The sequence below is a fragment of the Corallococcus sp. bb12-1 genome (genome assembly GCF_026626765.1).
Taxonomy (GTDB): domain Bacteria; phylum Myxococcota; class Myxococcia; order Myxococcales; family Myxococcaceae; genus Corallococcus; species Corallococcus terminator.
The window spans coordinates 1084564-1140491 of sequence record NZ_JAPNJZ010000001.1 but is presented as its reverse complement, the minus strand read 5'-3'; the positions used below and the strand labels follow the sequence as shown (position 1 = coordinate 1140491).

Genomic DNA, 55928 nt, shown 5'->3' with positions numbered 1-55928 from the left:
TTGGCCAGTGACAGGATGAACAACCCGAATCCAAATACCGCCAGTCCGCCGTCCATCGAATCCTCCTCGTGAGAATCCCCTGGGGACTCCCGGCTGAACATGCTGCCTGCCCCTGTCCGCCGACACTCCCCCAGCGGGCGTGGCCCTCGCGTCCGACCGGGGACACAGCGGGAGAGCGTCACCCTTCGCGCCCCCGGAATACGCATCCACACCGCCGTGTCTGCTTCGTGCCCCCACGAACGCGCGCACCTGCTGCCTGGAGTCCTTACAGGGCGACAGGGGCTCGCTGGATGCGCGAGCGCTGTAGTCGACGTTTGCTCCGACGAAGTTCTTGCGGACGTGTCGGGCCTGCACCATGACGAGCGCCGTCCCACCGGGAGCCCTCGGGACGAACGAATGGTGCCATGTCGCGGATGCTGCTGACGCTCGTGCTGTCTGCCCTGCTCGCGGGGTGCCACCGCGCGACGTTCGAGGACTCGGTGTTCCAGAAGAAGGACGTGAAGTACCGCGTCGGCACCCTGTCCAACGACGTCTGGCAACACGCCTCCTTCGCCGACAACGACCTGGCCTTCGTGGAGCGCGGTGAAACCGGCCGCGTCATCGCCACCAACGCCACCTGCAGGGACCACGACGACCCGTCTCTCAGCGTCCTCACGAAGCACCTGCTCATGGGCTTCACCGAACGCCAGGACCTGGGCCAGCGCACCTTCACCCTGGACGGCCGCGAGGCCCTGCGCAGCCGCTACGTCGCGAAGCTCGACGGCGTCCCGGTGTCCCTGGAGCTCGTCGTCCTCAAGAAGGACAACTGCGTCTTCGACTTCAGCTACGTGTCCCCCGTGGGCCAGGCCGACGCGCGCATGGCCGACTTCGAGTCCCTGGTCTCCGGCTTCCAATCGGAGCGCCTCCGATGAGGACCGAAGCCCAGGCCGCCGCCGCGGCGGCAGCGGCGCACCCCCCCCCGCGCCCCACCCTCAAGGAGCGCCTCCAGGAGCGCATGGAGTCGCTGGGCGCCCTGTCGGTGATGACCGGGCAGGTGTTCAGCCGCGCCGTGCGCCCCCCGTATGACTGGGCCAGCCTCATCTTCCACACCGAGTCCCTGGGCGTGCGCTCGCTGCCCATCGCGCTGCTCACCGCGACGTTCGCCGGGCTCGTCATCTCGCTCCAGTTCGGCTACTTCCTCGCCCGCTTCGGCGTGCAGTACACCGTGGGCCGCGTCGTCATCCTCACGCTGTTCCGCGAGCTGGCCCCCGTGCTCACCGCCCTCACCGTGGGCGCGCGCATCGGCTCCGGTATCGCCGCGGAGCTGGGCTCCATGACCGTGACGGAGCAGGTGGACGCCATCCGCGCGCTCGGCGCGGATCCGCTGCGCAAGCTCGTGGTGCCGCGCGTGTTCGCGTGTCTCATCGTCATGCCGGTGCTCACCGTGTTCTCGGACGTGGTGGGCCTGGTGGGTGGCGCGCTGGTGGTGCGCTCGCAGTACGGCATCTCCCTGGACCAGTTCTTCCAGGGAGCCATGGACGCGGTGCAGATGGGCGACTTCGTCTCCGGCGTCGTCAAGGGCGCGGTGTTCGGGCTCGTCATCGGGCTCGTCGGTTGTTTCAAGGGGCTCGCGGTGGAGGGCGGCACCGAAGGCGTGGGCCGCGCCACCACGCAGACCGTGGCCATCACCTCCGTGTCCGTGTGCCTCGCGGACTTCTTCATCACGAAGATCACGCTCTACTTCTGAAGCGCCCCGGACCATGCGCAAGGCCCGCTCCCACCACGTCGACCCGCCCGCCCCGTTCGAGTTCCGCAAGCCCACCCCGGGCGAGGAGCTCATCCGCTTCGAGGGGCTCGTCAAGCAGTTCGGCGCCAAGCGCGTCTACGAAGGCGTGGACCTGGACGTGCGCGCCGGGGAGACGATGGTTGTCCTGGGTGGCTCCGGCGTGGGCAAGAGCGTGCTGCTCAAGTGCCTCATCGGACTGATGTACCCGGACGGCGGCCGCGTCCTCTTCGAAGGCTACGACGTGTCGAAGTTCTCCGAGGAGCAGTTCCTGGAGGTCCGCAAGCACGTGGCCATGGTGTTCCAGGGCGCCGCGCTCTTCGACTCGCTCAGCGTGGCGGAGAACGTGGCCTACCCGCTGCGTGAACACTTCCCCACGATGTCCCGCGAGGAGATCCGCAAGCGCGTGGCGGAGAAGCTGGAGCTGGTGGACCTGCCCAACACGGAGCGGTTGATGCCGTCGGACCTGTCCGGCGGCATGCGCAAGCGCGTGGGCCTGGCGCGCGCCATCGCCACCGACCCGGAGGTCATCCTCTGGGATGAGCCGACGACGGGCCTGGACCCCGTCACCACGCAGACCATCAACGAATTGATTGAGTCGATGAAACAGCGCCTGGGCGCCACGTCCATCGTCGTCACGCACGACATGGTGAGCGCCTTCGTGCTGGCGGACCGGATGGCCATGCTGGCCAATCGCAAGATCGTCCAGGTGGGCACCCCCGAAGAGATGCGCCGCTCCAAGGTGCCGGAGGTGCGGGCCTTCCTGGACGCGCGCCGCCTGGAGCTGAACCCCGAAAGAACACCATGAGTCTCTTCACCTCGACCTCGAAGGAAAAGCGCCTGGCCGTGCGCGCGGGCACGTTCGTCGCCATCGGCCTCGCCGTGGCCGGCCTCGTTGTCTTCTTCATCGGCCGCGAGTCGAACCTCTTCCAGCGCCAGGTCATCTTCCGCGCCTACTTCCAGAGCGTGGACGGCCTGAGCGACCAGTCCCCCGTGTGGATTGGCGGCCTCAAGGTGGGCCGCGTCAACGGCGTGGCCTTCTCCCAGGACCTCAAGGACAGCCGCCTGGAGGTGCAGTTCCAGGTCGCCAGCGCCTACACGGAGCGCATCCGCGCGGACTCTGTCGCGAAGCTCACCAGCATGGGCGTCCTGGGCGACAAGGCGGTGGACATCTCCCTGGGCAGCGCGGACCAGCCGGCCGTGGAGCCCGGCGGCATCGTCCAGTCCAGCAGCGGCGGGGACTTGTCCAAGCTCATGAGCAGCGCAAGCCAGGTGATGGAGAACTCCGTCGCCATCAGCGAGTCGCTCAAGGACGCCGTCAAGGTCTACGCCAACCCGGAGCTGTCACGCGACCTGGCCCGGAGCGTCGCATCGCTGAGCTCCATCATGCAGGAGGTGGAGAAGGGCGACGGCACGCTGCACAAACTCATCTACGACAAACGCACCGGAGATGAGGTGAACACCCTGCTCGCCAGCGCGTCGGGGGCCGCCCGGCGCATGGACGGCGCCCTGGCCCACGTCGAAGCCATCCTGGGCGAGGTCCGCCGGGGCGACGGCACCGCGCACGCGCTCATCTATGGCCAGGACGGCGCGGTGGCCCTGAAGGAGCTGGGCGAGGCCGCCGGACAGTTGGGAGGCCTCATCGAGGACGCGAAGAAGAGCCCCAATGGCGCCGTGCACCAGTTGGTCTATGGCGACGCGAAGGGCATGTTCGCGGACCTGGGCAGCGCCGCCGCGAACATCAAGCAGATCACCTCCACCGTGGCCAAGGGCGATGGAACCCTGGGTGCGCTCGTCTACGACCCCACCGTCTATGACGACCTGCGCGAGGTGCTGGGCAACGTGAAGCGCAACCGCATCCTCCGCGCGCTGGTGCGATTCTCCGTCAGCAACGGCGAAGCGCTGGAACAGGTGGGCAAGCCGCAGTCGGTGCCCACGCCGCTGACGCCCGAAGTCGACACCGCTGCCCCGGCCGCGCCCGCGACTCCGCCCGCGCCGACCCCCACGCCCTGAGCCCCGGGCGCAAAGAACGCCTGCCATCCCGGTGAACCCGACGCCCGCGCTGGCGTCGGCGGGCAGGGTCTCAATACACTCGGGTGATACACGCACCCGGGTGTTTCACTGGAAACACGAACAGTTTGTCCGCATCAAGGTTTGCTGGGATTTCAATTTTACCGCCTCTATTGACTTCATGTGTTTGTCACATGTATTTCCCACTCCCCACTTTTCCGAGGAGTTGGGAAAAATGCTTCGTAACGTCGCGCAGCGCGGTGGTCGTGTCGCGGTGGTCCTTGGCACGCTGATGTCCCTGGCGGGCTGCAGCAGCAGTGCTCCGGCCCCCGAGGAGCAGCCCACGGAGGAGGCGGCCACCACGGCGGAGGCGCTCCCGCACCGTGGCTGCGACACCATTGAGCCTTCGGCCGATGAGAAGCTGGAGATTGAAGCGGCGCTGGCCAACCGCGTAATGGCCAAGCGCGCGAACGGGTCGGTGAACGTGCCCGTGTACTTCCACGTCATCAACAAGGGCACGGGCATCGCGAACGGCGACATCCCGGACTCGCAGATCACCGCGCAGATGAACGTGCTGAACGCGGCGTACCAGAACACGCCGTTCACGTTCACGCTGGCCGGCACGGACCGCACGAACAACAGCACCTGGTTCGCGCTGGGTTCGGGCACCGCCGCGGAGAAGAAGATGAAGACCGCGCTGCGCAAGGGCGGCCCGGAGACGCTGAACATCTACACGGCGAACCTGAAGGGTGGCCTGCTGGGCTGGGCGACCTTCCCCTCCAGCTACACCAGCCAGCCGAAGATGGACGGCGTGGTGATGCTCTACAGCAGCGTCCCCGGCGGCACGGCGGCCCCGTACAACCTGGGCGACACGGCCACGCACGAAGTCGGCCACTGGGTGGGCCTGTACCACACGTTCCAGGGCGGCTGTAACAACCCGGGCGACTCCGTCAGCGACACGCCTCCGGAGGCCTCGCCCGCGTACGGTTGCCCGGCCAACCGTGACAGCTGCGCCGGTGGCGGCGTGGACCCCATCTACAACTTCATGGACTACACGGACGACAACTGCATGAACACGTTCACGGCCGGCCAGTCGGCCCGCGCGGACAGCCTGACGGCGACGTACCGCTAGCCTTCAGTCGCAGGTCGTTCCCGGCGCCGGAGTCTCCCGTTTCATCCGGGGGCTCCGGCGTCTTCGTTTTCGCGGCGCTCCCGTGGCCGTGGACAAGTCGGGCCCGGCTTGTCCACAGTGGGGGACCGCCCTCCGCAAAGGCCTGGAGGGTGCCCAAGGAAGGGTGTGGCGCCGTGAGAGACCTGTTGATGATTCCCGGGCCGGTGGATGTGGACGCGGAGGTGCTGCAGGCGCTGTCCGCGCCGGTGCTCGGACACCTGGACGCGGGCTTCATCGCCACGTTCGGACGCGCGCTGAAGCGCCTGCGGGAGATTTCGCTCGCCCCGTCCGCGCAGCCCTTCGTCGTGTCCGGCAGCGGCACGCTGGCCATGGAGCTGGCGGTGGCCAACCTCATCGAGCCGGGCGACCGCGCGCTGGTGGTGAACACCGGCTACTTCAGCGACCGCATGGCCCACATCCTGGAGCGCCACGGCGCGAAGGTGACGCACGTGCGCGCGCCCCCGGGCGGGGCTCCGGACGCGGGCCAGGTGGAGGCGGAGCTGGCCTCCGGTGGTTTCAAGCTGATGACCGTCACCCACGTGGACACCTCCACCGCGGTGCTGGCGCCGGTGGAGTCCCTGCTGAAGGTCGCGAACAAGCACGGCGTCCTCTCCGTGGTGGACGGCGTCTGCGCCACCGCGGGCGAAGCCTTCCACCAGGACGCGTGGGGCGCGGACGTGTACCTCACCGCCAGCCAGAAGGCGGTGGGCGTGCCGCCGGGCCTGGCGCTGCTGACCGTGAGCCCGCGCGCGCTGGACGCGTGGCGCAAGCGCAAGGCGCCGGTGGCCAGCGTGTACGCGGACTGGGCGGAGTGGCTGCCGGTGATGGAGGCGTACGAGGCCGGCAAGCCCTCCTACTTCGCCACCCCTCCCACGTCGCTCATCTGCGCGCTGGACGTGAGCCTGGGGCAGATCCTCGCAGAAGGATTGGAGGCCCGCTTCGAACGCCACCGCCGCATGGCCCGCGCCTTCCGCGCCGCCTGGAGCGCGCTGGGCCTGCGCATGCTGCCCACGTCGGAAGCCCTGGCCGCCAACACCCTGAGCGCCGTGTACTACCCGGAGGGGGTGGACGCCTCGCTCGTCGGCCGCGTGAAGGCCCAGGGCGCCGCCATCGCCGGTGGCCTCCACCCGGAGCTGAAGACGCGCTACTTCCGCGTGGGCCACATGAACCGCGTCACCGCTGGGGACGTGCTCGTCACGGTGGGCGCCGTGGAGCGGGCCCTCCACTCGGGCGGCTACCGCGCCAGCGCCTCCGGAACCGCCGTCGCCGCCGCCCAGGCCGCCCTCTCCGCCTGACCGTCCCACCTCTCATTTTCTCGCGACGCGGGAAAATCGTCGGCCCTCACATTAGATTCATGTAAAGTCCGGGATAACGTCCGGTACTTCCGGGCTTGCTTGGAATTCTTGTCGTCGTGGTAGAAATATGTGATTGGGCTGCACGGTGTGGGCGGGGCATGGGCCCCGGCATCAGTGAGGGGGAAGGGCTGCGCCGGTGGGGGGACCTTGAAGTCGGGGGGGGCCCGTTGCTGGCGCCAGAAGTGGATGGGAGGTCGGAATGGAGCTCGGACCGTTCGAGGGTTCGGCAGGGGCGGGTGTGGTGGATGACGGCGCGGAGTGGCACCTGGCGGAGCGATGCCTGGCGGCCACCCCGGAAGACAGTGCCCGGGGGATGTTCTTCCAGGGTGTCGTGGGGGTGGTGGGTTTCCTCCAAGGAGAAGCGGCGGCCGCGCAGTGCCTGGAGGCGTCGGGCTTGCGGGAGCTGAACGCCGCGGAGCTGTACCCGGTGACGCGCTTCCTGGCGATGACGTCCCGGGCGACGCGGCTGCTCCGCCCTCAGTTGGGCAACTGGGCGCAGTCGCTGCACTACATCGGGACGCAGGCCACGGTGGACTTCCTGGCCTCCATGTTCGGCCGGGAGCTGATGCAGGCGGCGCGGCGTGATCCACGCATGCTCCTGCAGCACATGGCGGATGGCTACCGCACGGCGGTGAGCTATGGCGAGCGCACCGTGCTGTGGACCGGGGACCGCAGCGCGCGCTTCGTGATGCGCCGGGACTTCATGCCCGCGCCCTACCACGAGGGCGTCCTGCTGGGCGCGATGGAGGCCGTGGGCGCCCAGGACGTGCGCGTGCACGGGCGTCAGCTGTCGCTGCTCGATACCGAATACGACGTATCCTGGTAGTTCCGGTCCGTCCCGTCTGGGGCTTGAAACCGGAGACTTCGGGGGCGGGACGTTCACCAGCCAGCGCTCTGTGCTGAACGTCCACCATTTCTCCCGATGGCGTGACGGGGAGGGCCACTAGCATGGGTGGAGCAGGCCCAGGCTCGGAAGGAAGCGGTTTCCGGCCCCACCCCCGGGAGGAGTCACGCGAATGGATGCAGCACAAGGCTCCCGGCCGGCGCGGCGGTGGGCCCCCGGGCGGCGCGCCCCGCGTTTGCCCTCCGGCCGTGTCCAGGCAGTCCGTGGCGTCACACCCTTCCGGGCGGCGGTGACGGCCGGGGCGTGGGCATGACGTCCTTCCGGTTGTTGCTGGTGGAGGACAGCGCCAACGACGCGGCGCTGGTGACGGAGGCGCTGACGCAGGCGGGCTACAGGCCCACGACCCACCGGGTGGAGACGCTGGACGCGCTGCGCGAGGCGCTGTCCACCGACGCGTGGGACCTGGTGCTGTGCGACTACCGGCTGCCGCGCTTCTCGGCGCTGGACGTGCTCGGGGTGCTCCAGGCGCTGGGGCGGGACGTGCCGCTCATCGTCCTGTCCAGCCTGCTGAGCGAGGAGCAGGCCGTCACGCTGATGAAGGCCGGCGCGCGCGACTGCTTCTCCAAGGACCGGATGGCCCGGCTGGGCCCGGCGGTGGCGCGCGAACTGGAAGAGACGCGCGTGCGGCGCGAGCGGGCGCGCGCGGAGGTGGACCGCGAAATCCTGGCCCGGGCCAGCGAGCTGCTCATCACCGCGTCGCTGGAGCAGGAGGCGCGGTTGGATCAGCTGGTCCAACTGCTGGTGCCGAAGGTGGCGGACTGGAGCGCCTTCTTCGTCTCCGACCCGGACCGGGGCGGCCTGCGGCTGGTGGCGCTGGCGCATCCGGACACGGCCCGGCGTTCGCTGGCCATGCGGTTGAACGACCGCTTCCCGCTGGACCCTCAGGCCTCCGCGGGCCCCACGCACGTGCTGCGCACGGGCGTGCCGGAGCTGGTGCCGGACGTGCGCCTCCGGCCCGAACCCCTCCACCGGGACGCGGTGTCGCAGCGCGCGGTGGCGGAGCTGGGCGTGCGCTCGGTGGTGAACGTGCCGCTGCCCGGCCGCGAGGGCCCCCTGGGCGTGCTGTCGCTGGGCACGCTGGGCGAGCGCACGCTGGGCCCGGTGGACCTGGCGCTGGGGCAGGAGCTGGCGCGGCGCGCGGGGCTCGCGCTGGAGAACGCGCGGCTGTTCCAGGAGGCGCGCGAAGCGGTGCGCCTGCGCGACGAGTTCCTCACCGTGGCCGCGCACGAGCTGCGCACGCCCCTCACCACGCTGCGCCTGCAACTGGGCACGCTGCTCCAGCGCACGGAGGTGCACCACCTGGAGCCGGAGGTGGTGACGCGGCTGGAGCGCAGTGTCCGGCAGGTGCGGCGGCTGGGCACGCTGGTGGAGGGGTTGCTGGACGTGTCGCAGTTGTCTTCCGGCGAGCTGTCGTTGATGCCGGAGCGCTTCGACCTGGAGGAGCTGGTGGCGGAGGTGCTGGAGCGCTACCAGGCGGAGGCCCGGGCCGCGGGGTGTGAGCTGCGCCAGTCCCCGCGCCTGGGGCTGTGGGGGACGTGGGACCGGCTGCGGGTGGACCAGGCCGTGGGGGCGTTGATCTCCAACGCGCTCAAGTTCGGTCCGGGCCGGCCCGTGGAGGTGGACGTAGGGCGGGCAGGCGCTTTCGCGCGGATCCAGGTGCGGGACCGTGGAATCGGCGTGCCCCTGGACCAGGTGGAGCGTATCTTCGAGCGCTTCGGGCGGGCCGTCAGCTCGCACTCCTACGGTGGACTGGGCCTGGGGCTGTACCTCACGCGCCGCGCGGCGGAAGCGCACGGTGGCAGGGCGTGGGCGGAACCCGGTCCGGGCGAGGGCGCCCGCTTCACGTTGGAACTGCCGCTGGAGAAGGAGTCGCGCGAGTGAGCCGGCCGCTGTTGGTGGTGGATGACGACACGGACCTGCGGGAGGCGCTGGAGGAGGTCCTGCGCGACGCGGGCTACACCGTGCTGGGGGCGGGCAACGGCTTGCAGGCCCTGGAGGTGCTGCGCGCTCAATCCACGCCGCCGGCGCTGGTGCTGCTGGACATGATGATGCCGGTGATGGACGGCGCGACCTTCGGCCGCAAGATGCGCCAGGTGGAAGCGTGGAACGACATCCCGGTGCTCGTCTTCTCCGCGTCCGCCAACGCCCGTCAGGTGGCCGAGGAGATGGGCGCCTGCGGCTACATGCGCAAGCCCGTGGACGTGGCGACGCTCCTGGAGGCCGTGGCGGCCAACAAGGCGCCTGAAAGCCCCTGAGCTTGAAGGTCGTTCTTGAGCGGGCGGGCACCCCGCGCGTGCGTTGACGCTGCGCATGAGGGACTGGTAAGCGACTCCTTAACAGCTTTCCAGCGAGGCCCATCCCATGAATACCCACATGCTCGCCCAGCTCCTGGTCCAGCTCATCGTCATCATCGGCCTGTCGCGGCTGATAGGGCGCGGGGCGCGGTGGCTGGGCCAGCCCCTGGTCATCGCGGAGGTGGTGGCGGGCATCGCGCTGGGCCCGTCGCTCTTGGGGTTGATTTCGCCGGGGACGTTGCAGTGGTTGTTCCCCGCGGACTCGATGCCGTTCCTGAAGATGCTGGCCGAGGTGGGGCTGGTGCTCTTCATGTTCCTCATTGGTTTGGAGCTGGACCCGAAGCTGCTCAAGGGGCGGGGGCACGCGTCGGTGGTCATCAGCCACTCGAGCATCATCGTGCCCTTCGGCCTGGGGGCGGTGGCGGGCGCGCTGTGGCTGTACAAGTCGCTGTCGGACCCTTCGGTGCCGTTCTCGTCGTTCGTGCTGTTCATGGGCGTGTCCATGAGCATCACGGCCTTCCCGGTGCTGGCGCGCATCCTCACCGAGCGCGGGCTGATGCAGTCGAAGCTGGGCGCCATCGCCATCGCGTGCGCGGCGGTGGACGACGTGACGGCGTGGTGCCTGCTGGCCTTCGTGGTGTCGCTGGTGCGCGCGTCCAGCCTGGCGCAGGCGGGGATGACGACGCTGTTCGCGGTGCTCTACATCGGCTTCATGCTGGTGCTGGTGCGGCCGTTCCTCGCCCGGCTGGGGGCGCGCGTGGCCAGCCGCGAGGGCCTGACGCAGAACGTGGTGGCGGTCACGCTGCTGCTCCTGCTCGCGTCCGCGTGGACCACGGAGCGCATTGGCATCCACGCCCTGTTCGGCGCGTTCCTCTTCGGCGCGGTGATTCCCAAGGAGGGGGGGCTGGCCACGGCGCTGGCGGAGAAGCTGGAGGACGTGACGGTGGTGTTGCTGCTGCCGGTGTTCTTCGCCTTCAGCGGCCTGCGCACGCAGATTGGCCTGCTGGACACCGTGCAATCGTGGGTGACGTGCGGGGTCATCATCCTGCTGGCGTGCCTGGGCAAGTTCGGCGGCAGCGCGGTGGCTGCCCGCGTCACGGGCTTGCGGTGGCGGGAGGCGGGGGCCATTGGCGTGCTGATGAACACGCGCGGGCTGATGGAGCTCATCGTGCTCAACCTGGGCCTGGACCTGGGCGTCATCTCCCCCACGCTCTTCACGATGATGGTCATCATGGCGCTGGTGACCACGTTCGTGACGTCGCCGCTGCTCAAGTGGATGTATCCGCCGGAGGAGCAGGCGCGCGACCAGATGGAACAGCTGGCGCGGGAGACGGCGGGCCCAGCGCAGACCCCGTCCGCGTACACGGTGCTCTTGTGCGTGTCCCACGGGCAGGCGGGGCCGGGCATGGCGGTGCTGTCGCGCGCGCTGTCGGGTGAGCGCAACGAGGCGAGCTTGTACGCGCTGCACCTCCTGTCGCCGGACCGGGCGCTCAAGGCGCGCGCGGAGGATGCCCAGGCCGTGACGGGGGCTTCGGGCAGCGCGCTGACGCCGCTCCTGGGGCGGGCGGAGAAGCTGGGGCTGTCGGTGCGCACGCTGTCGTTCGTGTCGTCGGAGCCCGCGCGGGACATCTGTCGCACGGCGCAGGCCAAGCGCGCGGACCTGGTGCTGCTGGGCTGGCACAAGCCGCTCTTCAGCCAGACGGTGCTGGGTGGCACGGTGCACGAGGTGATGCAGGAGTCCACCGGCACGGTGGCGGTGCTGGTGGACCGGGGCCTGACGCAGGTGCGGCGGGTGCTGGTGCCCTTCGTGGGCAGCCGGCATGACCGGGCGGCGCTGGGCATCGCGCGGCGGCTGTTCAAGCAGGCCGGCGCGGAGGTGACGGTGCTGCACGTGACGTCGCCGGAGGGACCGGGGACGGGCCGGGCGCAGGTGGACGAGCTGTTCCCCGCGGACGAGGGCGCGGCGGTGAAGCTCAAGGTGGTGCGCCATGCCTCTCCGGAGGAGGCGGCGCTGGAGGAGGCGCGGGCGGGCTACGACCTGGTGGTGGTGGGCGTGGGCGCCGAGTGGGGCCTCGAAGACCGGCTGTTCGGCGTGCAGCGCGAGCGCATCGTGCGGGACGCGCCCGGGTCGCTGCTCCTCGTGCGCCATCCGGAAGGGGCCCCGGTGCTGGCCCGGAGCCCGGAGCCTCAGGCGCGGCAGGACGCGACGCCGGACGCGGGCCAGGTGGTCGGGGCGCGGAGCTAGGCGCCATGCACCTGGGGGCCACGCTGCGCTTGTTGCGGGTCGACGCGGGACTGTCCCTGCGCGACCTGGCGCGGCGCATTGGAGTGTCGAGCGCGTACTTGAGCCGCGTGGAGCACGGCGTGGACGCGCCGCCCACGCAGGAGCGGCTGACGGCCATCGCGCGGGAGCTGGACGTGCCCCCGGCGCTGCTGATGGACGTGGCCAACCGGGTGAGCCCCTACGTCGCGGGCTACCTGGAGGACGTGCCCGCAGCGGGGACGCTGCTGCTGGACATCGCGCGGCGCAAGCTCACCGGCGCGCAGCTGACGCGCGTGCGGGCCTTCCTGGACGCGGAGTTCCCCTTGCGCGAGGCGCGCGGTGATGAACCCGTGCCCCCCCTGGGCGCCCTGTTGTGCCCCGAGCGGGTGGTGGTGCAGCTGTCGTGCGAGGACTACGAGGACGCGCTCGACGTGGTGGCAGGGAGGCTGGCGTCGGCGCTGCCCAGCCAGGACGCGTCCGCGCTGGCGGAGGGGCTGCGCCGGCGCGAGGGCGATTCCCCGTCCCAGGTGGGCAACGGCGTGGCGGTGCCGCACGCGTTCATCCCGGGCGCGGCCCCGGTGGCGGCGCTGGTGACGCTGGCGCGGCCCCTGAAGACGAACGCCCCGGACGGCCAGCCGTTGCGGCTGGTGGTGGCGTTGGTGGACGGACACCTGGGCCGCGCCCGGCTGATGCGGCTGGCGCACGTGGCCCGGCTCGCGGGCCGGGGGCTGGCGGACCGGCTCCAGGGGGCCGGAGAGCCCCAGCAGGTGCTGGAGACGCTGGAGGAACTGGAAGCGCTGCGCTGAAGGCCGCTCAGCCGGCCGGCGGCACCCAGTGCTCCCATTCGCCCAGGTCGCGGTAGCCCAGGTGCCGGTAGACGCGCAGGCCCGCGGCGGTGGACTGGAGCACCGTGGCGGTGCACCCGCGCGCCCGGGCCCTGGCGATGAGCCCTCGCATCACCGCCGTGGCGAACCCCAGGCCCCGGGCCTCCGGATGGGTGGCCACCAGGTACACGCCCGCGGTGTCCGCCACGTCCACCGCCAGGCCACAGGACATCGGCCGGCCGGCCTCCTTCGCCACCACCGTGGTGACCGTGCGCGGGGGCGGGCGCTGCCAGAGGGACAGGATGTCCCGCCACTCGGCGCCGTAGGCGCTCACGTTGAGCTCCACCAGGTCCCTCATGTCCTCCACGGACTCCACCGGCACCCCGGGCTCCGCGTCGGGCAGGTCCTTCAGCCAGGCGCCCATCGCCGGAATGGTGAAGTCGAACCGGTAGCCGTGGGCGGCCAGCACGTGCTTCGCGTCCTTCTGCCCGGGCGTCAGGGTGATGCGCCAGCGTGGCAGGCCCAGGCTCCGGTAGAAGTCCCGGAGGGCGGGCATCGCCAGGGCCAGCGCGTCCGCCTGGGTGAAGAGGACCTGCTGGAAGTGGGCATCCTGATACGCGGGCAGGGCGAACGCGTCCACGCCGGGGAGGTGCAGGTGGCGCAGCGCGCCGCGTTCGGCCTGGAGGCCCTTGAAGGCGATGAGGTTGGTGTGCAGTCGCGAGGTGAGTTCGGCATCCGTCATGCGGGCCGGCAGCCTAGACACGGGGGCGACCGCCAAAGAACAGCCGAGGAGGAAAGGACGCGCGCACCGTGCGCCTGAGGGTTAGGTTCCACCCCTCGCCCGCCATGAGCCAGCGCTTCTTCTCCTTTGATCCCCGCCCCACCCGAATCGCCCTCTTCCTGGGGGCGTGCCTGCTGGCCGTCCTCACCGCCTGGGCCCTGGCGGACTACCGGGGCGGAGGGGGGCTGCTCGCCATGGCGCGGGCCGGCATCAGCGCCGGCCTGATGCTCACCTTCCTGGTCTCCGTCCACCGCCTGCGCCCCCGCCAAGGCTGGGGCATCACCCTGGACACCGCGGGCGTGCGGGTAGCCCGGCCCTTCAGCGGAAAGCACCTGGAGTTGCACTGGGGACAGATTGATTCCGTGCGCCGGGTCGGCCGCAAAGGGAGCGTGCTCGGTCTCTTTCTGAAGGAAGAGGGAAGGGTGCTCGTGACGCGACATCTTTTCGCCCGCAAGGCTGTTTATGAAGAGTTGGTCGCGGCGCTGGAGGACCGCCTCCCGCCCTCGCGTTTCGACGCCTGATTCATGAATCTTTCCGCAGCCTTGCGCGGGCTCCCGAACCTTGTTCGGGATGCCCGGTGGTGGTAGGCACAGCAGGCACAGCCCTGTCGCAACGGCAGCCTTTCCCAAGGACATGCTTCACATGGAAAAGACCCCCGCTACCGGCGCCGCGCTGGCCGCGCCGCAAGCCGATTATGGGACGGACAGCATCACCAAGCTCGAAGGCCTGGAGGCCGTCCGCAAGCGCCCCGGCATGTACATCGGCGACACGATGACCTACGGGCTGCACAAGCTCGTCTACGAGGTCGTGGACAACTCCGTCGACGAGGCCCTGGCCGGCTTCTGCACGGACATCGATGTCGTCATCCACGTGGACGGCTCGCTCAGCGTCCAGGACAACGGCCGCGGCATCCCCGTGGGTCCGCACCCGGACCCCAAGTTCAAGCACAAGGACACGCTGGAGGTCGTGCTCACGGAGCTGCACGCCGGCAGCAAGTTCGGCAACGGCGCGTACAAGGTCTCCGGCGGCCTTCACGGCGTGGGCGTCACGTGTGTGAACTTCCTCGCCGAGTGGTTCAAGGTCCGCATCCAGCGCAGCGGCAAGGTCTACGAGCAGGGCTACGCGCGCGGTGTGCCTGACAGCCCCCCGCGCGAGGTGGGCACCACCGACAAGCGCGGCACGATGATCCACTTCAAGCCGGATCCGACCATCCTGGAGACGGCGGACTTCAACTTCGAAACGCTCAGCCAGCGGCTGCGCGAGCTGGCGTTCCTCAACGCCGGCCTGCACATCACCATCCGCGACGAGCGCACGCAGAAGGAGCACGACTTCAAGTTCGAAGGCGGCATCGCGTCCTTCGTGGAGTACCTCAACAAGGCGAAGACCGCGCTGCACGACAAGCCCGTCTACATCAAGTCGGAGCGCGAGGGCGTGTCGCTGGAAATCGCCATGCAGTGGAACGATGGCTACGACGAGCGCATCTTCACCTTCGCCAACAACATCAACACCCACGAGGGCGGCAGCCACCTGTCCGGCTTCAAGTCCGCGCTCACGCGCACGCTCAACAGCTACGCGGAGAAGGGCGGGCAGTGGAAGGACTTGAAGGAGACGCCCACCGGCGAGGACGCCCGTGAGGGCCTGTCCGCGGTCATCTCCGTCAAGCTGTCCAACCCCCAGTTCGAAGGGCAGACGAAGACGAAGCTGGGCAACAGCGAGGTGAAGGGCCTGGTCGAGCAGATGGTGAACGACCAGCTCGCCTCCTTCCTGGAGGAGAACCCGCCGCTCGCCAAGAAGGTCGTGGCGAAGATTGGCGACGCCTGCCGCGCGCGCATCGCGGCCCGCAAGGCCCGTGAGACGGTGCGCCGCAAGGGCGTGCTGGATGGCGGCGGTCTGCCCGGCAAGCTCGCGGACTGCCAGAGCCGCGACCCCAACGAGAGCGAGCTCTACATCGTCGAGGGTGACTCCGCAGGCGGCTCCGCCAAGCAGGGACGCGACCGGCGCAACCAGGCCATCCTGCCCTTGCGCGGCAAGATCTTGAACGTGGAGAAGGCGCGCTTCGAGAAGATGCTGAGCAGCGCCGAAATCGTCACGCTCATCACCGCGCTGGGCACTGGCATCGGGGCGGAGGACTACGACCCGGAGAAGGCTCGCTACCACCGCATCATCCTGATGACGGACGCAGACGTGGACGGCAGCCACATCCGCACGCTGCTGCTCACGTTCTTCTACCGGCAGATGCGCGAACTCATCGACCGGGGCTACGTCTACATCGCGCAGCCGCCGCTCTACAAAGTCACGCGCAACAAGAAGGACATCTACGTCAAGGATGAGCGCGCCCTCAACGAGTACCTCCTGAAGATCGCCGCGGAGCACACCCGGGTGAAGACGCCCAACGGTGAGCTGGGCGGCAGCGAGTTCAAGGCGCTCCTGGAGAAGGTCATCACCTACGAGGAGCGCCTGGAGAAGCAGGCCAAGCGCCGCGACGCGCGCATCGTGGACGCGGTGGTGCAGGCGACGAAGCTGAGCGCGGAGCTGCTCACGGACGAGGCCGCGGTGCTGGCCGAGTACGACGCCATGCGCGCCTACTGCGAGCGGCGCATGCCGGACGTGGTGGGCCGCATGCTCAAGGACGTGCAGCAGGACCCGGAGCACCAGACGAAGAAGCTGGTGATTTCCACGGACGTGAACGGCTCCATGAAGGAGTCCGTCTTCGACCACGCGTACCTGTCGTCGCCGGAGTACCTGGAGCTGATCAACCTGCGCGACGCCTTCCAGTCCCTGGGCAAGGCGCCCTACCGCGTGCAGGTGGACGCGGGCGAGGTGACGGCGTTCTCCGTGCAGGAGGTGCTGGCCGCGGTCCGCAAGGACGCGCAGAAGGGCCTGGGCCTGCAGCGCTACAAGGGTCTGGGAGAGATGAACCCGGAGCAGCTCTGGGACACCACCATGAACCCCCTCACGCGCACGCTGCTCCAGGTGCGGGTGGAGGACGCGGTGGAGAGCGACGACATCTTCTCGCTGCTGATGGGCGAGGCGGTGGAGCCGCGCCGCGAGTTCATCGAGCGCAACGCGCTGGACGTGCAGAACCTGGACATCTGAGCGTCCGCCTGACGTCCCTGTGAAGTCCGCGCCGGGCCCCGGGGGAAAAGACCCGTGGGCCCGGTGCCGTTTCTCGGCTCCGCGCCCACGTGCCCTTCCCATCCTTTTCGAGCCGGGCCGCGGCGGACTGCGGCGGCCCCCGGGAGCTCTTACGGAAGGAACCTGGAGACCAGGGACCAGCGCGAGGAGGTGCCCGCGCGCATGTTGAGGATGGCGGTGACGGCGATGACGCCCGCCATGGTGACGATGTTCACGATGCCCCCGACGTCCAAGGCCTTCATCGTCTTCGCGGCGGCCTCGGGCGTGCCGGCGGTGGGCGTCAGGCCCGTCTCCGAAGGCACGGCGCCCTCGGGCGCCTGCTTCGCCAGGAAGGCCCCGCCCACGATGTTGGCCGCGCCCAGCGCCACGGTGGCGCCCAGCAACACGTCCTTGGCGATGACCAGCCCGCGCGTCGTGCCGTCAATCTCCCGGCCCGTCAGCCGCGAGCGGCCCACCAGCCAGGTGATGGCCGCCAGCCCCACCGACGCCGCGTTGACGATGTTGAAGCCGTTCCAGGCGGCGTTCACCACCTGGCCTCGCGCCTCGCGCGACTCGATGACGGCCACGGCCGGGTTGAGGGCAATCTTCCCGAAGAGGGAACCGCCGAACCCGGCGGCGAGCCCCAGGTTGTGAAGGACCAGCCCCGTCGACGACAGCACAGGCATCATGAGCGGACTCCCGTGAAGAAGAAGCGGATGTCCGTGAGGGTAGGCACTGCGTCCGTGGCGGGAGCAGCGCGTCAGGGGGCTCACCCGGGGTGTCGCTGAAGCCTGCCTGCCGGGCGGGCCCGTGAGCAGGGGCCCGTCTGTCCGGCTGTCCGGAGGGAGGCTACCGCTCCGAGCGGCTGGCGCCCTTGAGCGCTTCGGCGCGCTCCTTGCGGGACAAGTTCGTCACGTCGACGATGTCGAAGTCGAGCGCGCCCTTGTTGTCGCCCAGGTTCGTGTCGGGGAAGACGCAGCGCAGGTCCTGCACGCCGGTCACCTGGTAGCGCTTGCCCGCTTCGAACAGGCGGTGCGAGCGGCGCACGTCCTCCGGCGTCCGGCCCTTCTCCATGCACAGCACCGTCTTCACGCGGCCCTGGCCACCGCTGCGCACCTCGGCGAAGTCGTCGCGCACGGTGATGAGGTAGGTGGACTTGGGGTCCATGCCTCGCAGCAACATCTGGTGCCGTGGCTTCACCTGGAAGGCGTTCTTCTGGGCGTCGAACAGCACCGAGCGCGGCGGGACGTACACGGACTGGCGCAGGTGCACGCGGATGGTGCCCCGGTTGTCCTCGGCGCCGGTGTCGTCCAACACGAAGAAGTGCAGCTTCTTGGCGCCCTTGAGGGTGCGGGGCGCGGAGCTGATGACGCCCACGGCGTTGTCGGCGGGCAGCTCCCCTTCCGCGTAGTACATGAGCGTTCCGGACGCGGTGCCATCCCCGTCCGCGAACGCCGCGCTGCCCTCGGTCCACACCGAGTAGCCGGTGCCCGGGGCCACGTCGATGGTGGCCGCCGGGTACTCCGTCACCGGCAGCGCGTTGTACATGGGCCGCAGCACCAGCAGGCGCGTGGGGTAGTCCACCACGCGCATCTCGCGCTCGACGCCCTCGAGCGGAGGTTCGGCCGGGCTGTCCGTGGCGGCGGCGGCGATCGTGCCCCCGTCGTCCGCGGTGCCTGCGTCCCCGTCGAGCGCGGCGAAGGCTTCCCCGGCATCCCCTGCGATGGCGATGCCCGCATCCTCATCCAGGAGGCCCGCGTCCACGCCGGCCGCGGCGACGACGGAGCCCACGTCCGAGGACGGGAAGCCCGCGTCGATGTCGGTGGTGGGAATCGCCGACACCATCTGGGTGGTACCGGGTGCCACCTCCAGCTCCGCCTTGAGATGGGTCTCCGCCTGGTTGGGGGAGAAGCGCCGCGTCCACGCGCGGTAGCCCGGCTTGGTGATGACGATGGTGTGCGGCGTGCGCACGTCCGCGCCCAGGACGCGGTTGGGCGTGGTGCCGGAGTTGATGCCATTGACGACGATGGCGGCCCCCTCCGGCTTGGAGGTGATCCACAGGATGGCGACCGCGCCCGAGTCCTCGACGGAGACCTCGGGCGGCGACACCAGGTGCACCAGCAACCCGATGAAGAGCACCACGGCGGTGACGACGAACACGCCGAGGCTCAGCGCGCGCACCTGCTTCACGCGCTTGGCGGCGCGCTCGGCGTCCTCGGTGGCCAGCTTCTCGCGGGCCTCGTCCACGGTGGTGCGCACGCGGACGGCGGGCTTGTCCTCCTCCACCTCCGGCTCCGCCACGGCGGGCGTCTCCACCGGCGTGTCGCGGGGCGCGGCGTACGTGGGGAGCACCGGCATCGCCGTGGGCACCAGGCCGGAGTCGGTGTCGGGCTCCGGGGGCAGCTCGGGCGGCAGGGGGCGGCGGCCGGTGCCGGTGACTTCGCGGGGGCCGCCCGCGGTCCCCGGCCGGCGCGTGCCCGGGGCGCTCTTGCGCACGACGGTGGCCTGGGGGCCGGTGCGGCGCGTGCCGCCCTCGCTCGTGGGGGTGGGGCGCACGCCGGAGGCGCTGGGCGAGCGCACGCCGGGGCTGGACGGACGGGACACGCCGGGGCTGGACGGACGGGACACGACGCCCGGGCTGGACGGACGGGACACGCCGGGGCTGGACGCGCGGCCGTTGCTGGACGGCATCCGCGCGCGGCCCTGGGACGGCTCCGACGAGGGGGACTGCCACGCGGCCAGCTGGTCCTTGAAGCTGGGCGGCAGCTCCACCTTGCGCCCCTCCGCGGTGAGCTCCTCCGCGAAGAGGTACGCCATGAGCTGGCTCAGCATCGTGGGCGTGAAGCGCGGCGTGTCGCGGTAGAGCATCTCCACCAGCGATTCGCTCAGGTCCTTCGCCGTCTGGTAGCGCGCTTCGCGGTCCACGGCCATCGCGTGCGCGACGATCTGCTCCAGGTCCTCGCCCACGCCCGGGTTGATGGCGGACGGAGGCAGACAGTCACCGTCGATGATGCGGGGCAGCACGGTGACGAACTCGCCCTCGAAGGGGCGCCGGCCGCACAGCATTTCATAGAGGACGATGCCCGCGGCGTACACGTCCGTGCGCGCGTCCAGGTCCTGCTGTCCCCGGGCCTGTTCGGGGGAGAAGTACGGGTACTTGCCCTTGAGCGTGCCCGGCGACGTCTTGGCCTCGACGGCGCTCGTCGCCTTGGCGATGCCGAAGTCGATGACCTTGACCTCGCCTTCGTAGGAGATGAGGACGTTGTCGGGGGACACGTCGCGGTGGACCAGACCCAGCGTCTGGCCGTCCTCGCCCACGTGGCGGTGCGCGTAGTCCAGGCCCTCGCACAGCTTGCTGGCGATGTGCAGCGCCAGGGGCTGCGGCAGGAAGCCCACCCCGGCGCGGGCCGCGCGGCGCAGCACCTTGGACAGGGGCTGGCCGTGCACCAGCTCCATGGCGATGAAGTACTGCCCGTCCACTTCACCGAAGTCGAAGATCTGCGCGATGTTGCCGTGCGTGAGGCCGGCCGCGACGCGCGCTTCGCTGATGAACATCTCCACGAAGTCGTGGTCGTCCACGAAGTGCGGGAGGATCTGCTTGATGACGCACGGCTTCGTGACGCCGGCCGCACCCGTCAGGCGCGCGCGATACGTGACGGCCATGCCCCCCGCGGCAATCTTGGAGACCAGGACGTACTTGCCGAATTGCTGGGGACTGGGCTCTGCCACGGGCGATCAGACTTGGCCGGTAAAGGGGAAAGCCCGAGCATACTCGCCTTCGCCTGAAAGTCCCGGGCGCGCTCGCATGGCATGCGAAGATTTCGCTCCAGGTGCTGAAAGCGGGGCAGGCGGGCGTGGTGGGTTGTGACAACCCGTGGAAATGACTGGACGTCCAGGGTGGGCGGGCGGTGGGTGTGAGGTGGGCTGTTGCGCCGGTTCACACTTCTTCACGGTGCTTCCTTCAGCGCTTCCCCGGGGCGGGGTTATCACCTGCGCCATCCAGGGCCTCGGGTCGGGATGGAGGCGGCGGGAAGGTCGCCTCCAGGGAAGCGAGACAACGGTCATGGGGCAAGCGCGCCCGGTACGGAATGGAGCGGCCACCTTCGCGGTGGCGCTCGGGCTGATGCTGGCCCCTGGGAGCGCGCGGGCGCAGGACGACGGCGGGTGGCTGTCCGCGTTCCAGTTGCTGGCGAGCAGTCCCGAACTGGGCGGCAGCGACGTGCCCCGGGACATACCGGTGCGCAAGGGTTCGCGGGCGTCGGTGGTGCCGCCGGAGGTGATGGCCCGGGTGTTGAAGGAGCCGGTGCCCCGGCCGGTGCCCACGGCGTCCGCCGACGAGTCCGGCCCGGTGGTGGCGCCCGAGCGGAGCGGCGGCGTGCCGGTCTACGCGGAGGCCGGTGAGCTCCAGCGGTCCGGTTCCCTGGAAGAAGACGTGCCGTCGCGAAGTGGAGGCCGGGTGTCCGAGCCCCGCGTCCGGCTGACGCAGGACGAGGCGCCGCTCCCGCCGTTCAAGGCCTTGCCGGTGGTGGTGGCGGTGGTGCCGGGGCTGTTGCTGCACGGGGCGGGGGCGTGGGCGGCGGGGGACACGGCGACGGCGAAGCAGCTCTTCACGGTGGAGGCGGTGGGGCTGGGGTTGATTGGCGCGGGGCTGGTGCCCATCGCGCTCACCGGGGCGTCGCGGCGGACCATCGGTCCTTTGTACGCGGTGACGCTGACGGGGGCGGGGCTGTTCTCCATGTCCATGCTGGCGAACCTGTACGGGGTGATTTCGCCGGGGTTGGGGCAGGGCAAGGTGCCGTCCACGTTGCCGCCGCTGGAGTTCGACCTGGGCTACCAGCGCGTGAGCGACGCGACGGCGGACTACCGGAACTTCTTCGCGCTGGGGGTGGTGGCGCGGCTGGAGGCGGTGCAACTGGAGGCGACGGCGCGGCTGGCGCCGGACGAGGGCAACACGTGGATCCGCGCGGGCGCGGCGTACCGGCTGTGGGGCGCGCCGGAGCAGGCGCTGGGGAGCGGGGACGGCACGGCGTTGGATGTGGAGGGCTTCGCGACGTACCACCGCTATCCGACGGAGGGCTTCACGGTGGGCGGCGGGGAGCTGTCGCTGCGGGGCCGCTACGCGATGTCACGCCTGAGCCCGAGGATGGCCGGTTCGTTCGCGGAGGGCAGCGTGGGCCTGTCGTACCAGGGCTACGTCTATCCAGGCCCGGTGGCGGACGACAACCTGCACGGGCAACTGCTCTACACGTTTGGCTATGGCGTGTGGCTGGGGCGGGGTGGGCCGTTCAGGGGCGAGGCGATGCTCTATTACGACCACCGCAAGGACGGCCTGGTGGGCGGGCTGCGGGGGCGGGGCGGCGGCATCGTCGGTTCCTTCGGCTTGAGGGGTCGGGTGCTGCTGACGGACCACTGGGGCGTGTCGGCGGAAGCGCAGGCGGGCGGCGCGCTGATGGGGCGGCTGTCGCTGGTGTACGCGGTGGGAGGTGACACGTGAGCGGTGGGGCGCGCGGGCAGGGCGCGGTGCGGGCGACGCGGATCCGTTCGGAGTCACGCGGAGGCCTCCGCGTCCTGGGCGCGATGGGACTCACGGCGGCCCTGTTGTCCGCGGGATGCGCGAGGCCGAGCGAGGACCGCGCGGTGCGTGACACGCGCATCGGGCAGGCCGAAGGCGAAGCGTTGACGGTGGAGGTGGAGGGCGGGCTCGCGTCGGTGCGGACGCTGGGGGCGGGCGCGCTGGTGCTGTGGGGGCAGGCGCCGGTGTTCACGGTGCGCGTGACCGCCGATGGGCAGGCGCGAGCGGACTGGCTCCTCACGGTGCACAACGCGATGCCGGACGCCGCGCTGGTGGCGGTGGACGAAGCAGGCGTCCCGCTCGTCGTGGAAGCGATGCTGGACGCGCACCCGACGGTGAAGGCGTGGCGGGTGGCGTTGCGGCCGGGGACGACGGCGAGGCTGACGGTGGCGCCGCCGGACTGGGACTCGCGGGAGCCGTTCCGGTTCGCGGCGCTGGCGGACGTGCAGGAGGCGCTGTCGAAGGTGGGGGACATCTACACGCGGCTGAACGAAGACCCCACGCTGCGTTTCATCTTCTTCGCGGGCGACCTGACGGAGTACGGGACGCGCGAGCAGTTGGAGGAGTTCCAGCAGCGGCTGGAGGCGGGGTCGCGCATCCCGTTGTTCGCGACGCTGGGCAACCACGAGACGTTCACGGACGACGCGCGCGAGTACCAGCGGCTCGTGGGGCGGGCGAGCCAGCACTTCACCTTCCGGGGCGCGCACTTCAGCCTGGTGGACTCCGGTAGCAGCACGGTGGATCCGCTGGTGGAGCAGCAGTTGGACGGGTGGTTGGAGGAGGCGCGCGACGCGGTGCACGTGGTGGCGATGCACATCCCGCCCTTGGATCCGATTGGTGTTCGGGGCGGCGGGTTCGCCATCCGGGGTGAGGCTGCCGGGCTGGTGGGGAAGATGGCGCGAGCGGGGGTGGACCTGACGCTCTACGGGCACATCCATTCCTACTATTCGTATTCGAACGCGGGCATCCCGGCGTTCATCTCTGGAGGGGGCGGGGCCATTCCGGAGGCCTTTGACGGGGTGGGCCGGCACTTCCTGGCGGTGGACGTGGATCCGTCGCTGGGGGTGCGGGACGTGGCGCTGGTGCGGGTGGACTGATCCGCGAGGGGTCCTTGACGAAGCGCGCGGGGCCGAGTTTCCGGGCTGTTGGACGACCCCCTTGAAAGGACACTGAACATCTGGGCAGATAGGTGGCCTCAACGCCTTGTGAGGAGGCCTGCCCATGTTCGATTCCCCTGAGAACGATTCCATCTCCCCCGCGCTGCGCGGGTTGCTCGAGCTGTTCGCCACCGACCTGGCCGACGTGAAGTTCCCGGACGTGGACACGGCGGTGCTGGGCGAGGCCGCGGCGCACGTGCGGGAGAAGGCGGAAGCGGTGGCGCGCGCGCAGGCGGCGCTGGACGCGGCGAGGCAGGTGCTGAACGAGAGCCAGGAGTCGCTGCTCCAGAAGGGTCAGCGGGCGCTGGCGTACGCGAAGGTGTTCGCGGAGGACGACGCGGAGCTGGGGGCGAAGCTGGAGGCCATCCACCTGCCGCGTCCGACGCGCAAGGCGGGCCGGTCCGAAGGGCCGCAGGCCACGGTTGAACCGGTGGGCATGGCCCCGGGCTCCGAGGAGAACGCCCCGCGCCGTCGCGGCCGTCCCCCCAAGGTGCGCCCGGTGGCCGGTGGCTCGCTGTTCACCGAAGGCGGCAACACCCCGGAGTCCCTGGCCAACGCGCAGGACGACGCGGCCTCGGGCCTGCCGTCGTAGGACCGGAACAGGCGCGTTGTTTTAATTTCGGGGTCGTTTTTGAAATAAGCGGAGGCGATCGGCCCGGTATTTCAAACTGTCTTAGTAGGAGTTCGGTCGGTTCATCTGTGGTGAGCCGGCCCGGCCTGCCTCAAAAGCAAACCGCGTGCCCCTGGCCTGACACCGGGAGCACGCGGTCCGTGTCACCACCCGCTCGAAGCTAGTTCTTCGGGAACGCGGTCCAACCGGCCAGCCAGTTGGTGGTGCCCACCGCGCCGACGAAGCGCGCGCTGGTGTCGAAGCCCGCGCCGGGCGTGGCCGCGTTGTCCGGGTTGAGCGCCGGGGAACCCGCCGCCGGGGTGAAGTCCGGGGCCTCCAGGCTCAGCGCCGCCGTGAGCTGGGGGTTCGCGACCTTGTTGTTCAGGCCCACCGCCAGCACCTTTTCCGCCTCCACGAACTTGCTCACGTCCGGGTCGGTGACCGCGCCCGACGCGTCCTTCTTCGGGTTCGGCGCGTTCGGGATGGCCAGCGTGTCGCCCTTGTTGCTCCAGAAGAGCGTGCTCTGCAGCGACAGCTCCGGGGTGGCCGCGTTCCACAGCGCCGCGGAGGCCGTGCCGTCCACGTCGATGGCCAGGTCCGCGAAGTTCGCGACGATGATGTTGCGCAGCAGGCCGCCCGCGCCCGTGTTGAACACCAGGCCTTCCTGCGCGGGCGCCGTGCCCGCCGGACGCCCGGAGCCGATGAACGTCGCGTTCCAGATCTCCGGCACCGTGTGCGGCTGCGCGCCGTTGTCGTTCTTGTTGCCGGAGGCCTCGATGCCCCGGTTGCCCACCGTGGCGTTCTGCTGCACCACCAGGAACTGCACCTTGCCGCGCCAGCCCAGGTCGTAGTCCAGGCCGTCATCGTCCGTCTGCGTGATGACGATGTGCTTCAGGCCCGCCGTGCCACCGAACATCTCCACGCCGTCGTCGGCGCCCTTGTGCACCTGCACGTAGTCGATGTCCGTCCCCGTGCCGCAACCGCCCACCGTCAGGCCATTGAGCTCGTTGTCCTCGGCCAGCTCGTAGCCCGCGAACTCGATGCGCGCGTACTTCAACGTGCCGCAGCTGTGCGCGTCGTCCGTGCCGCCGTACTTCGTCTTCAGGTCGCCGCTCGTCGCGAAGAAGCCCTCGACGGTGTTCTCACCGCCGGCCACGTTGATGCGCGCCTTGCCCAGCAGCACCACGCCGCCCCAGTCACCGGCCGTGCGCGTGCCCGCCGCCTGCGCGCTGGTGAAGACGATGGGCTTCTCCGCCGTGCCCACCGCGTTCAACTTCGCCTCGCGGGTGATGACCAGCGCGCTGCCCTGGTCGCCCAGCACCGTGGCGCCCGCCTCGATGGTCAGCGTGCCCTTCTCCACGAACACGTAGTTCTTCAGCGTGTACGTGGTGCCCGCCTTCCACGTCGTGTCCTCGGTGATGTTCGCGGTCACGTCCTGCGACGTGGACTGCGGATCGCCGCCGTCCGGCTTGTTGTCGGTGTCCTTGTCGTCTCCGCAGGCGGGCAGCAGCGTGAGGCTGGAGAGGGCGAGGACGGATGCAAACAGGCGCTTCATGGGTGACGTCCTTTCGGGAGGAGATGGGAACTACAGGGCCCAGCCAAGCGCGGCGGTGAACGCCATGCCGGGCTTGTACGTCTGCACCGTCACGTCTCCCTGGCGGAGGGTGACGGACGCGTTGAGGAGGTTCGCGGCGGTCAGCTTCAACTGCGTCGCGCCCAGCTTCTGGGTGAGGGTGATGTCCACGCGGTGGAAGGGCCGCTCGTACACGTCCGGCAGGCCCTGCACGCCGACCTCGCTGATGCGCTGGCCGTACACGTTGTAGAGGACCGCGAATTCGGTGCCGCTCTGCGGCCGCTCGTAGCCCACGTTGACGTTGATGACGTAGGGCGACTGGCCCTGGAGCGGCCGGTCCTTGTTCGTCTGCGCGCCCACCACCGCGGAGTCACCCAGGTCCACCTGCGACTGGATGAGCGTGAGGTTCGCGCCCACGCGCACCGGGCGCAGCGCGGGGCTGAAGCGGGCCAGGGACGTGCGCGCCTCCAACTCCAGGCCGTAGCTGTCCGCGCCCGCGGCGTTCTCGAAGCCCAGGTCTCCGCTGTCCGGGTTGCGGATGACGCGCTCGATGGGGTCCTGGAAGCGCTTGTAGAAGGCGCTCGCGGCGAGCACGTCGTTCTCCTCGACGAACCACTCCACGCGCGCGTCCACGTTGTGGATGCGCGTCTCCAAGAGGTCGGGGTTGCCGGACACGTTCCGGCGGCGCACGAAGTCGAAGAAGATGAAGGGCGCCAGCTCCCGGAACGTGGGCCGCGCCAGCGTGTAGCTGTAGCCCGCGCGCAGGTTCACCTTCTCGGACAGCGCGTAGATGGCGTTGAACGACGGCAGCACATCCAGGTAGCGCTGGTCCGTGCCGCCCTGGCCCTCCACGCCGGTGAAGGGGTCCTTCAGCGTGAGGTTCTGCCGGGAGGCTTCCAGGCGCACGCCGCCCACGAGGCGCAGCGGCTCCACGGGCTTGTAGTCCGCGGACACGTAGCCGGCGTAGATGCCCAGGAAGGCGTTGTAGGCGTCGTCCGCGCGGGTCGTCTCGCGCACGGTGATGGCGTTGCCCACGTTCTCCGGCGAGAAGAGCTGTTCGGGGGACTGGGTGCGGTCCACCGGCGTGTCGTTGAGCAGGTAGCGGAAGCGGCGCGCGTTGAAGTCGCGGAAGGACACCTGCGTCAGGCCGCCCACCTTCACGCGCAGGTCGGAGGAGAAGGGCAGGGTGAGGTTGACGCTGCCGCCGGTGGACGTCTCTCCCAGCTCGGCGAAGAAGCGCTCGCCGCTGTTGGGCTGGTTGGGGAAGGACAGCTGCGCGTCGGGGTTGTTCAGGCTGGCGCTGTAGAGCGTGTCGCGCGTGTCGGGTTCGTCGCGGTCCACGCGGGAGACGTTGGCCTGCCAGTCCAGCTCCGAGTCGCCCAGCAGGCCCAGGCGGTGGAAGCCGCGCAGCTGGGTGAAGGACAGCGCGCGGGTGATGAACTGGAGGCGGGTGCTGGAGTAGGAGTCGCCGCGCACGTTGTTGTTGCCGTTGGCGGAGTACGTGCGCGTGTCGGTGCCGCGCGTGTAGAGGCTGAAGAAGGTCAGCTCGTTGTCGCGGTCGAACTGGTAGCCCACGCTGGCCAGGCCACTGAGGTTCGCGGTGGAGAAGCCCTGCGTGGTGCGCGCGACGTCCTGGGGGATGAGCGAACCGGACTCGTCGCGGGACGCGCGGGCGAAGTCGCCCGTCTGCACGCCGTCGCGGTGGCCATAGTTGACGGTGGCCAGGTAGCCCAGCCGCTGGTTGCCGAAGCGCAGCGTGTCGCCCAGCGATGCGCCCAGGCCCAGGTTGGGCACGGCGCGCGTGGTGCGCTTCTCCCAGACGTTGGTGAAGCTCTCCCACTGGCCTTCCAACTGCTGCGCTGACTCTCCACCCGCGCCCAGGCGGTGGTCGCGGGGCAGCTCGGACGGCAGGCCCCGGCTGGAGTCGGCGAAGCCCAGCGCTTCACCGAAGCCACCCTGCGCCTGCGAGTTGCGCTCGCGGAAGGTCGTCACCGTGTCGCCGCCCAGGGTGAGGCGCGGCTTGAACTCGAACTGGGACGGGTAGGTGTTGGTCTCGATGAGGAGTGTGCCGCCGCCGAAGGTGCCTGGCAGGTCCGGCGTGTAGCTCTTCACCACGTTGAGGTTCGCGAGCAGGCTGGTGGGGAACAGGTCCAGCGGCACGCTGGGCTCGTCCGGTTCCGGGCTGGGCAGCAGCGCGCCGTTGAGCAGCGTGGTGGCGTACCGGCCGCCCAGGCCGCGCAGCAGGACATACTTGCCGTCCACCACGGTGGCGCTGACCACGCGCTTCACCGCGTCACCGGCGCTGGAGTCCGGCGTGCGGGCGATCTCCTGCGCGCTGATGGAGTCGGAGACGGCGGCGGCCTTCTTGCGGTCCTGGAGCAGGGCGCCCTCGGCGCGGCGGTCGGAGCGCGCTTCGACGACGACTTCCTGCACCGCGCCCACGTCCGCGCTGAGCGCGACATTCAGCTTCGTGGCCTTGCCCTGGGTGACGACGACGCCGGTGATGCGGCGGCCCTGGTACACGTCGTAGAAGGCGCGCAGGTCGTACTTGCCCGGCGGAAGCGCGAGCCGGTAGTTGCCGTCCAGGTCGGTGAGGGCCTGCTTCTGCGAGCCCGTCACCACCTTCACAGTGGCCTCGATGAGACCCTCGCCGTTGGCCTCGTCCGTGAGGCGGCCGTAGATGCCGGTGAAGCCGGGAGGCGGCGCGGCGGACTCCGCGAGGGCTTCATCGCCCAGGGCCGCTTCGTCGGACGCGGTGGCTTCGGACGGGGCCGCTTCGGGATCCGTCACGGTGCCGGACTGCGCGGCGGCCGGAGCAGAAGGATCCACGGGCTGCGCGGGCGAGGTGTTCCCAGGCTGCGCACCCTGCACGGGCCCTGGATTCGCGGCGCTCCCGGGCTGTGTTCCCAGCGAAGGCGCGGGACTCGTCGGCAGTGCCCCGTCCGGCTGTGACGCGGCGGATCCACCAGGAGTCCCCGGCGGAGACGGAAGCTCCCCTGCGGGCTGCGTGCCGGGCGTGGCGGAGGGGGAAGGCGCAAGAGGGGCCGTCGGCGCGGCGCCGGGGGCCTGCGCGAAGGCAGGCAGGGTGATGAGCACGAGTGACGCCACGAGGGCGCGCACGAAGTTCGAACGAGACAACACGGCTCTCCTTGCCGACAGCGACGCGCAATCAACGCGACGCCCGTGGCATTGGGATGAAGGGTTTGTGACGTCTCTGGCGGGGAACGGAAAACTTGGTGTCACGGACCGCGCGCGGCTCGCACCGCGCGCGGGACACCCGCTGCACGACTCAATCCGCGAGTCGCTCTGGCAGCACGGCGACGGTGATGTTTCCACCCCGCGCCAGGTCCAGCACTTCCATGGCACTGCCGTACGGCACCGCGTCGCTCGCGTCGAAGAAGACGATCTTGTCCGCTCGCGCGTTGAGCATGCGCCGCAGGCGTTCCACCACCTGATCGCGCGGCACCTCCTCGCGGTTGATGCGCAGCGTGCCGGCCTTGTCCACCGTGAGCACCACGGGCGGCTTCGCGTCAGGCGGCGGGGGCGGCGTGTTCTCCGTCTTGTCCGCCTTCGCCGGCACGTTCATCCACAGGTGCTTGGTCATCAGCGGCGTGACGACCATGAAGATGATGAGGAGGACCAACACCACGTCCACCAGGGGCGTCACGTTCATCGTGGGGCGGATGCCGCCCTTGCTGCCACCGACGTCGAAAGCCATGGCGCGTGCCTCCCCTTACTTCTTCTGCCGGTCGATGACCTGCAGGCTGATGCCCGGGAAACCAATGTCCTGCATCGCCTTGAACACGCCTCTCACCTGCGCGTACGCCACGCCCCGGTCCGCCTTGAGCACCACGGGCGCGTCCGGCTTCACCTTGTGCAGCGTCTTCAGCTCCACCACGAGCGCGTCCCGCGTCAGCTCCTTGCGGTCCAGGAAGAAGGACCCGTTCGCCGCGAGGCTCACCGTCGTGGGCTCCAGGTTCTTGTTCTCCGGATCCGGGTTCGTCGCGACGGGCAGCTCCACCGCCGCGCCCGACTCCAACTGCGGCGTGACGACCATGAAGATGATGAGGAGGACGAGCACCACGTCCACCAGCGGCGTCACGTTCATCTCCGGGGTGATGCTCCTACGCGTGGCCGACATCGGTGGCCTCGGCGCGGGTGGAGACGACGTCCGCGCTGCTCGCGTGCGGCGCGTGGGCAACCACCGCGCGCTTGTCACCGGACATGTCCTCCAGGTGGTCCAGGAACTCGCCGCGCGCCTGCTCCAGGGAGAGCAGCAGCGCGTCCGCGCGGGTGGACAGGAAGTTGAACATCAGCACCGCGGGGATGGCGACGAGCAGGCCCAGCGCGGTGACGACCAGCGCCTCCGCGATGCCGGCGGACACCGCGCCCAGGCCACCGGAGCCCTCCTTCGCGATGCCGGCGAAGGCCTCGATGATGCCCACCACCGTGCCCAGCAGGCCGACGAACGGCGCCACCGAACCCACCGTGGCCAGCACCGACATGCCCCGGCGCACGTCCGCGGTGATGCGCTCGTTGATGCGCACCAGGTCGCGGCGCGTGAGCTCCACCGCGCCCAGCTTCCCGGCGGGCGCGCGGGACTTGGACAGGAACGTCTTCATGCCGCCGCCCAGCATCATCGCCAGGTGGCTGCTCTTGCTGCCTTCGGCCTCCTTCACCAGCGCGTCGTGCTGCTGCTGCGCGAGGAGCGGACCGGCGCGGCCGGCGAACTTGCGGGACGCGGCGCGTGAGCGGAAGTAGACGAACAGGCGCTCGAAGAAGACGGCCAGCGACGCGACCGCGAAGGCGATCAGCGTCCAGGCGATGCCCAGGGCGAAGACGCCCATGTGCGCGTAGATCTCTTTGAGATTGAAGTTCATGGCGGTGTGTTCCCGGGGGAAGGAGGGCGTCAGGACTTGAGGCGGAAGGGGACCTTGAAGATGCGGAAGACGGAGGTGGGCTGGCCGGACACGACGGCGGGCCGGAAGCGCCACGTGCGCACGGCGGCCAGCGCGGCGCTGGCGAAGGGCTCATCCCCGCGCATCACCTTGAGTCCGGTGACGCGGCCGTCCGCCTCGACGACGCCCTTGAGGATGACCAGGCCCTCCTGACCCTTGGAGCGGGCGTCGGAGGGGTACTCAGGCAGCAGGTTCGCGGACAGCGGCTCCGGAGGCGTGGCCGACTCCGGCAGGTTGATGGGCTGGGCGCGACCGCCGCCAATGGCCATCCCCTCACCGCTGCCGACACCGCCCACCACACCGCCAGGAACGAGCGTCCCGGTGCCACCGACGGCCATGGGCGCCGCGGCGACGATCTCCTTCTCCGCTTCCGGCGGCTTGTCGAGCGGCACCGCGTCCGGGGCCTTCAGCGGCGCGGGCGCGGTGACGGGCGCGGCGGGAGGCGGCGCCTTGGCGAGCGCGGGAGGCGCGGCGCGCGGCGTGACCTTCACGGGCGGCGGAGGCGGCGGGGGAGGAGGCTTCACCTCGACGACGGGAAGAGGTGGCGGAGGCGGGCGGAAGACAACGTCCACCTTCTTCTCCTTGATGACTTCCTTCACGGTGTTCGCCGCGGTCATCGCCGCGACGGCGATGAGTCCGAAGACGGCGACCGACGCGGTGGTGGAGAGCGCGAACCGCCGGGCGGCGGGGGCGCTGGAGGCGCTGTCGAACGTTTCGAACATGACGGGGACGCATATAGCGACGCCGTGTGTCACGAAGGTTCAGGCTCCGTGACACTTTGCCCCCGGCATTGTTTCGATTGGGTCACGAAGCGCGTGCGTTTGGAAATTCACGCGGCAGGTGCGTCACGGCTCCGTCGGAAAGTACGGCGGTGGGAGCACCCCGGCGCCGCGTCTGCCACAGGAGTGTGAGCAGCAGCGCCGTGTATGCCCACACGAACGGCCGCGTGAGCAGCACCCGCCGCGCCAGCTCCGCGCCCAGCACCGTCTCCGACACCAGGACACCCGTGAGCGCCACCAGTCCGACCAGCGCCTGGCCGGAGCGCGACCGACCTTCCAGCGCCGCGCGGATCAGCGGCCACGCGAGCACGTAGTTCGCGCGCCACGCCAACGGTGACAGAAGCGTCACGCCCAGACACCCGAACGCGAGCAGCTCCACGGGCCCGGGCCGCGCCCACACCCACGCGATGACGAACAGCCCCACCGCCACGGCCTGTGCCAGCGTCATCGCGCCGGCGGGCGGCAGGGACTCCGGGGGCAGCACCAGCGACAGCAGCAGCGTGGGCAGGCCCTGCGGGTTGTGGCCCAGCGCCCACGGCGGCGTGGTGCGCGCGAGCGTCCGCGTCCAGTCCTGCACTTGCGACAGCGTCCCCTCCCACCCGTAGCGGCCCAGCGTGGGCAACACCAGCAACACGCCGAAGAGCGCCGTGGCGCCCACGACGCGCCAGTGCCTGCGCGCGAGGAAGAACAGGCCCAGCAGCGCGGCCGGGGGCTTGAGCAGACACGCCACGGCGAACGCGGCGCCAGGACCCCAGACGCGGCCCCGCTCCGCCCCCACGGCCGCGGCCACCAGCAGCCACAACAGCACGGCGTCCACCTGGCCGTAGAAGAACTCGAAGGTGAGCGCGGGCAGCAACACCGCGGTCGCGAGCACCGGCGCCCATTCCCACGGAGCTGCCTCTCCATTCGCGGGCGCGGCGCGGCGCGTGAGCACGGACACGGCGGCCAGGGCGAGCACGGAGCCCAGGTTCCACAGCGCCACGGCGGCGCGCGGAGGCACTGCGGTGAAGGGCAGGAAGAGGGGCGCGGTGACGGGCGCGTACTTGAACGGCATGGCGCCGTCTTCCACGCGGTACAGGTCCGTGCCTTCGCGGAAGCGTTCGGCGGCGGTGAGATAGACGCGGAAGTCCAACCCGCGCCTCGGATGCTGACCCACCGCCACGGCCGCCAACGCGAGCACCAGCAGCAGGGCCCACTCCACCTTCAGGGATGCGCTGTTCAGGGACGCGCTGTGGAGCGGCGGGTCAGCGGCAATCATTGGCACAAGGATGCAAGGGTGGGGCGCTTACCCTTTCATGCGGAGGCGCCCCACCGCAATCACAGACCGTAGGCTTCCAGCAACCGCAGCCACACCTCGCTCATGGTGGGGTACGACGGCACCGCGTGCCAGAGCGTGTCCAGCGGCACCTCGCCCGCGACGGCGATGGTGGCCGCGTGGAGCATCTCCCCCACGCCGGGGCCCGTGAACGTGGCGCCCACGATGACCCGGCGCTGCTCGTCCACCACCAGCTTCGCGGTGCCCTTGAAGCCCTCGCCCATGAGCGACGTGCCGGCCACGTCCCCCAGCTCGTACTGCACCGTCTTCACCGGGACGCCCGCCTTGCGCGCCTTCTCCTCGGTGAGGCCCACGCTGGCCACCTGCGGGTGCGTGAAGACGACCTGCGGCGTGGCCTTCGTGTCCGCCCACGCCTTCGCGGGCTTGCCCAGGATGACGTCGCCCACCAACCGTCCCTGGTACTTGCCCATGTGCGTGAGCAGGTTGCGGCCGTTCACGTCGCCGCACGCGTAGAGCCAGTCACCGTCCACGCCCTTCACGCGGAGCTGATCATCGACCTCGATGGACGCACCGGGCTTGAGGCCCACCGTGTCCACGCCCAGGTCGTCCGTGCGCGCCGTGCGGCCCATGGCCACGAGCAGCGCGTCCGCGCGCAGCGTGTCCCGGTTGGACAGCGTCACGGTGTATTCGCCCTTGCCCTCGCCCGAGCGCTGCACCTTCGTCGCCTGCGTCTCCAGGAACACGCGCACGCCAATGTCGCGCAGCGCCTGGGCCACCTGCTCGCCCACGAAGGGTTCGAAGCGCGTGAGCAGGCGGGGGCCGCGCTGCACCAGCGTCACCTCCGAACCCAGCTCGCGCCACGCCTGCGCCAGCTCCACCGACTCCACGCCGCCGCCCAGCACCACCAGCCGGCCCGGCACCGCCTTGGAGCCCGTGCCCTCGCGGTTGTCCCAGGGCCTGGAGTCCTTGAGCCCCGCGATGTCCGGCATGCGCGGCTTGCTGCCCGTGGCGATGACGACGGCCTTGCGCGCTTCCAGCTCGCGCACCTTCCCGTCCTTGCCCTCCACGCGCACCCTGCGCGGGCCGGTGAGCTTGCCGCGGCCCTTCACCACGGTGAGCTTCGCGCCCTCGGCCCACTTCACCTGGGACTTGTCGTCGTAGCCGGACACCATCTTGTCGCGGTGCTTGAGCACGGCCTCGGCCTTGAGCGGCTCCTTGATGAGCTCGCGCACGCCGGGCGTGTGCTGCGCCATCCAGAGCGTCTCGCCGGGGTGCAGCAGGGCCTTGCTGGGCATGCAGGCCCAGTAGGAGCACTCACCGCCCAGCAGCTCATGCTCCACCAGCGCCACCTTCAACCCACCCGCCGCGGCCCTCGCTCCCGCATTCTCCCCCGTCGGACCTGCCCCAATCACCACCACGTCGAAAGTCTCGGCCATGAAGCCTCCCGCCTAGTGGGTGCATCCGCGAGGCCTCCCTGCCAATCGCACTGAACGCCCGAGTCGGATGGTGGAAAGAGCGGCTGGTCACCACCGGACAGGCCCCGCGCTTTTTTGTCAGGCCCGGCATTCCCGTCGCGTCGGTGCGTCGTCCGCGCGGTTCCGCGTGCGGCGGGAGGTGTGCCATGGGACGTGTCGCCAAGGGTGTCTCGGTTCGCTCCTCACGGTCGCGCGTCTAGCGTCACCGGCGTCGTCCCGCATCTGCCTGACGGCCGCGCCTTCTTGCGCGTGGCCCCGTGGCGCAAGGGACGTCCTCGCCGTGCGCGAAAAGGCGGCGTGTCCGCGCGGGAGCTCCTGCGTGCACACCTACGGTCGTGTCCCGGCTCCTCGTGAGTGACGGGACGCGGCCCGCTGGAATCCGTCTTCGCTCATGTCCTCATCCAGGTCTCGCCGTCCCCGCGCGTCGTCCCGACGTTCGGGTTCCTCGCTGTTCCAGTCCCAGGCTCCGTCCGCGCGCCACCTGCGCGTCCAATCCACCCTCTCCGAGGAGGTCTCGCTGCTGTTCCGCGGCGAGCTGTCCGACCCATTGCTCGAAGGCGTCGCGCTGACGTCGTTCGAGCTGTCCCCCGAAGGCCGCACCGCGCGCATCGGCTACACGCTGTCGGAAGACACCGCCGACCCCGCGCAGGTGAAGGAGGCCCTGCTCCGCGCGCAGGGCTACCTGCGCTCCCAACTCGCGCAGCACCTGAACCTCAAGCGCACCCCGAACCTGCGCTTCGTCCACGTGGGCACCGCCCCACGCACGGAGCACGACGACAGCGGCTGGGGCTCGGACGACGAAGGGGAAGGGGGTGACGCATGATGCCCCGCCTCCTCGAAGTCCCACCGGGCGCGGTGCCGCTGCTCGCCTGGGCCCGCGCGGTGCCCGCCGCCGCGCTCCGGCAACTCCAGCAGCTCGCCGCGCAGCCCTACGTCGTCGAGCACGTGGCGGTGATGCCGGACGTGCACCTCGCGTCGGGCGTGGCGGTGGGCACCGTCTTCGCCACCGAACACCACGTCGTCCCCGGCGCGCTGGGCAACGACCTGGGCTGCGGTGTGAGCGCGCACCGCTTCGCCTTCCCCGCCGCGTCGCTGTCCCGCGCGGACCTGGAACAGCTCCTGTCCCAGCTTTCGCGCGTCATCCCCGTGGGAGACGCGGTGCACCGGGGCAAGGGCCTGCCCCTGCCACCCGGGCTGGAGTCCCCGGCGCTGTCCACCCACCGGCTCACTCAGGCCTGGGCGCGACTGGCGCCGCGCCACCTGGGCACGCTGGGGGGTGGCAACCACTTCCTGGAGCTGGACCGGGACGGGGCGGGGGACCTCTGGCTGCTCATCCACACCGGGTCCCGGGGCGTGGGGGGCGCGGTGGGGGAGCACCACCAGCGGGTGGCGAAGGCGCTCGGGGAGGGCATGCCGCACGCCCTGCGCACCGACACCGAGCCGGGCCAGGCCTGCCTCCACGACCTGGAGCTGGCGTGCCGCTTCGCCCGTGCCAACCGGGACACGCTCGCCGCCCGGGCCCTGGCCGTCATCGCGGACCGCCTGGGCGTGGCCCCGGAGGGGGACAGCACCGTGGACGTGCACCACAACCACGTCGCCACGGAGGTGCACTTCGGCCGCACCCTCCAGGTCCACCGCAAGGGCGCGGTGGGGCTGGACGCGGGGGCGCGGGGCCTCATCCCCGGCTCCATGGGCACGGCCTCCTACGTCGTGGAAGGCCGGGGCGAGCCGCGCGCCTTCCGCTCCTGCTCGCACGGGGCGGGCCGCGTGCTCACCCGCACGGAGGCCCGGGCCCGCATCCGCCCGGACGCGCTCGTCCATGCCCTGCGCCGCGTGGTGTTCGACCCGGCCCGGGCCCCCTCGCTGGTGGAGGAGGCCCCCGCCGCCTACCGGGACCTCTCCGAGGTGCTGGAGGACGAGGCCGACCTCGTGACGCCCCGCGTCCGACTCACCCCCCTGGCCGTGCTCAAGGGCTGAGGCGGGGGAGGGGCCTGTCGGGTGGACGACACCTCGCCCGCCCGGCAGCCCTCCCGAGGGGCCTGGGACGGTGATCCACCCCCACACCCCACGCAGAACGCGTCCCATCGTCAGAGTGGGTTCCCGAGCCCGTCGAGATGCCGTAGTATCGGCCCGAAAGTACGCGTGCGAACCTGCTGGGGCGTCGTCTAATGGCAGGACGTCAGACTTTGACTCTGATTATCAAGGTTCGAATCCTTGCGCCCCAGCCACTCCGCTCCGGGGGGACGCGGTCAACGTCCGTCCGGAGGTAGAAGGCGGTGGGCTGATGCCGCAGAAGACGCTCCTGCTGGTCACCGTGGGCAGTCCACCGACTGCGCTCGTGAACGCCTTGCAGGAACCGCTGGTGACCCACATGGGCGTCAGCGCGGTCGTGAGCCGGACGGCGCTGTCGTCCCCTGCCTACGCCTTCAACAAGGACCGCGGCCAGTACCACTGCAACGCCATCATGCGGCGGCTGGGCACGCTCCTGGAGGAGTCGCCGCAGAAGCAGCAACTGGTGATGGGGGTGACGGACGCGGACCTGTTCGTGCCGGAGTCGCCCTTCGTCTTCGGTGAGGCGGACCGGGAGTCCAAGGTCGCGGTGATGAGCCTGTTCCGGCTGCGCCAGGGCGCGGAGGGCGAAGCGCTGCGCCGCCGCGTCCAGGTGGAGGCCGTGCATCAGGTGGGCCACCTCATCGGCCTGTCCTACTGCGAGGACTCCCGCTGCGTGATGTTCCTCCCGCAGTCGGCCCAGGACATCGACCGCAAGCAACTGGGGCCGTGCAACGTCTGCCGCAATGAACTGAACCGCCTCAACCGCTGAACGTCGCCACCCCCTGTGGACTCCGGACGCAGGGGGCGGTGAATGCCGCCGCGTGCGTTGACGTCCCAGCCCGCGCGCCCTGTAGTCTTCGGGCGAACGTGTGGCAGGGCCGGCGGCACAGCGGGAGACAGCGATGATGGGCATGCGGCGGTGGCTCGGTGCGGTGGTGGCGGTGGGTTTGCTCGGGGCGTGCGAGCCCCTGGAGCCAGGGAGCGGCGGCACCATCGGTGACGTCCTCTTCGACAAGGGCTTCGCCTTCGTGCGCAGCGACCGGAACATCTACGTGGTGGACGACGACGGTGACCCCAACAGCCCGCAGCGGCTGACGACGGCGGGCAACGCGTACACGCCCTCGGTGTCACGCGATGGCAGCAGCATCGTGTTCGTGCAGCGGGTGGGCAGCACGTCGTCCATCCAGACGGTGCCCACCACGGGCGGCCCGGTGGCGACGCTCTTGAGCTCCAACGACGCGGCGTGCGGCGCGTGCACCAACTTCCGCGGCCCGACGTTCAGCCCGGACGGTCGCACCATCGTGTTCGCGTTCGACCGGGGCTCCGGGTCCATCAGCTCGCTGGCGCGCATCGCGGTGAACGGCAGCGGCTTCACGGAGCTGACGCCCGGCGCGACCATCAACCACGGCTCGCCGTCCTTCTTCCCCAACGGGACGACGGTGGTGGCGCCGGCGGGAAGCAACGCCTTCCAGTACAACCAGCTCGCGTTCGTGCCGGTGGGCGGTGGCAGCCCTTCCTATACGTCGTCGCTGGGCAACGAGGTGCTGGCCATCGCGAACCGCGCGGTGGTGTCTCCGGACGGGCGGCAGGTGGCGCTCGACGCGCGGCTGTCGTCCGGCAGCACGCGCATCTTCGTGGGCAACGTGACGTCGGTGGGCCTGAGCGGCAGCCTGCGCCGGCTGACGGACTACACCGCGAGCACCGTGCAGGAGAGCTTCCCCAGTTGGACGAGCAGCACGACGCTGGGCTTCCTCTTCAACGACTCCGGCGGCGACCCGAGCATCTACCGCGCTCCGGTGTCCTCGACGGCCAGCTCCGTCTCCCTCGCGGTGCCCGCCGCGAACGAGCCCTTCTACGGGCCCACCTGACGGATGTCCGTGGGGCGGGGCCCTGCCAGGGGCCCTCGTCCCCAGAGGCCTGGGGTTTCAGCCCAGGAGGACGCCCACGCCTCCGGCCATGAAGCCCAGCATCACCAGCGTCCAGAAGCCGGTCTTCACGAGCCCGACCCCCATGCCCGTGGGTCGGCTGCGGCGCGGATCCTCCGGCAGGTAGACGACTTCCAGGGGCTCGCCGGGGGACATCTCCGACCAGTCCTCGTGCGTCTCGCTGTATTCGTGGTGGAGCACCGTGCCGTCGGGCAGGCGGAACGCGTAGTGCACCGCCGCGTTTTCATCCACCTTGCCTGGAGTGATGCGGAGCACCTTGCCCTGCACGCGCTGCCCGCGCCGTTGGAACCTCCAGGTGACGGCGTAATCCTTCCATTGGAGCGCCAGCATCAGCGCGGGGCCTCCGACGAAGAGCGCCGCGGTCACGACCTTCGCCAGGAGGTTCATGGGGGCGCCGGGGTGGTGCTGGTGCGCGCTTCTTCCTGCCCCGGGTGGGTGAAGTATTCGTGCAGCGCGGTCAGGGTGCCGAAGCCCGCGAACAACACGAGCAGGGTCGCCACGATGAGGAAGAACCTCCGGCTGAGTCCCGTGCCCACGGCCATGTGATGGTGTGGCGCGTCCGCCAGGTAGAGGACGTCGACGGGAGAGCCTGGGGTCTGCTCGGAGGCCGGCGGGGGCCACTCCGCGAAGCTGCCTTGAAGCTCCGGGCCCTCCGGAGGACGGAAGGAGTAATCGACGGCTCTCTTGTTGCTCCGGGGGTTCCTGACGCGGAGCACCTTGCCCCGTGCGTGCAGCCCGTCCTGCTCCAGCCGCACGACCAGTCGGCGGGAGTAGGTGAGGAGTCCCAGGATGAGGGAGGGCAGGCCCAGGAAGCCCACCAGGAGGCCAGTCAGGGTCTCGAGGGTCATTGCTGGAGGGGCCTCATCTGGGATTCGGGGGGCGGGCGAACGAAGGGTGGGGGGGCGCCTTCCCAGAGGTGGTCCACCAGCCCGTACAGCCCGGCGCACATCATGATCAGGGCCAGGGCGGAGCAGGCGGAAAACAGCGGTCCGTTCACTCCGCCGTTCTCGGGCAGGCTGTGGCGCGGGGCCTCGGGCCAGTAGGCGACGTCTATCTGGGAGCCCGGGGACATGCCTGTCCATGCCATGAAATGGTCCTCGTACGTGTGTTGGAGCACCGTGCCATCCGGCAATGAGAAGGAGTAGTGCAGGATGCATCGCGTGGATTCATGCTCCTCGAAGCCATCGCCGTGGCGGAGATGCTCCTTGCGAAGCACCGTGCCCCGCGCGTGAGCGCCCCGCGCCCGGAGCTTCGCGTTGCGCCGGTATCTCCTCCAGACCCACGCCATGAGCAGGGGCACGCCCCCCAGGGTGAACAGCTCGAACAGGACGAATTCGACTTTCATCGTGGGCCTCGGGGCACGGAGGGCGCGCTACGGCCGCGGTGTCTCCGCCTGGCGGGCGCTCTGCAAGTAGTTCCCCACCACGCCGATGCCGCCGCAGGATGCGAACAGCAGGAACAGGAGGGTCACCAGGATGACCTGAGGCCGCTCGAACCCCACGTTCTCGCGCAGGTGGTGTCGGGGCGCCTCCGGCAGGTAGGCGATGTCGATGGGGCTGCCTGGGGTCCGCGTGGCGGCGGCCTGTCGCGAGTCATGGAAGCTGTCGTGGATCTCCGGTCCTTCCGGCGGGCTGAAGACGTAGTCGACCCTGCTTGAGTTGCCCTTGAAGTCGTCCCGGACGCGGAGCACCTTCCCGCGCGTGTGCAGGCCGCGCTGCCGCACCTGCAGGGTGAGGGTCCGGTGCTTGAGGAGGGACTTCAGGATGAGGAGCGGGATGACCACGAAGCCGAACAGGAGGATGACCAGAAGCGGGAGGGACATGTGCGTGCTCAGGATGGCGGAGGGGAGGACGCCGAATCAACGTCCGCTGTCGCCGGTCCGGCCCGGGCCAGCATGAACAGCAGCCCGATCAGGCTGAAGGGCACCAGCACGACGGTGAAGAACAGGGCGAGCCCCAGGGACATCAGCCCGTGGCCTTCCGGGAAGCTCCAGCGCGGTTGTTCGCGGCTGTAGAGCACCTGGATGGAGTCGCCAACGCGCAGGCGCTTCCACAGTCCGGAGGAGATGTTGCGGCGGTTCTTCACCCGCGTGCCGTCGTGCGACGTGAAGGTGTAGTGCAGCACGTAGTCCGTGTCCTCCGTGGAGGCGTGGACCTCCTTCTTGAGCACCGTGCCTTGCGTGTGGGCGCCCTCGTCCACGATGCGCGAGTCGCGCCGGTACATCCCCCACGTCAGCACCAGCATCGTGAGGCCAATCGCCGCGAACGATGCGCCCAGGACGCGGGCCGCGATGAGGGACATGGGGTGCTCCTCCCTGCGCCACACACCGTGGCGCCTGCCACCGTGTCTAGGTATCGGGAGCGGAGCGCCGAAAGTGACGCTCCGGTGAACTCCGTCCTAGGGGCGAGGCTTGTACGGTTGCAGGTTGCCGCGAGAGGAAGGGGCCGCCGGAGCAGGAGGGCCCGGATTCTTCTGCTTCCCCTGTTCGACCGCGTAGACGCACAGCAGAGAGAACGCCACAACCGCGATCCAGAACAGGGGAATGACGGCCAGCGGCTCTTCTTGGCCTGTCTCCTGCGCGGGAAGGCTCTGACGTGGATCCTCGGTCAGATAGATGATGTCGATGGGGGAGCCGGCGCTCACGTCGCCCCAGGAGCGCCTGAAGAGGGACCGGTAGGAGTGGCGCATCTCCCGGCCATCCGTCAGGGTGAAGCTGTAGTGCAACGTGTCCGCGTTGTCCTCGTAGCCCTCCTCGACGAAGAGCACCTCGCCTTGCGTGCGCCGTCCCCGGCGAAGGAGTTCCTGGATGCTGCGGGCCTTCTGCCTGCGGATCCAAACGATCGCGACGAAGAAAACCAGGATGAGCAAGGCGAGCGCGATCGTCCCCACGGGATTCATGCGCCCATCATGGTGAGGGACGCCGCGGGCTGACAATCCGGGAAACCCACCGGCGTGCCCGTGCCCTACCGGTACGAATGCGAGCTGTCGCGAGACGCCGGCCTCCTGGGCGGGTGCGTGGATTCCTCGGGGCCAAAGTCCCAGCTTCGCAGCGTGAACACGACGAGGCCCAGGACGAGCAGTCCTCCCACGAGCCAGAAGACGAACTCGACGCTGGTCACGCCGTGGAGCACCGGCATGCTCTGCTCGGGGTGCTCCGGCAGGTAGACGAGGTCGATGGTGTCGCCGCGATGCAGGCTGTCCCAGGAGTCCAAGTAGGACTGATACGCATGGCGGAGCTCGGTGCCATCCGGCAGGCAGAAGGAGTAGTGCACCCTGGAGGGGCGGTCCTCCCGGGCCCGCTCCACGAGGAGCACCTCGCCCTGGACGCGCCGCCCCTTCTTCTGGAGGCGCTCGTGCTTGACGTGGACGTTCCAGAGCACCATCAGCACTGACACGACCAACGCCACCAGCAGGCAGATGATGATGACCTTTTCGGGGAACCCCATGGTACCCACAGCATGGTGCGGGGTGTCACGAGGAGGCAACCCGGGAACTCCACCGCCGTGCCCGCAGAAGGACCCCATGGCAGGGCGCGCCCTGGCATCGCGTCCCCTGAAACGCGATGCTGCCCGCCGCTGCTGGAGGTGCACACCGTGTCCCTTTTCGATGCCGTCACCGCGGGCGACCGCGCCGCCCTCGCCGCCCAGCTCGACGCGGGCGCCGACCCCAACCCCTTCGACGCCGACGGGCGCACCCCCCTCATGGCCGCCGCGCGCGTGGGCCGCGAGGACCTGGTGCGGCTGCTGCTGGAGGCGGGCGCGGACCCCACGCTGCCCGACAACCTGGGGGAGACGCCCTTCGTCACCGCCGCCGCGTACGGCCACGTGAAGGTGTGCGCGCTCCTGTCCTCCAAGGCCACCGACGACGAGAAGGACCTGGCCCGCACGCTGCTGGCCAACCAGGGCCTCACGGAGCTGCCCTCGCGCCCCTCTGAAATCGCCCCGGACGACTTCCGCCGCAAGCTCGCCTCCGCGAGCGCCTACGTCGTCGGCAAGCTGGGGGATGACGGCGCCACCAAGCGCCTGGAGCGCGTGCTGCGCTCGGAGAAGGGCTCCGACAAGGGCCGCAAGTAGCCCAGGCACCGCTCGCGCTGGAAAGCAGAAGGGCCCGGCCGCTCCCACTGCGGGGAGCCACCGGGCCCTCGGCACATCTGGAGGCGAAGAAGAGGACTACTCCGGCTTGGCGCTCACCACGGGGCTCGGGGACACGGTGCCGCCCTTGTGCTGGGGCTCCAGCGCGTCGGCGACCAGCTCGGTGATGTCCTTGACCTGGATCTGCTCGCGGCCGGTGTCGTTCTTCGCGTCGTTGAGCATCGTGGAGCAGAAGGGGCAGGCCACCGCGACGATGCCGGCGCCGCCCTGCTCCTTGTAGTCGCCCACCATGCCCGGCTTCTTCCTGTCCGCGGCGTCCGGGAAGGGCGTGGTCGGGTCCTCCGCGTGCTTGAGCGTGAGGGCCACTTCGTTGATGCGGTTGTGGTTGATGCGCGTGCCGATGTGCTCTTCCATCCACATCCGGCCGCCACCGGCGCCGCAGCAGAAGCCTTCACGCTTGCTGCGCTGCATCTCCACCACTTCCAGGCCCGGGATGCTCTTGAGCACTTCACGGGGCGCGTCGTACACGCCGTTGTGCCGGCCCAGGTAGCAGGGGTCGTGGTAGGTCAGCTTGGTGGTGGTGTTCATCACCGACGAGAGCTTGATGCGCTTCTCGTTGAGCAGCTCGTTGATGAGCTGCGTGTGGTTGATGACGCGGTACTCGCCGCCGAACTCCGGGTACTCGTTCTTGATGGTGTTGAAGCAGTGCGGGCACTGGGTGATGACCGCCTTCACGCCCATGGAGTTCCAGGACTCGACGTTCGTCTTCGCCAGCGTCTGGTACAGGTACTCGTTGCCCATGCGGCGCGCGGAGTCGCCGTTGCACATCTCCTGCTTGGACAGCGTCGCGAACGACACGCCCGCCTCGCGCAGAATCTTCACCAGCGCGCGGCTGACCTTCTTCTGCTTGTCGTCGTAGCTGCCCGCGCAGCCCACGAAGAACAGGTATTCGTACGGGCCGCCCTCGTCACCCCACGTGGGCAGCGCCAGGTCGGAGGCCCACTCGTCGCGCTGGTCCTGGCCGATGCCCCAGGGGTTGCCCTGGCGCTCCATGCCCTCGAACACGCGCTGGATCTCCGGCGGGAACTCCGCCTTCACCTGCACCTGGTAGCGGCGCATGTCGATGAGGCGCGGGACGTTCTCGATGAACACCGGGCACGCCTGCTCGCACCAGCCGCAGCTCGTGCACGCCCACACCGTCTCCGCCTTCAGCGCGCTGCCAATCATCTCCGGCAGGGGCTCCTTGATGCCGTTGGGGCCGTAGCCCTCTTCCACCCAGCGCTCGTTGTCCCAGAGCCAGTGCTTCAGGTCCTGGTTGACGGCCTTGTGCGTGAGCGGCTTGCCCGTGATGTACGTAGGACAGTGCGTCTGGCACCGACCGCATTCGGTACAGGAGTACAGGTCCAGGCCGTTCTTCCAGGTGAGGTCCTTCACCGTGGCGGCGCCGAACTCCTCCTTCTCCAGGTTGGGCGTGGGCAGCTTGCCGGTGGAGTGCGTGCGCTGGAAGAAGACGTTGGGCAGGCCCGTGATGATGTGGAAGTGCTTGCCCAGCGGCAGGAAGTTCAGGAACGCCAGGATGATGGTCAGGTGGATGAAGAAGCCCGCCACGCCCAGCACGTGCGCCACGGTGGGGCCCAGCGGCATCATCAGCAGACCCGTCACGCTGGTGAGGGGCTCCCACCACACGAGCGAGGCCGGCGTCGCCGGCACCTGCGTGGCGCCCACCGCAATCTGCTGCGCGGCGGCGTGCGCGGCCACCATGTGGCTGCCGCCGAACATGAACTCCGTCACCATCAGCCCGGCGATGAAGCCCAGGATGAGGTACGCCTCCCACGACTGGGACATGCGGTCCGGCTTCACCTTCCAGCGCGTCCACACGAAGTACGCCACGCCCAGGAGCGCCAGCCCCGCCACCACGTCCTTCACCATCAGGTACAGCTTGTAGAGCAGCAGCAGCGGCGGCGCGGCATCCCACGCCGGGTGGCTCATGTCGGTGAGCACTTCCAGCGCGGTGGACGAAAAGCCCATCACGAACATCATGATGGTGCGCACCGCCAGCACCATGAACGCCGCGTAGATGAAGATGTGGAACAGGCCCGGCGTGAACTCCTCCGGATCCACCATGCGCTGCTGCCCCAACCCGAAGCGCAGCAGCTGCACCGCGCGGTAGGGGATGCGGTCCAGCCGGTTCTCCTTCTTCATCGCGAGCAGCACGCCCGCGCGGCCGGACATCGTGATGACGAAGAGCGAAAGAGCGCCTGCCAGGAGCAGGCCGGTGATGATGGGACTCATGGAACCTCGGGACCTCTGGGGCCGCACGGCGTGGGGCGCCGGGTTGCCGCGTTGCGGCAATTCTTGAGTGTTCGTCAACCCTAACAGGGGTGATTCTCGAATCAAGCCTCGTACAGCGGAGCGTGTCCGGCAGCAGGCCCTGCCAGGTCGGCGCACGTCCCCGTGTCCGGTACCACAACCGCGCCTGGCCTGCTGGACGGCAAGCAGCCGGACGTGGGCTGCAGGACTCCGGCGAAACTTTGGGGGCCCGAGGGCTTTACAAAACAGGGGCGAACTCCCAACATGTTCGTAAATCGGTCAAGCACTGCTTGTAAATGGGCCCGCATGGAGTGGGCCCGGTGACCGACGCAGGGCGTCCAAGGGGATGCGAGCTGGTAGAGCCGTACACCCCGTGAATGGAGCGCCAAGGAGCCGGACATGAGCCACGACGACAGCACGTACCTGGATGAGGGGCGGGACTATCTCTACACGGGCGACGACGGTCAGGCCGGAGTGCCTCTCCAGCCCGTGGACGGCCAGCGCTGGGGCCACCTGGACGAAGAGGCCTGGGGCGGCTGGGACGTGGTGGAGTGAGCCGGGGCCCCCGCGGCCCGTGGACTGCGCGGGGGCATTTGTCGGGACGTCGGGGAGCTTGCACTCCCGGGCGGTGATGCAGTGCGCTGGACGCGGCGCTCCCCTTCGTCTGGAAGGGTCGAGTTCCTGGGCCAGGTTTTCGCGGGTCGACTTTCTCCGACCGCTCCAGAAGTAAATCCGTAAAGCACTGAACGGTGGTCCGGAAGCGTGGATGACGCAGGGCGTCCTGAGGCGTCACGCGCGGTCCTGCGCCGCTGATCGCCACACCCGGGAGGGGTTCGTCCCGAGGCCCGGGTGAAGGGGGGCCGCTGGGGGGCGGGCTTCGCGCGGAGGGTGGCTGGATGGCCGGCCGGAGCGATTGCTTTCACGACCGGAAACCCGACATCCTGTCCGCGAGCGGCAGGACTTCCGGGACGGACGCGGGCCAGGCAGGGGCGTCCGGGGCCAGGGGAGTCTTCGCGACGGATTCGCGGCAGGATGGCCCCATCCACCATGCGGGAGTGCGGGATGAAGCAGACGGCCTGGGCAGTGGAGCGCGACGCGGAAGGCGGCCGCGAAGTGCTGCTGCTCGTGACGCTGGAGGCTGAAGCGGAGACGCCTCGGGCCCCGGTGGCGGTGAACCTGGTCATCGACCGCAGCGCGTCCATGCGGGGCGCGCCGCTGGCGGCGGCGGTGGAGGCGGCGCGCGCGTTGGTGGAGCGCGCGGGTCCCCGCGACTACGTGGGCCTGCTCACCTTCGACGCGGACGCGGAGCAGGTGCTGCCCGTGCGCGCGATGGACGCGAGCGCCAAGGCGACCTTCCTGAAGACGCTGTCCCGCCTGGAGTCGGGCGAGGGCACCGCGCTGCACGAAGCCGTGGAGCGGGGCGCGGAGGCGGTGCGGCGCGTGCTGGTGCCGGGCGCCCGTCCGCAGCTCTTGATGCTCACTGACGGCGAGCCCTCCGTGGGCCCCACCGCGCTGGGCGAGTTCAAGGTGCTGGGAACGCGGGTGACGGACTCCGGCGTGGCGCTGCACGCGCTGGGGCTGGGCCGGCACTACCTGCCAGAGATTTTAGAAGCCCTCACGGGCCCCTCCGGCACGGGCTTCACGCACGTGGACGACGCGGAAGGGCTGCCGCTGGCGGTGGGCGCGCTGGGCGCGGAGCTGTTCGGGGAGGTGGTGTCGGACGCGCGCGTGTACGTGCTGCCCACCGGCTTCGCGGACCTGAGATGCCGCCACCGCTATCCGTCGCGCGTGGAAGGCGATGCGATGAGCGCGGCGCTGGGCGCGGTGTCGCATGCGTTCGCGCGCCGGGTCCTCTTCGCGGGCGTGCTGGAGAAGGGCGAGTGGAACCTCACCGTCACGGCCTCGTACACGGAGCACAACGACACCCGGCGGATGTCCGTGCCGGTGACGCGCCTGTTGCCGGACAGTGAAGAGGGCCGCTTCGTGCGCGCCGTGTCCGCGGAGCTGGAGCTGGTGTCCTTCGAGGCCGCCGCGTGGAAGGCCCTGTCCCGGCGGCAGCAGGAGGCAGCCGAGCGGGCGCTCGAGGGCGCGGACAAGGGGCTCTACAAGCTGGCCCGGCTGGGCGCGTCGGACGTCCCCGCGCAGCGGCACGTGGACCGGCTGGCCGACCTGCGCCGGGCGGTGGAGCGCCGGGCAGCGCAGCCGTCCGCACTGGGGGTGCGCCGGGCCCAGTCGGAGGTGTCCCGCATCACCATGAGCCGCATCGGGCCCGCGCTGCCGGTGGCGGCCAACGGGGGCGCCCTGCCTGCCGGGAACGTCGCGGCCATCCTTCCCTGGAAGACGGACGAGAAGCCGTAACCTCCCGTCCGCTGGGCCGTACTTGAGGGCGACGGGACCCGAGGTGGGCTCCCGCCATGCCCGGCGTGCGGGCGTGAGGAATGCCCGGCTGCCTGGAAGGTTGAGTGGACCCGCAGGGGACGCATCCCAGGTAGCACGGCGTTCCCAGGTGGATTAACGGGAGTCGCATGACGCATCCGTGGCGCAAGAGTTCTGGAAGCCGGCTCGGTGGACTGGGCGCGGTGGCGATGGTGCTGCTGGCGGCGGTGGCGCACGCCGCGCTGCCAGCCACCGCCGTGGGCAGCACCGCGCCCGACGAGGGCGACCCGCGTCTGGAAGGCGCGCTGCTCCTGGATGCCACGCAGGTGAAGGCGGGGGGCGAGCTGCGCGTGGGCGTGCGCCTCAAGCTGGACCCGGACTGGCACGTCTACTGGAAGAACCCGGGGGACTCGGGGCTGGCCACGGAGGTGTCGTGGGATGCGCCGGGCGTCAAGGTGGGCGACCTGCGCTGGCCGTTCCCGCAGACCTTCCGCACGCCGGACGGCTTCATCACCACGCACGGCTACCATGACGAGGTGCTGCTGTTCGCCCCGGCGCACGTGTCCGAAGCCGCCACCGGCACGCTGACGGTGTCGGCGGCGGTGGATGCGCTCGCGTGCAAGGTGCACTGCATCCCCGCGCAGCTGGTGCTGTCGCGCACGCTGCCGGTGGGGCCGGAGACGGTGACGGACGCGGAGTTCGCGCCGCTGTTCGACGCGGCGCAGGCCCAGGTTCCGGCGGCCCCCGGCGCGCAGGGTGCGCCGCGCGTGGCCCTGGCGCTGGACGGCACGACGCTCACCGCGGGCAAGCCGTTCACCGGCACGCTCACCGTGACGACGGCGGACGGCAAGCCGTTCGCGGGCAACGTGGAGGGTGACTTCTTCGTGCCCGGCCGCATCGCGGGCGTGGACACGGTGGCGCTGAAGCCGTCGGGGCCGGGCCGCTTCGCGCTGGAGGGCAAGGCGTCGTCGGTGGTGCCGAAGGGCGAGCCCCGGCTCACGGGCGCGCTGCGCCTGGGCACGCAGGCCGCGGGTTTCACGGCGGTGGACGTGGATGCGCCGCTCGCGCCGGTGGTGGCGGACGGAGCGGTGGCGGCGGGGCCCGCGCCGTTGAAGCTGCCGTCGGTGAAGGACGCGGCGGGCAAGGTGCAGCCCGCGGCCGTGGCGAGCGCCCCGGCCGCGGCGGAGTCGCCGATGGGATTGGGCCTGGCGTTGGTGTTCGCGTTCCTGGGTGGCGCGCTGCTCAACCTGATGCCGTGCGTGTTCCCGGTGCTGGCGCTCAAGGCGTATGGCTTCACGCGGATGGTGCAGGAGGAGAAGGGCCGGGTGGCGCCGCACGCGGCGGCGTACGCGGGCGGCATCCTGGCGACGATGATGTTGCTGGCGGTCGCGGTGCTGGCGGTGCGCGCGGGCGGCACGAGCGTGGGCTGGGGCTTCCAGTTCCAGGAGCCGCTGTTCGTCGCGGCGGTGAGCGCCATCCTGGTGGCGTTCGCGCTGAACCTCTTCGGCGTGTACACGCTGGGCGCGGACGGCACGGCGCTGGCGGGCAAGGTGGATCAGAGCCACGGCCTGATGCGCAGCGCGGGCGAGGGTGTGCTCGCGGTGGTGCTGGCCACTCCGTGTTCGGCGCCGCTGTTGGGCACGGCGGTGGGCTTCGCCTTCGCGGCGGGCCCTGCCACGGTGGTGGCGGTGTTCCTGGCGCTGGGGTTGGGCCTGGCGCTGCCCTTCTGCGTGCTGGTGCTGGTGCCGGGGCTCGCGCAGCGGCTGCCGAAGCCGGGCATGTGGATGGAGCGCGGCAAGCAGTTCCTGGGCTTCGCGCTGCTCGGCACCACGGTGTGGCTGGTGTGGGTGATGGGCGGGCTCGCGGGCGTGGACGGGATGGGGCGGCTGCTCGCGTTCCTCGTCGCGGTGGGTCTGGGCACGTGGCTGTATGGCCAGTCGCAGGGGCTGGAGGGCGGACGCCGGGGCGTGACGGTGGGCCTGGCGGTGTTGACGCTGGTGGGCGCGGGCACGGTGGCGCTGCGCTTCGACGAGGCGCAGGCGTCGGTGGAGACGCGCGGCGCGACGGCGTCACACGGAGGTTCGCAGCCGTGGGACGAGGCGGCGGTGGCCGCGGCGCTGGCGGCGGGGCAGCCGGTGTTCGTGGACTTCACGGCGGACTGGTGCCTGACGTGCAAGTTCAACGAGCGCACCGTGCTGTCGCGCGAGGACGTGCGGCAGGCGTTCATGAAGCACAACGTGGCCTTCTTCGTGGCGGACTGGACGCGCCGGGATGCGCGCATCACCACGAAGCTGGCGGCGCATGGCCGCGCGGGCGTGCCCATGTACCTGGTGCTGAGCCCGGGCTCGCCGGACAAGCCCGAGGTGCTCAATGAATTGCTCACCGCCGACAGCGTCATCCAGGCGGTGCAGCGCGCGGATGGGTGCGAGTCGCCGTTGAAGGCCGGCTCGGTGGTGTGCTCCCGGCCCTGAGTGTCCGGGTGTCTGGGAATGAAGTGGTGGCAGTGATGTGGATGCGCAGCGTTCAACTCTCTGGAGGTTCCGTCATGAATCCGTTCTTCAAGGCAGTCGCGCTCACCGTGGCTTTCGTCGGGGCTCCCGTTCTGGCCGCCGACACCGCGGAGGTGGGCAAGCCCGCTCCGGCGTTCACGCTCAAGGACGAAGCTGGCAAGACGCACAACCTAGCGGACTACAAGGGCAAGGTCGTAGTGCTGGAGTGGACGAACTCGGAGTGCCCGTTCGTGAAGCGGCACTACGAGGCGAAGACGATGCAGACGACGCAGAAGGGCTTCGATGCGAAGAAGGTGGTGTGGCTGACGGTGGACTCCACCGCGTCGCACAACGCGAAGTTCGCGGCGGACTGGAAGAAGAAGGAGGGCTTCACGCAGCCGGTGCTCGTCGACACGGACGGCAAGGTGGGCAAGAGCTACGCCGCGAAGACGACGCCGCACATGTACGTCATCGACGGTGAGGGCGTGGTGCGCTACGCGGGCGCCATTGACGACGACGCGCGCGGCAAGGGCGCGACGACCAACTACGTGAAGACCGCGGTGGACGCGGTGCTCGGTGGCCAGCAGGTGCCGACCGCGACCTCCGAGCCGTACGGCTGCTCGGTGAAGTACAAGAGCTGAGCCGTCCCGCTTCCGTGACGTGAATGAGGCCCGTGTCCCCGTGGGGGACGCGGGCCTTCTTCATTTCGCGTCCCGGTGGGCGTACTCCGGGCCCAGGTGTTCGATGCCGTAGGTGTTGCCCGGGTAGGTGCGGTTGAGGCTGCCCTCGATGGGCGTCGGGTAGCGCTCCAGCGACACGTAGCGTTTGACGTGCTTGCGCAGCTTGAGGGCCGCGCGCGTCAGGCCTGTCACCCAGGCGGGTGGGGCCTCGAACTGGATGGCGGGCAGCAGGCGCGGGGGGACCAGCCCGAGGCTGATGGGCGGCACCAGCGGGCGCAGGGGGCGCGGCACCCAGCCTGCGAGGATGTCCACGGTGGCCTGGGCGACGCGGTGACTGGCCTCACTGGGCACGAACTCGCGGGCCTCGTAGTCGCGGACGTAGGCGTCGAAGGCAGCCCGGTCCTCCGGGATGTCCTTCAGGCCCATGCGGCGGCCAATCTCACACCAGTAATGGAACCAGGCTTCGCGCTCATGGGCGGTGAAGGCTCGCCAGCCGAAGTCGTCCATCCACTGGATGGGGAAGTCGATGAAGGTCCACAGCACGAAGAGGAAGTCCTCGTTCGGGATGCGGAAGAAGGAGTGGATGTGATTCATCTGCTCCAGGGAGAGACGCCCGGCCTCCACGTCCCAGCCGCATTCCATGTACTGGGCAATCAGCAGCCGGGTGTCGTCGTAGCGCTTCTGGCCGCGCTTGCTGAACTCGCCCGTGCGATCCAACAGGGTGGAGACGGAGCGGCTGCCGAAGGTGTGGAAGAGGGCGATCTCGTTCGCCCGCTGCATGTCGAACGGGAACTCGTAATTGGTCAGCAGGTGCACGATGCGCTGGCAGTCACGCCGTGCGTCCAGGGAGGCAATCTCACGGCGCACCTCGGACAGGCGCGGCTTCCAGAAAGGCTTGCGGTAGACGGGCCCGGGGACGCGGGTGTCGGGGCGTGCGCCGTGAGCCTTGAAGGGACAGCCCGCGGGGACGGCGTCCGCCTGGGAGTTGGCGATAGAGGCCGGGTCGTTCATGGGCGTCACTCCGGGAAGGCAGGGCAGGAGGCCTTGCGGGGATGGTAGCCCGGTCCGCGCCGGCGTGCCGATGCCCACGGCTTTCGAGGGGCCGGCCGGTGCGCCGAGTGGACGGCGCGGGGTGGCCTTGTCGCGGACCTCGCGGCGCCGGACCTTGTTGTGGGAGCACGACTCCCGGACAGGAGACGCGATCATGGCCAGCAACAAGGGCACGCCCGTGAAGGGCACCGAGCGCACGGACACGAAGAGCCCTGAAGAACTGGAGCGCGAAGCCAGACATCAACGCCCGGGCACCGAACGGGGCGACGTGACGGATGAGGACGTGGGCGAGGACCGCATCCTCCAGAAGGGCATTGGAGGCTACGGCGCGCAGAAGGGCACGGAGCCCGCGCGCGAAGCACCGCCGCTCAGCGACGACGGCGACCGGTAGCGTTGACCGGTGCACGCGGCGGCGCGCTCGAGCATGACGCCAGGGAGAGGCTCCCTGGAGTGGCGCCATGGCTTCCGCCCGCCTCGTGCGCTCCTGCTGTGTCCTGGTGCTGCTGTTCCCAGCGGCACGGGCGTGGCGGGACACTTCGCGAACAAGGGCGAGACGCGGGCTACCTCACGTTCGGAGGGGTTCTGTGGGAGCGCGGATCGCGCAAGGACTCGGAGCACCTCCGGGGATGGGGAAAGAGCCTGCCATGTGCTGGGGTGTGTGCCTGGGCGCTGATGTGCGCCCCTGCGCGGGGGCACTCGTTGCTCTGGAGACTCCTGCATTTTAGTGCATTTGGAGAATGCAATTTAGGCCTATATTGCATTCGAGTGCATAGAGGCTGGCATTCTTGGGGTACATCCTGCATTTTAGTGCATTTAGATGGATCTGACTCTTCAAGCCCTGATTGACGGAGTCTGGCACCGTGCCGCAGTTCTTGAGTTCCTCGAACCCGCCAAGGGGTCAGCGGGCGCCTGCAACTTCGAGTACGACTTCGACTATCTCACTCGGTGGATCGGCAAAGATGTCCCGCTCACGTCCGTGAGTCTGCGGCTCCCGGTGATGTTCGGTCCCAGTTGCGGACACCGCTGGCCCAGCTTCCTCGACGATATCCGTCCGATGGGCAGCGCTCTCCGATGGTGGCGGCGGCGGCTCGGCCTGCGCGCCGAGAGCGCGAGTGAGCTGGAGGTGTTGCGCCGTGGGACGATCGCTCCCGTGGGGAATCTCCGCATTGAGCAAGCGGTACCTTCCAAGGAAGCGCCGCCTCGCCGGTTCTCACGGCAAGCTGTTATCGACCGTGAACATGGGTTCCTCGACTATGCGGCGGACGTGGGTGCCCAGGTTGGAGGTGCAACCGGTGCCGGCGGCGATGCGCCGAAGCTCCTCGTCCGACAGGACGCTTCGCAGCAAGTGTGGATCGACGTCTGGCAAGACGAGCCGACAAACCCGGACCGACACTACCTTGTCAAATTCGCCAGAGGTCCAAGCGAACGCGACCGGAACATTCTTCGTTCCGAGTACGCGTACTACCGCGCGCTGGCGGAGTTGGGGGTCGACACCATTCCCACGGACGAGATGTCACTGGAAGAGGGCCCATCGGGTCCCAGCCTGTGGCTGCCACGGTTCGACGTAGCCTGGCGCGACGGGCGAGAGCTCCGGTGGAGCTTGGAGTCCATCTACTCGCTCGTCGGAAGCGAGCCCGGCACCTACCTCACGCACCAGAAGGTCATGGAGGCGCTGCGCGATGTCATGAAGCCACAGGAATGGCGCGACGTGCAGCTTGAGTACCTCAAGCGAGATCTGCTCAACCTCGTCTTCGGCAACTCCGATAACCACGGTCGGAACATGGCACTGCTCAAGACGGACAGCGCCGTCCGGCTCGCGCCTGTCTACGACTTCGCACCGATGAAAATGGACTCGGAAGGGATAACCCGGACGACGAGGTGGGACACCTTCGAGGCAGGCGGAACGATCGACTGGCCAGCGCTGCTGAAGAGCTTCGGGGCGGATGAGGAGTTCCTTCGCGCGGGGCTGCGTGAGCTCGCTATTCGGCTCCCAGACGTTCCCGAGCTGTTGATGAAATTCGGTCTTCCGGAGGAGACACTTCGCTTTCCGAGCATCGGTCTCCTGAGCACGGAGCAGAAGCTCCGCGAATGGACGCTGCTGTGAATCGAGAGGACGTCGCGCGCATGCGGCCGCTGGAGCGGAAGGCGCTCCTCGACGAGATCGCCGCCATGATCATGGCTGGGGAGCTTCGAATCGGTGATGCCGCGCGCATCCTGCGCAGTGCTGTCCTCGGGCTCGATCGTCAGGCTTTCGCGCAGGTGGTGAAGCTTTCGGAGCGCGCCGTTGCCAAGCTCGAGGATGACCCACACGCGAACCCGACGCTTGAGACCTTGAAGCGCGTGTTCGCGCCGTTCGGCGGCACTGTGACGCTGATGTTTCCGCAGAGGGAGGATACGGAGTCGCTCGGCGAGGACAAGCGTCAGCGACGCGCGGCGATTCTCGCGGCGCTTGCGAAGAGCCGGCGACGGCGCATTCGCGGCAGCCCCGAGCGGTAGGTGCTTGCAGCCGAGGCGCGTAGGATGACTGGGTGCCACTGTGAGGGTGTTGGACTCCTGGCCGGGAACCAGAACCGAGAGTCACCCTTGAAGCTGCCCTCCCAATGGAATCGGGCTGATGCTGACGTGGCCGTGAGCTTCAGGCTCGCGCGTGCCATTCGAGTCCGCCGGGCAGGGCACGCGTGGCGAACTCCAGGTGGATGACCCGGCGGTGCGCGGGGACGCGGGCCGGTGAGGATGCGTGCAGCAGCAGGGGACGCATCACCAGCAGGCCGCCCCGGGGCACCACGCAGTCCTGGGGCTCCGTGCGTTCGAGCCAGCTTGGGATGAGCGCCGCGGACAGACGTCCCTCCCGGTGCGAGCCCGCGAGGATCCGCACCGGGCCGTTGTCCTCGCCGCAGTCGTCCAGGTGCACGCGCACGGCGACCATGTCCTCCAGCACCTCCGTGGGCGGCTGCACGCAGGGCACACCGGCCTTCTCCGACCAGGAGCCGAAGCCGGGCACGTCGCATCGCTCGCGCACGGCGATGGTGAGGTCCTGGTGCCAGAGGACCTTCCAGTTCGCGTCCGGGGTCTTGTCGAACAGCAGCCCTCGCACCGCGAAACAGTGGGAGCCCAGGACGGCCTCCGCCGCTTCGCGCACGGGGGCCGCGCGAGCCAGTTCACGAACGGCGGGCACGTCCTCCAGCAGGTTGCGCACGCCTCCACGACGCTGCGGGGTCGCACCGGCGCTGACCGGATGCAGTGCCTGGAGCAGGGCCTCCACCGTTTCGGTGGAGATGCCATGGGGGAGGATGGCGAAGCCCTCGCGCTCGATGCGTGCGTTCAGTTCCGATGTCATGGCCTGCGCCCCATCATCGCCCAGCCCCACCGTGGCGGCCCCGGTTTCCTTCCATGCGGGCGCGCGCACGGTGGAACCGGGGCCTGCCAGGGTCACGCCGCCACGGGTTCGACGCGCTTGCGTGCGCGGGCGGAGACGCCCTTGCGGCGGCCCTTGCGCAGCACGTCCAGGTGCACCTCTTCGTCGTTGGCGAGCGCCATCAGCCGTTGCAGGTCGTCCACGCTGTTGACGGGCCGGCTGTTGATGCCGAGCAGCAGGTCGTCGGGCTGAAGCCCCGCATCATCGGCGGGCGTGCCCTCCTGCACCTTCAGCACGCGCACGGCCCGGGGCTGTCCCGTGTCGCGAGCGAGCGCGGGCTCCAGGTTCACCGCCGTGGCGGCGATGCCCAGGAACTTCCGGTCCACCCGGCCGCGTTGGATGAGCAGGCTCGCGACCCATGCCGCCGTGGTCGCGCTCACCGCGAAGCCGATGCCCTGCGCGTACGGCAGCACCAGCGTGTTGAGCCCCACCACGCGTCCACGCGTGTCCAGCAGCGGCCCGCCGGAGTTGCCCGGGTTGATGGCCGCGTCCGTCTGGAGCATGCCTTCCAGGACGACGCCGTCGGGCAGGTTGATGGAGCGGTTGATGGCGCTCACCACGCCCAGGGACACGGACTGCTCCAGACGGAAGGGATTGCCAATGGCCATCACGAGCTGGCCCACCTTCACCGTCTCCGGATCCGCGAGCGGCAGCGTGGGGAAGTCGTCGCCCTCCGCGCGCACCACCGCGAGGTCGGTGGGCGCATCCCCGCCCACCAGCGTGGCCCGGCGCTCCTCGCCGTTGTTGAGCTGCACGACGAGTCGCTTGGGCGTGCGCATCACCACGTGCCGGTTGGTGAGCACGTAGCCGTCGGGCGTGAGGAACAGGCCGGTGCCGTGGCCCCGCGCGTGCTCCACGCCCACCACCGCTGGCGCGGCGCCAGCGACGAGGGACTCCAGGTCATCGGAGAGCTGCTGCAACAGTTTCATGGCCGGCTCCTTTCATGAACGCTTGCCCACGGTGACGGGGACCTCGCGCAGCTCGCCCGCGCGCAGCACCTTCGCCTGGATGGACGTGCCCACCTTCTCGTCGCCCAGGTAGCCCAGCAGGTCCTCCACGCCGTGCAGCGACTGGCCGCCCAGGCTCACCAGCACGTCGCCCAGCAGCAGCCCGGCCTTCTGCGCGGGCCCTTCCGGATCCACCGACAGCAGGATGAGTCCCGCCTTGGTGCCGTCGATTTCCCGAGGCAGGCGCACGGGGTAGGCGCCCACGCCCAGGTAGCCCCGGCGGATGCCACCGTGCTCGCGCAGCGAGTTCGCCACGCGCGTCAGTGTGTCGCCGGGGATGGTGACCGCGGCGGTGCGGGAGAAGGCCGCCGTGGGGATACCGAGGAAGCGGCCCTGCGCATCCACCAGCGCGCCACCCGAGAAGCCGGGCGGCAGGTCGGCGTCCGTCTCCAGGTAGCGGTCCACCTGCCCGCCCGCGTGCGTGCGCCAGTCGCCGCCGAACGCGCTGACGATGCCCAGCGTCGCCCGAGCGGTGCGCCCCGGACGGCCGATGGCCAGCACCACGTTGCCGACCTTCACGCCATCGAGCGGCGTGGGCGCGAGCGCGGTGAGGCCGGTGGTGTCGGCCTTGAGGAGCGCCAGGTCGGTGCTCGGGTCGCGGCCGATGAGCTCGGCGGAGACCGAGCGACCGTCC

Annotated in this window: 52 protein-coding genes and 1 tRNA gene (2 of these 53 only partly in view); 29 read left to right on the top strand and 24 right to left on the bottom strand. The window is 69.9% G+C overall.

Features of this window, described 5'->3' with window-relative positions; genetic code table 11:
• On the bottom strand, positions 1-56 hold the start of the coding sequence (locus tag OV208_RS04780) for a hypothetical protein (RefSeq protein ID WP_267572603.1). It extends 328 nt beyond the left edge of the window; only the first 56 of its 384 coding nucleotides appear in the window; it begins with the start codon at positions 54-56; its stop codon lies beyond the left edge, outside the window.
• Positions 57-404: 348 nt separating this feature from the next.
• On the opposite strand from OV208_RS04780, the gene OV208_RS04775 reads away from it, so the two are divergent.
• The 11 genes from OV208_RS04775 to OV208_RS04725 all read left to right on the top strand — a co-directional run bounded on the left by OV208_RS04775 (position 405) and on the right by OV208_RS04725 (position 12565).
• Positions 405-911, top strand: coding sequence for a hypothetical protein (locus tag OV208_RS04775; RefSeq protein ID WP_267572602.1), 507 nt, complete (start codon positions 405-407; stop codon positions 909-911).
• A complete protein-coding gene (locus OV208_RS04770) occupies positions 908-1726 on the top strand; it encodes an MlaE family ABC transporter permease (RefSeq protein ID WP_267572601.1) in 819 nt (272 codons plus the stop codon). The genes OV208_RS04775 and OV208_RS04770 overlap by 4 nt, the downstream gene beginning before the upstream one ends.
• Before the next feature lie 13 nt (positions 1727-1739).
• Positions 1740-2570, top strand: a complete 831-nt coding sequence (locus tag OV208_RS04765; RefSeq protein ID WP_267572600.1) for an ABC transporter ATP-binding protein — start codon at positions 1740-1742, stop codon at positions 2568-2570.
• Positions 2567-3775 carry an MlaD family protein gene (locus tag OV208_RS04760; protein ID WP_267572599.1) on the top strand — a complete coding sequence of 403 codons (1209 nt, stop codon included), beginning with the start codon at positions 2567-2569 and terminating at the stop codon, positions 3773-3775. The genes OV208_RS04765 and OV208_RS04760 overlap by 4 nt, the downstream gene beginning before the upstream one ends.
• 232 nt (positions 3776-4007) lie before the next feature.
• Positions 4008-4904: a zinc metalloprotease gene (locus tag OV208_RS04755; RefSeq protein ID WP_267572598.1), complete on the top strand. Its 897-nt coding sequence runs from the start codon at positions 4008-4010 to the stop codon at positions 4902-4904.
• Between the two features lie 173 nt (positions 4905-5077).
• Positions 5078-6238, top strand: a complete 1161-nt coding sequence (locus tag OV208_RS04750) for a pyridoxal-phosphate-dependent aminotransferase family protein (RefSeq protein ID WP_267572597.1) — start codon at positions 5078-5080, stop codon at positions 6236-6238.
• A 259-nt stretch (positions 6239-6497) separates the two neighbouring features.
• On the top strand, positions 6498-7124 hold the full coding sequence (locus tag OV208_RS04745; RefSeq protein ID WP_267572596.1) for a TIGR02265 family protein: 627 nt from the start codon (positions 6498-6500) through the stop codon (positions 7122-7124).
• A 327-nt stretch (positions 7125-7451) separates the two neighbouring features.
• Complete coding sequence (locus OV208_RS04740) at positions 7452-9083, top strand: ATP-binding protein (RefSeq protein ID WP_267572595.1); 1632 nt, start codon at positions 7452-7454, stop codon at positions 9081-9083.
• Positions 9080-9457, top strand: coding sequence for a response regulator (locus tag OV208_RS04735; RefSeq protein ID WP_267572594.1), 378 nt, complete (start codon positions 9080-9082; stop codon positions 9455-9457). Before OV208_RS04740 ends, OV208_RS04735 begins: the two co-directional genes overlap by 4 nt.
• Positions 9458-9563: 106 nt before the next feature.
• Complete coding sequence (locus tag OV208_RS04730; RefSeq protein ID WP_267572593.1) at positions 9564-11741, top strand: cation:proton antiporter; 2178 nt, start codon at positions 9564-9566, stop codon at positions 11739-11741.
• 5 nt (positions 11742-11746) lie between these two features.
• Positions 11747-12565 (top strand): helix-turn-helix domain-containing protein, encoded by an 819-nt coding sequence (locus OV208_RS04725; protein ID WP_267572592.1) that lies wholly within the window; start codon positions 11747-11749, stop codon positions 12563-12565.
• A gap of 7 nt (positions 12566-12572) precedes the next feature.
• Here OV208_RS04725 and OV208_RS04720 read toward each other — a convergent pair whose 3' ends face one another.
• Positions 12573-13325, bottom strand: coding sequence for a GNAT family N-acetyltransferase (locus OV208_RS04720; protein ID WP_267572591.1), 753 nt, complete (start codon positions 13323-13325; stop codon positions 12573-12575).
• A 104-nt stretch (positions 13326-13429) separates the two neighbouring features.
• On the opposite strand from OV208_RS04720, the gene OV208_RS04715 reads away from it, so the two are divergent.
• Both OV208_RS04715 and gyrB read left to right on the top strand, forming a co-directional pair.
• The gene (locus OV208_RS04715) at positions 13430-13885 is read left to right on the top strand and encodes a hypothetical protein (protein ID WP_324291347.1); all 456 of its coding nucleotides are present in this window, start codon (positions 13430-13432) and stop codon (positions 13883-13885) included.
• Positions 13886-14006: 121 nt separating this feature from the next.
• The gene (gyrB, locus tag OV208_RS04710; RefSeq protein WP_267572589.1) at positions 14007-16460 is read left to right on the top strand and encodes a DNA topoisomerase (ATP-hydrolyzing) subunit B; all 2454 of its coding nucleotides are present in this window, start codon (positions 14007-14009) and stop codon (positions 16458-16460) included.
• A 149-nt stretch (positions 16461-16609) separates the two neighbouring features.
• Here the strand turns inward: gyrB and OV208_RS04705 are convergent, their stop codons facing one another.
• A complete protein-coding gene (locus tag OV208_RS04705) occupies positions 16610-17167 on the bottom strand; it encodes a hypothetical protein (RefSeq protein ID WP_267572588.1) in 558 nt (185 codons plus the stop codon).
• 160 nt (positions 17168-17327) lie between these two features.
• Positions 17328-20207, bottom strand: a complete 2880-nt coding sequence (locus OV208_RS04700) for a protein kinase domain-containing protein (RefSeq protein WP_267572587.1) — start codon at positions 20205-20207, stop codon at positions 17328-17330.
• A gap of 334 nt (positions 20208-20541) precedes the next feature.
• Between OV208_RS04700 and OV208_RS04695 the strand changes: the two genes are divergently transcribed.
• The 3 genes from OV208_RS04695 to OV208_RS04685 all read left to right on the top strand — a co-directional run bounded on the left by OV208_RS04695 (position 20542) and on the right by OV208_RS04685 (position 23799).
• A complete protein-coding gene (locus OV208_RS04695; RefSeq protein ID WP_267572586.1) occupies positions 20542-21972 on the top strand; it encodes a hypothetical protein in 1431 nt (476 codons plus the stop codon).
• An 83-nt stretch (positions 21973-22055) separates the two neighbouring features.
• On the top strand, positions 22056-23147 hold the full coding sequence (locus OV208_RS04690; RefSeq protein WP_267572816.1) for a metallophosphoesterase family protein: 1092 nt from the start codon (positions 22056-22058) through the stop codon (positions 23145-23147).
• A 124-nt stretch (positions 23148-23271) separates the two neighbouring features.
• The gene (locus tag OV208_RS04685; protein ID WP_267572585.1) at positions 23272-23799 is read left to right on the top strand and encodes a hypothetical protein; all 528 of its coding nucleotides are present in this window, start codon (positions 23272-23274) and stop codon (positions 23797-23799) included.
• A gap of 199 nt (positions 23800-23998) precedes the next feature.
• On the opposite strand, the gene OV208_RS04680 is transcribed toward OV208_RS04685, so the two are convergent.
• The 8 genes from OV208_RS04680 to OV208_RS04645 form a co-directional block, all read right to left on the bottom strand.
• On the bottom strand, positions 23999-25372 hold the full coding sequence (locus OV208_RS04680; RefSeq protein WP_267572584.1) for a hypothetical protein: 1374 nt from the start codon (positions 25370-25372) through the stop codon (positions 23999-24001).
• A 30-nt stretch (positions 25373-25402) separates the two neighbouring features.
• On the bottom strand, positions 25403-28531 hold the full coding sequence (locus OV208_RS04675; RefSeq protein ID WP_267572583.1) for a TonB-dependent receptor domain-containing protein: 3129 nt from the start codon (positions 28529-28531) through the stop codon (positions 25403-25405).
• Between the two features lie 148 nt (positions 28532-28679).
• Positions 28680-29108 (bottom strand): ExbD/TolR family protein, encoded by a 429-nt coding sequence (locus tag OV208_RS04670; RefSeq protein WP_267572582.1) that lies wholly within the window; start codon positions 29106-29108, stop codon positions 28680-28682.
• Positions 29109-29123: 15 nt separating this feature from the next.
• Complete coding sequence (locus tag OV208_RS04665; protein ID WP_267572581.1) at positions 29124-29531, bottom strand: ExbD/TolR family protein; 408 nt, start codon at positions 29529-29531, stop codon at positions 29124-29126.
• Positions 29515-30270 carry a MotA/TolQ/ExbB proton channel family protein gene (locus OV208_RS04660; RefSeq protein ID WP_267572580.1) on the bottom strand — a complete coding sequence of 252 codons (756 nt, stop codon included), beginning with the start codon at positions 30268-30270 and terminating at the stop codon, positions 29515-29517. The genes OV208_RS04665 and OV208_RS04660 overlap by 17 nt, the downstream gene beginning before the upstream one ends.
• A gap of 29 nt (positions 30271-30299) precedes the next feature.
• A complete protein-coding gene (locus tag OV208_RS04655; protein ID WP_267572579.1) occupies positions 30300-31070 on the bottom strand; it encodes an energy transducer TonB in 771 nt (256 codons plus the stop codon).
• A gap of 82 nt (positions 31071-31152) precedes the next feature.
• On the bottom strand, positions 31153-32385 hold the full coding sequence (locus tag OV208_RS04650; RefSeq protein WP_267572578.1) for a glycosyltransferase family 87 protein: 1233 nt from the start codon (positions 32383-32385) through the stop codon (positions 31153-31155).
• A 59-nt stretch (positions 32386-32444) separates the two neighbouring features.
• Positions 32445-33839: a dihydrolipoyl dehydrogenase family protein gene (locus OV208_RS04645; RefSeq protein ID WP_267572577.1), complete on the bottom strand. Its 1395-nt coding sequence runs from the start codon at positions 33837-33839 to the stop codon at positions 32445-32447.
• 430 nt (positions 33840-34269) lie between these two features.
• Here OV208_RS04645 and OV208_RS04640 point away from each other — a divergent pair, with 430 nt between their 5' ends.
• The 5 genes from OV208_RS04640 (at position 34270) to OV208_RS04620 (ending at position 37798) form a co-directional block, all read left to right on the top strand.
• A complete protein-coding gene (locus tag OV208_RS04640) occupies positions 34270-34701 on the top strand; it encodes a ribosome-binding factor A (RefSeq protein ID WP_267572576.1) in 432 nt (143 codons plus the stop codon).
• Positions 34698-35855 carry an RtcB family protein gene (locus OV208_RS04635; RefSeq protein ID WP_267572575.1) on the top strand — a complete coding sequence of 386 codons (1158 nt, stop codon included), beginning with the start codon at positions 34698-34700 and terminating at the stop codon, positions 35853-35855. Before OV208_RS04640 ends, OV208_RS04635 begins: the two co-directional genes overlap by 4 nt.
• Before the next feature lie 177 nt (positions 35856-36032).
• Positions 36033-36106, top strand: a tRNA-Gln gene (locus tag OV208_RS04630).
• Between the two features lie 56 nt (positions 36107-36162).
• A complete protein-coding gene (locus OV208_RS04625) occupies positions 36163-36699 on the top strand; it encodes a non-proteolytic archaemetzincin-like protein (protein WP_267572574.1) in 537 nt (178 codons plus the stop codon).
• Between the two features lie 133 nt (positions 36700-36832).
• Positions 36833-37798, top strand: coding sequence for a TolB family protein (locus OV208_RS04620; RefSeq protein ID WP_267572573.1), 966 nt, complete (start codon positions 36833-36835; stop codon positions 37796-37798).
• 57 nt (positions 37799-37855) lie between these two features.
• Here OV208_RS04620 and OV208_RS04615 read toward each other — a convergent pair whose 3' ends face one another.
• The 7 genes from OV208_RS04615 to OV208_RS04585 all read right to left on the bottom strand — a co-directional run bounded on the left by OV208_RS04615 (position 37856) and on the right by OV208_RS04585 (position 41322).
• Complete coding sequence (locus tag OV208_RS04615) at positions 37856-38263, bottom strand: DUF3592 domain-containing protein (RefSeq protein ID WP_267572572.1); 408 nt, start codon at positions 38261-38263, stop codon at positions 37856-37858.
• Complete coding sequence (locus tag OV208_RS04610; protein ID WP_267572571.1) at positions 38260-38724, bottom strand: DUF3592 domain-containing protein; 465 nt, start codon at positions 38722-38724, stop codon at positions 38260-38262. Before OV208_RS04610 ends, OV208_RS04615 begins: the two co-directional genes overlap by 4 nt.
• Complete coding sequence (locus OV208_RS04605) at positions 38721-39221, bottom strand: DUF3592 domain-containing protein (protein ID WP_267572570.1); 501 nt, start codon at positions 39219-39221, stop codon at positions 38721-38723. The genes OV208_RS04610 and OV208_RS04605 overlap by 4 nt, the downstream gene beginning before the upstream one ends.
• A gap of 27 nt (positions 39222-39248) precedes the next feature.
• The gene (locus tag OV208_RS04600; protein WP_267572569.1) at positions 39249-39698 is read right to left on the bottom strand and encodes a DUF3592 domain-containing protein; all 450 of its coding nucleotides are present in this window, start codon (positions 39696-39698) and stop codon (positions 39249-39251) included.
• Positions 39699-39706: 8 nt separating this feature from the next.
• Entirely contained in the window at positions 39707-40177 is a 471-nt protein-coding gene (locus OV208_RS04595; protein WP_267572568.1) for a DUF3592 domain-containing protein, read from the bottom strand.
• Between the two features lie 96 nt (positions 40178-40273).
• Complete coding sequence (locus OV208_RS04590) at positions 40274-40774, bottom strand: DUF3592 domain-containing protein (RefSeq protein ID WP_267572567.1); 501 nt, start codon at positions 40772-40774, stop codon at positions 40274-40276.
• A gap of 65 nt (positions 40775-40839) precedes the next feature.
• Complete coding sequence (locus OV208_RS04585; protein WP_267572566.1) at positions 40840-41322, bottom strand: DUF3592 domain-containing protein; 483 nt, start codon at positions 41320-41322, stop codon at positions 40840-40842.
• A gap of 147 nt (positions 41323-41469) precedes the next feature.
• Between OV208_RS04585 and OV208_RS04580 the strand changes: the two genes are divergently transcribed.
• Positions 41470-41949 (top strand): ankyrin repeat domain-containing protein, encoded by a 480-nt coding sequence (locus OV208_RS04580; RefSeq protein WP_120538625.1) that lies wholly within the window; start codon positions 41470-41472, stop codon positions 41947-41949.
• Positions 41950-42045: 96 nt separating this feature from the next.
• Here OV208_RS04580 and OV208_RS04575 read toward each other — a convergent pair whose 3' ends face one another.
• On the bottom strand, positions 42046-44259 hold the full coding sequence (locus tag OV208_RS04575; RefSeq protein WP_267572565.1) for a (Fe-S)-binding protein: 2214 nt from the start codon (positions 44257-44259) through the stop codon (positions 42046-42048).
• A gap of 417 nt (positions 44260-44676) precedes the next feature.
• On the opposite strand from OV208_RS04575, the gene OV208_RS04570 reads away from it, so the two are divergent.
• From OV208_RS04570 to OV208_RS04555, 4 genes are all read left to right on the top strand, one after another.
• The gene (locus OV208_RS04570; protein ID WP_158624954.1) at positions 44677-44832 is read left to right on the top strand and encodes a hypothetical protein; all 156 of its coding nucleotides are present in this window, start codon (positions 44677-44679) and stop codon (positions 44830-44832) included.
• Between the two features lie 507 nt (positions 44833-45339).
• Positions 45340-46635, top strand: coding sequence for a vWA domain-containing protein (locus OV208_RS04565; RefSeq protein WP_267572564.1), 1296 nt, complete (start codon positions 45340-45342; stop codon positions 46633-46635).
• A 167-nt stretch (positions 46636-46802) separates the two neighbouring features.
• Positions 46803-49124: a protein-disulfide reductase DsbD family protein gene (locus OV208_RS04560; RefSeq protein ID WP_267572563.1), complete on the top strand. Its 2322-nt coding sequence runs from the start codon at positions 46803-46805 to the stop codon at positions 49122-49124.
• Positions 49125-49198: 74 nt separating this feature from the next.
• The gene (locus tag OV208_RS04555; protein WP_267572562.1) at positions 49199-49783 is read left to right on the top strand and encodes a redoxin domain-containing protein; all 585 of its coding nucleotides are present in this window, start codon (positions 49199-49201) and stop codon (positions 49781-49783) included.
• Positions 49784-49843: 60 nt separating this feature from the next.
• Here the strand turns inward: OV208_RS04555 and OV208_RS04550 are convergent, their stop codons facing one another.
• A complete protein-coding gene (locus OV208_RS04550) occupies positions 49844-50833 on the bottom strand; it encodes an oxygenase MpaB family protein (RefSeq protein ID WP_267572561.1) in 990 nt (329 codons plus the stop codon).
• A gap of 193 nt (positions 50834-51026) precedes the next feature.
• On the opposite strand from OV208_RS04550, the gene OV208_RS04545 reads away from it, so the two are divergent.
• The 3 genes from OV208_RS04545 to OV208_RS04535 all read left to right on the top strand — a co-directional run bounded on the left by OV208_RS04545 (position 51027) and on the right by OV208_RS04535 (position 53368).
• Positions 51027-51263, top strand: a complete 237-nt coding sequence (locus OV208_RS04545; RefSeq protein ID WP_267572560.1) for a hypothetical protein — start codon at positions 51027-51029, stop codon at positions 51261-51263.
• Positions 51264-51689: 426 nt separating this feature from the next.
• Entirely contained in the window at positions 51690-52976 is a 1287-nt protein-coding gene (locus OV208_RS04540) for a type II toxin-antitoxin system HipA family toxin (protein WP_267572559.1), read from the top strand.
• Positions 52961-53368, top strand: a complete 408-nt coding sequence (locus tag OV208_RS04535; protein WP_267572558.1) for a helix-turn-helix domain-containing protein — start codon at positions 52961-52963, stop codon at positions 53366-53368. Before OV208_RS04540 ends, OV208_RS04535 begins: the two co-directional genes overlap by 16 nt.
• Before the next feature lie 139 nt (positions 53369-53507).
• Here the strand turns inward: OV208_RS04535 and OV208_RS04530 are convergent, their stop codons facing one another.
• From OV208_RS04530 to OV208_RS04520, 3 genes are all read right to left on the bottom strand, one after another.
• Positions 53508-54209: a phytanoyl-CoA dioxygenase family protein gene (locus OV208_RS04530; protein ID WP_267572557.1), complete on the bottom strand. Its 702-nt coding sequence runs from the start codon at positions 54207-54209 to the stop codon at positions 53508-53510.
• 92 nt (positions 54210-54301) lie between these two features.
• On the bottom strand, positions 54302-55216 hold the full coding sequence (locus OV208_RS04525; protein ID WP_267572556.1) for a S1C family serine protease: 915 nt from the start codon (positions 55214-55216) through the stop codon (positions 54302-54304).
• Between the two features lie 12 nt (positions 55217-55228).
• Positions 55229-55928: the 3' portion of a S1C family serine protease gene (locus OV208_RS04520; protein WP_267572555.1), read on the bottom strand. Its footprint extends 191 nt past the window's final position; only the last 700 of its 891 coding nucleotides appear in the window; its start codon lies beyond the right edge, outside the window; it ends in the stop codon at positions 55229-55231.

Bases quoted from the DNA above. Each gene is read 5' to 3' on its own strand.
- OV208_RS04760 (WP_267572599.1), top strand. From the start codon at position 2,567: ATGAGTCTCTTCACCTCGACCTCGAAGGAAAAGCGCCTGGCCGTGCGC.
- OV208_RS04670 (WP_267572582.1), bottom strand. From the start codon at position 29,108: ATGGCTTTCGACGTCGGTGGCAGCAAGGGCGGCATCCGCCCCACGATG.
- OV208_RS04775 (WP_267572602.1), top strand. From the start codon at position 405: ATGTCGCGGATGCTGCTGACGCTCGTGCTGTCTGCCCTGCTCGCGGGG.
- OV208_RS04585 (WP_267572566.1), bottom strand. From the start codon at position 41,322: ATGGGGTTCCCCGAAAAGGTCATCATCATCTGCCTGCTGGTGGCGTTG.
- OV208_RS04570 (WP_158624954.1), top strand. From the start codon at position 44,677: ATGAGCCACGACGACAGCACGTACCTGGATGAGGGGCGGGACTATCTC.
- OV208_RS04655 (WP_267572579.1), bottom strand. From the start codon at position 31,070: ATGTTCGAAACGTTCGACAGCGCCTCCAGCGCCCCCGCCGCCCGGCGG.
- OV208_RS04745 (WP_267572596.1), top strand. From the start codon at position 6,498: ATGGAGCTCGGACCGTTCGAGGGTTCGGCAGGGGCGGGTGTGGTGGAT.
- OV208_RS04665 (WP_267572581.1), bottom strand. From the start codon at position 29,531: ATGTCGGCCACGCGTAGGAGCATCACCCCGGAGATGAACGTGACGCCG.
- OV208_RS04605 (WP_267572570.1), bottom strand. From the start codon at position 39,221: ATGAAAGTCGAATTCGTCCTGTTCGAGCTGTTCACCCTGGGGGGCGTG.
- OV208_RS04740 (WP_267572595.1), top strand. From the start codon at position 7,452: ATGACGTCCTTCCGGTTGTTGCTGGTGGAGGACAGCGCCAACGACGCG.
- OV208_RS04645 (WP_267572577.1), bottom strand. From the start codon at position 33,839: ATGGCCGAGACTTTCGACGTGGTGGTGATTGGGGCAGGTCCGACGGGG.
- OV208_RS04590 (WP_267572567.1), bottom strand. From the start codon at position 40,774: ATGAATCCCGTGGGGACGATCGCGCTCGCCTTGCTCATCCTGGTTTTC.
- OV208_RS04540 (WP_267572559.1), top strand. From the start codon at position 51,690: ATGGATCTGACTCTTCAAGCCCTGATTGACGGAGTCTGGCACCGTGCC.
- OV208_RS04690 (WP_267572816.1), top strand. From the start codon at position 22,056: ATGGGACTCACGGCGGCCCTGTTGTCCGCGGGATGCGCGAGGCCGAGC.
- gyrB (WP_267572589.1), top strand. From the start codon at position 14,007: ATGGAAAAGACCCCCGCTACCGGCGCCGCGCTGGCCGCGCCGCAAGCC.
- OV208_RS04640 (WP_267572576.1), top strand. From the start codon at position 34,270: ATGTCCTCATCCAGGTCTCGCCGTCCCCGCGCGTCGTCCCGACGTTCG.
- OV208_RS04530 (WP_267572557.1), bottom strand. From the start codon at position 54,209: ATGACATCGGAACTGAACGCACGCATCGAGCGCGAGGGCTTCGCCATC.
- OV208_RS04595 (WP_267572568.1), bottom strand. From the start codon at position 40,177: ATGTCCCTCATCGCGGCCCGCGTCCTGGGCGCATCGTTCGCGGCGATT.
- OV208_RS04560 (WP_267572563.1), top strand. From the start codon at position 46,803: ATGACGCATCCGTGGCGCAAGAGTTCTGGAAGCCGGCTCGGTGGACTG.
- OV208_RS04575 (WP_267572565.1), bottom strand. From the start codon at position 44,259: ATGAGTCCCATCATCACCGGCCTGCTCCTGGCAGGCGCTCTTTCGCTC.
- OV208_RS04660 (WP_267572580.1), bottom strand. From the start codon at position 30,270: ATGAACTTCAATCTCAAAGAGATCTACGCGCACATGGGCGTCTTCGCC.
- OV208_RS04695 (WP_267572586.1), top strand. From the start codon at position 20,542: ATGGGGCAAGCGCGCCCGGTACGGAATGGAGCGGCCACCTTCGCGGTG.
- OV208_RS04715 (WP_324291347.1), top strand. From the start codon at position 13,430: ATGAGCCAGCGCTTCTTCTCCTTTGATCCCCGCCCCACCCGAATCGCC.
- OV208_RS04705 (WP_267572588.1), bottom strand. From the start codon at position 17,167: ATGATGCCTGTGCTGTCGTCGACGGGGCTGGTCCTTCACAACCTGGGG.
- OV208_RS04525 (WP_267572556.1), bottom strand. From the start codon at position 55,216: ATGAAACTGTTGCAGCAGCTCTCCGATGACCTGGAGTCCCTCGTCGCT.
- OV208_RS04555 (WP_267572562.1), top strand. From the start codon at position 49,199: ATGAATCCGTTCTTCAAGGCAGTCGCGCTCACCGTGGCTTTCGTCGGG.
- OV208_RS04765 (WP_267572600.1), top strand. From the start codon at position 1,740: ATGCGCAAGGCCCGCTCCCACCACGTCGACCCGCCCGCCCCGTTCGAG.
- OV208_RS04535 (WP_267572558.1), top strand. From the start codon at position 52,961: ATGGACGCTGCTGTGAATCGAGAGGACGTCGCGCGCATGCGGCCGCTG.
- OV208_RS04770 (WP_267572601.1), top strand. From the start codon at position 908: ATGAGGACCGAAGCCCAGGCCGCCGCCGCGGCGGCAGCGGCGCACCCC.
- OV208_RS04545 (WP_267572560.1), top strand. From the start codon at position 51,027: ATGGCCAGCAACAAGGGCACGCCCGTGAAGGGCACCGAGCGCACGGAC.
- OV208_RS04680 (WP_267572584.1), bottom strand. From the start codon at position 25,372: ATGAAGCGCCTGTTTGCATCCGTCCTCGCCCTCTCCAGCCTCACGCTG.
- OV208_RS04755 (WP_267572598.1), top strand. From the start codon at position 4,008: ATGCTTCGTAACGTCGCGCAGCGCGGTGGTCGTGTCGCGGTGGTCCTT.
- OV208_RS04725 (WP_267572592.1), top strand. From the start codon at position 11,747: ATGCACCTGGGGGCCACGCTGCGCTTGTTGCGGGTCGACGCGGGACTG.
- OV208_RS04600 (WP_267572569.1), bottom strand. From the start codon at position 39,698: ATGTCCCTCCCGCTTCTGGTCATCCTCCTGTTCGGCTTCGTGGTCATC.
- OV208_RS04720 (WP_267572591.1), bottom strand. From the start codon at position 13,325: ATGACGGATGCCGAACTCACCTCGCGACTGCACACCAACCTCATCGCC.
- OV208_RS04625 (WP_267572574.1), top strand. From the start codon at position 36,163: ATGCCGCAGAAGACGCTCCTGCTGGTCACCGTGGGCAGTCCACCGACT.
- OV208_RS04635 (WP_267572575.1), top strand. From the start codon at position 34,698: ATGATGCCCCGCCTCCTCGAAGTCCCACCGGGCGCGGTGCCGCTGCTC.
- OV208_RS04615 (WP_267572572.1), bottom strand. From the start codon at position 38,263: ATGAACCTCCTGGCGAAGGTCGTGACCGCGGCGCTCTTCGTCGGAGGC.
- OV208_RS04650 (WP_267572578.1), bottom strand. From the start codon at position 32,385: ATGATTGCCGCTGACCCGCCGCTCCACAGCGCGTCCCTGAACAGCGCA.
- OV208_RS04685 (WP_267572585.1), top strand. From the start codon at position 23,272: ATGTTCGATTCCCCTGAGAACGATTCCATCTCCCCCGCGCTGCGCGGG.
- OV208_RS04730 (WP_267572593.1), top strand. From the start codon at position 9,564: ATGAATACCCACATGCTCGCCCAGCTCCTGGTCCAGCTCATCGTCATC.
- OV208_RS04550 (WP_267572561.1), bottom strand. From the start codon at position 50,833: ATGAACGACCCGGCCTCTATCGCCAACTCCCAGGCGGACGCCGTCCCC.
- OV208_RS04610 (WP_267572571.1), bottom strand. From the start codon at position 38,724: ATGACCCTCGAGACCCTGACTGGCCTCCTGGTGGGCTTCCTGGGCCTG.
- OV208_RS04565 (WP_267572564.1), top strand. From the start codon at position 45,340: ATGAAGCAGACGGCCTGGGCAGTGGAGCGCGACGCGGAAGGCGGCCGC.
- OV208_RS04620 (WP_267572573.1), top strand. From the start codon at position 36,833: ATGATGGGCATGCGGCGGTGGCTCGGTGCGGTGGTGGCGGTGGGTTTG.